Annotated in this window: 48 protein-coding genes (2 of these 48 cut by a window edge); 21 read left to right on the forward strand and 27 right to left on the reverse strand. The window is 71.6% G+C overall.

Going from position 1 to position 56,590, the window contains the following annotated elements; genetic code table 11:
• Positions 1-183, forward strand: partial view of a helix-turn-helix transcriptional regulator gene (locus ACTWPW_RS12145; protein ID WP_443168741.1) — the end only. Its footprint begins 669 nt before the window's first position; the window shows 183 of its 852 coding nt (coding positions 670-852); its start codon lies off the left edge, out of view; the stop codon is at positions 181-183.
• Positions 184-406: 223 nt separating this feature from the next.
• Positions 407-1,423: a hypothetical protein gene (locus tag ACTWPW_RS12150; protein WP_443168742.1), complete on the forward strand. Its 1,017-nt coding sequence runs from the start codon at positions 407-409 to the stop codon at positions 1,421-1,423.
• A 19-nt stretch (positions 1,424-1,442) separates the two neighbouring features.
• On the opposite strand, the gene ACTWPW_RS12155 is transcribed toward ACTWPW_RS12150, so the two are convergent.
• Positions 1,443-2,435: a S66 family peptidase gene (locus tag ACTWPW_RS12155; RefSeq protein ID WP_443168743.1), complete on the reverse strand. Its 993-nt coding sequence runs from the start codon at positions 2,433-2,435 to the stop codon at positions 1,443-1,445.
• 386 nt (positions 2,436-2,821) lie between these two features.
• On the opposite strand from ACTWPW_RS12155, the gene ACTWPW_RS12160 reads away from it, so the two are divergent.
• Genes ACTWPW_RS12160 through ACTWPW_RS12170 form a run of 3 tightly spaced genes read left to right on the forward strand, consistent with a single transcriptional unit; the run spans position 2,822 to position 6,328 of the window.
• On the forward strand, positions 2,822-3,931 hold the full coding sequence (locus ACTWPW_RS12160) for a HesA/MoeB/ThiF family protein (protein ID WP_443168744.1): 1,110 nt from the start codon (positions 2,822-2,824) through the stop codon (positions 3,929-3,931).
• Positions 3,928-5,148 carry a hypothetical protein gene (locus ACTWPW_RS12165; RefSeq protein WP_443168745.1) on the forward strand — a complete coding sequence of 407 codons (1,221 nt, stop codon included), beginning with the start codon at positions 3,928-3,930 and terminating at the stop codon, positions 5,146-5,148. The genes ACTWPW_RS12160 and ACTWPW_RS12165 overlap by 4 nt, the downstream gene beginning before the upstream one ends.
• Before the next feature lie 7 nt (positions 5,149-5,155).
• Positions 5,156-6,328: a ScyD/ScyE family protein gene (locus ACTWPW_RS12170; RefSeq protein ID WP_443168746.1), complete on the forward strand. Its 1,173-nt coding sequence runs from the start codon at positions 5,156-5,158 to the stop codon at positions 6,326-6,328.
• 12 nt (positions 6,329-6,340) lie between these two features.
• Here the strand turns inward: ACTWPW_RS12170 and ACTWPW_RS12175 are convergent, their stop codons facing one another.
• Together ACTWPW_RS12175 and ACTWPW_RS12180 are read right to left on the reverse strand one after the other, a co-directional pair.
• Positions 6,341-7,132 carry a maleylpyruvate isomerase family mycothiol-dependent enzyme gene (locus ACTWPW_RS12175; protein ID WP_443168747.1) on the reverse strand — a complete coding sequence of 264 codons (792 nt, stop codon included), beginning with the start codon at positions 7,130-7,132 and terminating at the stop codon, positions 6,341-6,343.
• 76 nt (positions 7,133-7,208) lie between these two features.
• Positions 7,209-9,698, reverse strand: a complete 2,490-nt coding sequence (locus ACTWPW_RS12180; RefSeq protein WP_443168748.1) for a hypothetical protein — start codon at positions 9,696-9,698, stop codon at positions 7,209-7,211.
• A gap of 175 nt (positions 9,699-9,873) precedes the next feature.
• Between ACTWPW_RS12180 and ACTWPW_RS12185 the strand changes: the two genes are divergently transcribed.
• Positions 9,874-11,100, forward strand: a complete 1,227-nt coding sequence (locus ACTWPW_RS12185; RefSeq protein ID WP_443168749.1) for a cytochrome P450 — start codon at positions 9,874-9,876, stop codon at positions 11,098-11,100.
• A 12-nt stretch (positions 11,101-11,112) separates the two neighbouring features.
• On the opposite strand, the gene ACTWPW_RS12190 is transcribed toward ACTWPW_RS12185, so the two are convergent.
• The 6 genes from ACTWPW_RS12190 to ACTWPW_RS12215 form a co-directional block, all read right to left on the reverse strand.
• Positions 11,113-12,033, reverse strand: a complete 921-nt coding sequence (locus tag ACTWPW_RS12190) for an RNA polymerase sigma-70 factor (RefSeq protein ID WP_375110923.1) — start codon at positions 12,031-12,033, stop codon at positions 11,113-11,115.
• 94 nt (positions 12,034-12,127) lie between these two features.
• Positions 12,128-13,297, reverse strand: a complete 1,170-nt coding sequence (locus ACTWPW_RS12195) for a serine hydrolase domain-containing protein (protein ID WP_443168750.1) — start codon at positions 13,295-13,297, stop codon at positions 12,128-12,130.
• A 44-nt stretch (positions 13,298-13,341) separates the two neighbouring features.
• Entirely contained in the window at positions 13,342-13,719 is a 378-nt protein-coding gene (locus tag ACTWPW_RS12200; RefSeq protein ID WP_364122915.1) for a hypothetical protein, read from the reverse strand.
• 154 nt (positions 13,720-13,873) lie between these two features.
• Complete coding sequence (locus ACTWPW_RS12205; protein WP_443168751.1) at positions 13,874-14,473, reverse strand: TetR/AcrR family transcriptional regulator; 600 nt, start codon at positions 14,471-14,473, stop codon at positions 13,874-13,876.
• A gap of 73 nt (positions 14,474-14,546) precedes the next feature.
• Positions 14,547-15,404: a helix-turn-helix transcriptional regulator gene (locus ACTWPW_RS12210; protein ID WP_443168752.1), complete on the reverse strand. Its 858-nt coding sequence runs from the start codon at positions 15,402-15,404 to the stop codon at positions 14,547-14,549.
• Between the two features lie 204 nt (positions 15,405-15,608).
• On the reverse strand, positions 15,609-17,954 hold the full coding sequence (locus ACTWPW_RS12215; RefSeq protein ID WP_443168753.1) for a DUF4132 domain-containing protein: 2,346 nt from the start codon (positions 17,952-17,954) through the stop codon (positions 15,609-15,611).
• 108 nt (positions 17,955-18,062) lie between these two features.
• Between ACTWPW_RS12215 and ACTWPW_RS12220 the strand changes: the two genes are divergently transcribed.
• From ACTWPW_RS12220 to ACTWPW_RS12245, 6 genes are all read left to right on the forward strand, one after another.
• Entirely contained in the window at positions 18,063-18,722 is a 660-nt protein-coding gene (locus tag ACTWPW_RS12220) for a TetR/AcrR family transcriptional regulator C-terminal domain-containing protein (protein WP_375110918.1), read from the forward strand.
• A gap of 62 nt (positions 18,723-18,784) precedes the next feature.
• Positions 18,785-21,289: an ABC transporter ATP-binding protein/permease gene (locus tag ACTWPW_RS12225; protein WP_443168754.1), complete on the forward strand. Its 2,505-nt coding sequence runs from the start codon at positions 18,785-18,787 to the stop codon at positions 21,287-21,289.
• Positions 21,286-22,995, forward strand: a complete 1,710-nt coding sequence (locus ACTWPW_RS12230; RefSeq protein WP_443168755.1) for an ABC transporter ATP-binding protein — start codon at positions 21,286-21,288, stop codon at positions 22,993-22,995. The genes ACTWPW_RS12225 and ACTWPW_RS12230 overlap by 4 nt, the downstream gene beginning before the upstream one ends.
• 81 nt (positions 22,996-23,076) lie before the next feature.
• Positions 23,077-23,913 (forward strand): ABC transporter ATP-binding protein, encoded by an 837-nt coding sequence (locus tag ACTWPW_RS12235; RefSeq protein ID WP_443168756.1) that lies wholly within the window; start codon positions 23,077-23,079, stop codon positions 23,911-23,913.
• An 11-nt stretch (positions 23,914-23,924) separates the two neighbouring features.
• Entirely contained in the window at positions 23,925-24,905 is a 981-nt protein-coding gene (locus tag ACTWPW_RS12240) for an ABC transporter substrate-binding protein (RefSeq protein WP_443168757.1), read from the forward strand.
• On the forward strand, positions 24,902-26,989 hold the full coding sequence (locus ACTWPW_RS12245) for an iron ABC transporter permease (RefSeq protein ID WP_443168758.1): 2,088 nt from the start codon (positions 24,902-24,904) through the stop codon (positions 26,987-26,989). Before ACTWPW_RS12240 ends, ACTWPW_RS12245 begins: the two co-directional genes overlap by 4 nt.
• Positions 26,990-27,022: 33 nt before the next feature.
• Here ACTWPW_RS12245 and ACTWPW_RS12250 read toward each other — a convergent pair whose 3' ends face one another.
• The 7 genes from ACTWPW_RS12250 to ACTWPW_RS12280 form a co-directional block, all read right to left on the reverse strand.
• Positions 27,023-27,817, reverse strand: coding sequence for a hypothetical protein (locus ACTWPW_RS12250; RefSeq protein ID WP_443168759.1), 795 nt, complete (start codon positions 27,815-27,817; stop codon positions 27,023-27,025).
• A complete protein-coding gene (locus ACTWPW_RS12255) occupies positions 27,814-28,638 on the reverse strand; it encodes an inositol monophosphatase family protein (protein WP_375110910.1) in 825 nt (274 codons plus the stop codon). Before ACTWPW_RS12255 ends, ACTWPW_RS12250 begins: the two co-directional genes overlap by 4 nt.
• Positions 28,639-28,645: 7 nt before the next feature.
• Positions 28,646-29,737 (reverse strand): NAD-dependent epimerase/dehydratase family protein, encoded by a 1,092-nt coding sequence (locus ACTWPW_RS12260; RefSeq protein ID WP_443168760.1) that lies wholly within the window; start codon positions 29,735-29,737, stop codon positions 28,646-28,648.
• A gap of 293 nt (positions 29,738-30,030) precedes the next feature.
• Positions 30,031-30,858: a glycerophosphodiester phosphodiesterase gene (locus ACTWPW_RS12265; RefSeq protein WP_375110909.1), complete on the reverse strand. Its 828-nt coding sequence runs from the start codon at positions 30,856-30,858 to the stop codon at positions 30,031-30,033.
• 158 nt (positions 30,859-31,016) lie between these two features.
• Positions 31,017-31,850 carry a discoidin domain-containing protein gene (locus ACTWPW_RS12270; protein WP_375110908.1) on the reverse strand — a complete coding sequence of 278 codons (834 nt, stop codon included), beginning with the start codon at positions 31,848-31,850 and terminating at the stop codon, positions 31,017-31,019.
• A 12-nt stretch (positions 31,851-31,862) separates the two neighbouring features.
• Positions 31,863-33,449: an alkaline phosphatase D family protein gene (locus ACTWPW_RS12275; RefSeq protein WP_375110907.1), complete on the reverse strand. Its 1,587-nt coding sequence runs from the start codon at positions 33,447-33,449 to the stop codon at positions 31,863-31,865.
• Between the two features lie 93 nt (positions 33,450-33,542).
• On the reverse strand, positions 33,543-34,280 hold the full coding sequence (locus tag ACTWPW_RS12280) for a DeoR/GlpR family DNA-binding transcription regulator (protein WP_443168761.1): 738 nt from the start codon (positions 34,278-34,280) through the stop codon (positions 33,543-33,545).
• A 259-nt stretch (positions 34,281-34,539) separates the two neighbouring features.
• Between ACTWPW_RS12280 and ACTWPW_RS12285 the strand changes: the two genes are divergently transcribed.
• From ACTWPW_RS12285 to ACTWPW_RS12300, 4 genes are read left to right on the forward strand one after another with little or no spacing between them, the layout of a single operon-like run.
• Positions 34,540-35,844 carry an extracellular solute-binding protein gene (locus ACTWPW_RS12285; RefSeq protein ID WP_375110903.1) on the forward strand — a complete coding sequence of 435 codons (1,305 nt, stop codon included), beginning with the start codon at positions 34,540-34,542 and terminating at the stop codon, positions 35,842-35,844.
• Complete coding sequence (locus tag ACTWPW_RS12290) at positions 35,841-36,752, forward strand: carbohydrate ABC transporter permease (RefSeq protein ID WP_443168762.1); 912 nt, start codon at positions 35,841-35,843, stop codon at positions 36,750-36,752. Before ACTWPW_RS12285 ends, ACTWPW_RS12290 begins: the two co-directional genes overlap by 4 nt.
• Positions 36,749-37,561 carry a carbohydrate ABC transporter permease gene (locus ACTWPW_RS12295; protein WP_443168763.1) on the forward strand — a complete coding sequence of 271 codons (813 nt, stop codon included), beginning with the start codon at positions 36,749-36,751 and terminating at the stop codon, positions 37,559-37,561. The genes ACTWPW_RS12290 and ACTWPW_RS12295 overlap by 4 nt, the downstream gene beginning before the upstream one ends.
• The gene (locus ACTWPW_RS12300) at positions 37,558-41,043 is read left to right on the forward strand and encodes a hypothetical protein (RefSeq protein WP_443168764.1); all 3,486 of its coding nucleotides are present in this window, start codon (positions 37,558-37,560) and stop codon (positions 41,041-41,043) included. The genes ACTWPW_RS12295 and ACTWPW_RS12300 overlap by 4 nt, the downstream gene beginning before the upstream one ends.
• On the opposite strand, the gene ACTWPW_RS12305 is transcribed toward ACTWPW_RS12300, so the two are convergent.
• The 7 genes from ACTWPW_RS12305 to ACTWPW_RS12335 form a co-directional block, all read right to left on the reverse strand.
• Positions 41,040-41,933 (reverse strand): sugar phosphate isomerase/epimerase family protein, encoded by an 894-nt coding sequence (locus ACTWPW_RS12305; protein WP_375110899.1) that lies wholly within the window; start codon positions 41,931-41,933, stop codon positions 41,040-41,042. The two genes, ACTWPW_RS12300 and ACTWPW_RS12305, sit on opposite strands and share 4 nt — an antisense overlap.
• A gap of 8 nt (positions 41,934-41,941) precedes the next feature.
• Positions 41,942-44,044, reverse strand: a complete 2,103-nt coding sequence (locus ACTWPW_RS12310) for a PQQ-dependent sugar dehydrogenase (protein WP_375110898.1) — start codon at positions 44,042-44,044, stop codon at positions 41,942-41,944.
• Positions 44,045-44,235: 191 nt separating this feature from the next.
• On the reverse strand, positions 44,236-45,456 hold the full coding sequence (locus tag ACTWPW_RS12315) for a S1C family serine protease (RefSeq protein WP_443168765.1): 1,221 nt from the start codon (positions 45,454-45,456) through the stop codon (positions 44,236-44,238).
• A 148-nt stretch (positions 45,457-45,604) separates the two neighbouring features.
• Positions 45,605-45,919 (reverse strand): hypothetical protein, encoded by a 315-nt coding sequence (locus tag ACTWPW_RS12320; RefSeq protein WP_443168766.1) that lies wholly within the window; start codon positions 45,917-45,919, stop codon positions 45,605-45,607.
• Between the two features lie 162 nt (positions 45,920-46,081).
• Complete coding sequence (locus tag ACTWPW_RS12325; RefSeq protein ID WP_375110895.1) at positions 46,082-46,750, reverse strand: response regulator; 669 nt, start codon at positions 46,748-46,750, stop codon at positions 46,082-46,084.
• The gene (locus ACTWPW_RS12330) at positions 46,747-47,955 is read right to left on the reverse strand and encodes a sensor histidine kinase (protein WP_375110894.1); all 1,209 of its coding nucleotides are present in this window, start codon (positions 47,953-47,955) and stop codon (positions 46,747-46,749) included. The genes ACTWPW_RS12325 and ACTWPW_RS12330 overlap by 4 nt, the downstream gene beginning before the upstream one ends.
• Before the next feature lie 23 nt (positions 47,956-47,978).
• Complete coding sequence (locus ACTWPW_RS12335; RefSeq protein ID WP_443168767.1) at positions 47,979-48,581, reverse strand: hypothetical protein; 603 nt, start codon at positions 48,579-48,581, stop codon at positions 47,979-47,981.
• 159 nt (positions 48,582-48,740) lie between these two features.
• Between ACTWPW_RS12335 and ACTWPW_RS12340 the strand changes: the two genes are divergently transcribed.
• Entirely contained in the window at positions 48,741-49,943 is a 1,203-nt protein-coding gene (locus ACTWPW_RS12340; protein ID WP_443168768.1) for a serine hydrolase domain-containing protein, read from the forward strand.
• 333 nt (positions 49,944-50,276) lie between these two features.
• Here ACTWPW_RS12340 and ACTWPW_RS12345 read toward each other — a convergent pair whose 3' ends face one another.
• On the reverse strand, positions 50,277-50,966 hold the full coding sequence (locus ACTWPW_RS12345) for a hypothetical protein (RefSeq protein ID WP_443168769.1): 690 nt from the start codon (positions 50,964-50,966) through the stop codon (positions 50,277-50,279).
• A gap of 306 nt (positions 50,967-51,272) precedes the next feature.
• Between ACTWPW_RS12345 and ACTWPW_RS12350 the strand changes: the two genes are divergently transcribed.
• Positions 51,273-52,331, forward strand: a complete 1,059-nt coding sequence (locus tag ACTWPW_RS12350; protein WP_375110890.1) for a trypsin-like serine peptidase — start codon at positions 51,273-51,275, stop codon at positions 52,329-52,331.
• Positions 52,332-52,338: 7 nt separating this feature from the next.
• Here ACTWPW_RS12350 and ACTWPW_RS12355 read toward each other — a convergent pair whose 3' ends face one another.
• On the reverse strand, positions 52,339-53,175 hold the full coding sequence (locus ACTWPW_RS12355) for an alpha/beta hydrolase family protein (protein ID WP_443168770.1): 837 nt from the start codon (positions 53,173-53,175) through the stop codon (positions 52,339-52,341).
• Between the two features lie 153 nt (positions 53,176-53,328).
• Between ACTWPW_RS12355 and ACTWPW_RS12360 the strand changes: the two genes are divergently transcribed.
• The 3 genes from ACTWPW_RS12360 to ACTWPW_RS12370 are packed head-to-tail and all read left to right on the forward strand — an operon-like array spanning position 53,329 to position 55,158.
• Positions 53,329-53,778 (forward strand): hypothetical protein, encoded by a 450-nt coding sequence (locus ACTWPW_RS12360; protein WP_364122973.1) that lies wholly within the window; start codon positions 53,329-53,331, stop codon positions 53,776-53,778.
• A 13-nt stretch (positions 53,779-53,791) separates the two neighbouring features.
• Positions 53,792-54,391, forward strand: coding sequence for a cell wall protein (locus ACTWPW_RS12365; protein WP_375110886.1), 600 nt, complete (start codon positions 53,792-53,794; stop codon positions 54,389-54,391).
• 11 nt (positions 54,392-54,402) lie between these two features.
• Positions 54,403-55,158 (forward strand): MauE/DoxX family redox-associated membrane protein, encoded by a 756-nt coding sequence (locus tag ACTWPW_RS12370; protein ID WP_443168771.1) that lies wholly within the window; start codon positions 54,403-54,405, stop codon positions 55,156-55,158.
• On the opposite strand, the gene ACTWPW_RS12375 is transcribed toward ACTWPW_RS12370, so the two are convergent.
• Positions 55,155-55,712, reverse strand: coding sequence for a sugar phosphate isomerase/epimerase family protein (locus tag ACTWPW_RS12375; RefSeq protein WP_443168772.1), 558 nt, complete (start codon positions 55,710-55,712; stop codon positions 55,155-55,157). The genes ACTWPW_RS12370 and ACTWPW_RS12375 overlap by 4 nt on opposite strands.
• Before the next feature lie 289 nt (positions 55,713-56,001).
• Positions 56,002-56,590, reverse strand: the 3' portion of a protein-coding gene (locus ACTWPW_RS12380) for a carbohydrate ABC transporter permease (protein ID WP_443168773.1). It continues 248 nt past the right edge of the window; 589 of the gene's 837 nt are visible here — the last part of the coding sequence; its start codon lies beyond the right edge, outside the window — the gene reads right to left on this strand; the stop codon is at positions 56,002-56,004.

The following is a 56,590-nucleotide window of genomic DNA, read 5'->3' on the forward strand; positions in this document are numbered from 1 at the left end:
ACCTTGCGCAAGACCTTCCAGCACCCGCTGGTCGGCCCGGTCACCGTCAACTGCGACGTCCTCGACATCGCCGACCGGGACCAGCGGGTCGTGATCTACACCGCCACGCCCGGCTCGCCGTCGGAGGAGGCGCTGCGGCTGCTGTCGGTCATCGGCACGCAGCGCATGGACGTGCCCCGGTGAGCTCCACCCTCAGGGCCGGCTCCGGCTGCCCCGGCCAGTCGAGCCGGACCGCCGCGGCCCGTGCCCGCTCCTCCAGCTCGTACGTACGCACCGAGGAGGAGGTGCGGCGCCGCGTGTTCGCCCGCCGGTCCCGGGGGAGGTCGCCGGAGCCCCAGCCCTCTGGACAACCTCCGCGACGCAGCCGATCCTCAATCCAGTGATTCGCCCTCTCGGAGGAGGAACGTTGGTCAGGATCGGTTTCCTGCTGCTGCTCGTCGGGTTCGGCTGGGTGACCGCAGACCTGACCGGCCTGTCCCGGCTGGAGCACTCCGGCGGCTACCTGCTGCTCAGCAGTCTGCTGCTCGCGGTGGGCCTGTACGGCAGCACGCACGGCATCGACCGGACCGAGGCGCGCCGGCACACCCGGCTGATCCTGCTCGCGGTGACCGTCGGGGTGCTGCTGAAGGCGGCCTTCATCGCCGGCGTGGTCTATCTGGTGTCCGGGGACCCGCGGGCGATGATCCTGGCGGTGACCGTCGCCCAGATCGACCCGCTGTCGGTGGCCTCGACCATGGGCGGCAACCGCCTGTCGGACCGGGCCCGGACCATCCTCGGCGCGTGGTCGTCCTTCGACGATCCGGTGACCGTGATCCTGGCGTTCTACGCCGTGTCGTTCACCAAGCCGGGCCGGGACGGCCTGTCCGCGGCGTACCTGGCGGATCTGGGGTTGAACGCGCTGTTCGTCGCGGTCGCGTACGGGGTGTGGCGGCTGATCAGGAACGCGCCGCCGGTGCTGAGCTACCTCGCGGCGATCAGCGCGGTCCTGTCCGCGGCGTGGAGCTCGCTCATGCTCGGCGTGGCGGCCGCCGGGCTCTACCTGCGGCTGCCGGACCCGCGATGGCTGGCGCGGGCGGTGAGCGTGGCGTTCGCCCTGTCGGCGTTCCTGATGGGGCTGTTGCTGGTCGGCGGGGCGAACCTGATGATGGGCGTCCTGCTGGGGCTGGCGGCGTTCGCCGCGCAGATGCTCGCGGCACTCGTCCTCACGCGTGGGCTGCCCGCCGCCGACCGGGTGCACCTCGGGCTGGCCCAGCAGAACGGCATCACCGCGGTGATCCTGGCCCTGGCCTTCGAGCGCGACTTCCCGGGCTTCGTGGCGGTGATCGCCCCCGCGATCCTGACCGTCAACCTGGTCTACGTCGCCGCCAACCGCATCGCCGACGCCTGCCGCGTCCGCCGCGACCTGTCCGCCCAGCAGGAGTAGCGGATGGATCAGCGCAGGGTCAGTGACGCAGCAGGGTCAGGTCCGCGTCCGTGCCGGTGACGGTGAGCCGGGCCTGGCCGCCGATCGGGAAGGTGGCCAGCGGATAGGTGTGGCCGACGTCGATGCTGGCCAGGACGGGGAGGCCCGCCAGCGCCGGCTGGGTGGCGACGATCTGCTCCAGCAGCGGGCGGGACATGCGGCTGGCCTGCTGGAACCGGCCGATCGCCAGCCCACGGACCCGCGCGCCGTCGGGAAGCTGCAGCAGGGAGGTCAGGTCGCGGGCGAAGGTCGCCGGGTGCGACTCCAGGTCGTCCTCGAGGATCAGGATCGCGCCGTCGAGTGAGGGCATGTACGGGGTGCCCTGCAGCAGGTTCAGCGTGGCCAGGTTGCCGCCGACGAGGTGCCCCTCCGCGGCGCCCGGCCGGATCCGCCACCACCCGTCGTTGGGGATGAGCTCGCGCTTGTCCTGGTCGAGGAACCAGAGGTCGTCGCTCCAGTGCGCCGCCGGGGACAGGGTGACCGGGGCGGTGCCGAACATGACCGAGGTGAACCAGCCGAGCGTCTGCTCGAAGTGATCCCGCATCCCGAACGTCGACCAGTGCGGCCCCGAGTAGGTGACCAGCCCGGCGCGGGCGAGGATGGCGTTCTGCAGGGCGGAGATGTCGGAGTAGCCGCACAGGATCTTCGGGTTGGCCCGGATCAGCTCCCAGTCCAGGAACGGCAGGAGCTCGTTGCAGTTGTAGCCGCCGATGACCGTCAGGATCGCCGCCACCGACGGGTCCGCGAAGGCTTCGTGCAGGTCGGCGACCCGTGAGGCGACGCCGGCGGAGTCGAACGCGTCCCGCTCGTCGACGTGGTCGCCGTACGAGAGCGTCAGGCCGAGCTCGGCGAACCGGGAGTCGATGAGGCCGGTGTGGTCGTGCTCCATCACCATCGCGCGGGACCTGGCCGGCGCCACCACGCGCACGCCGTCGCCTGCCTTCAGCTTGGGCGGGAACATCACATCCGTCACCCCGGAAGCCTATCGGCACCGCCGCCCTCCCTTAAGGGCGAAGGACATCCGCAGCTCAGCGAAGCGGGACCCGCGCGCCGGAATGGCGGTTGAAACGAAATCGCAACGGCTCCTGTGACCCTGGGCCAAGGGACGACGGATTCGCTCGTGAATTCGTGTCCCCGGGTGCATGAAAGGAGGTGGACAACGATGAAGGTTCAGATCCGGCGCCTCGAGAAGATCGAGACGACTGCTGCCTGTAACGCTTGCTGCTGCTGCGGCGACTGCTGATGCCCTATTACCCGGCCCCGGCATCGGCAGCGGTGCGGGGCCGGGCCCCGGGCCGCCTTGTCCGATGAGGAACACGCCGAGGAACACGGAGAAAAGAAGATATGCAACGCCCACGGATGAAATTAGTCTTCCCGCCGATTCCCATCGGTGCCGGACGCATCCGGATCGCCAGCATGGACCTGGGCATCGCCTCCGAACTGGAGGACGACGAGCAGGGCAACACCTGGCGGCTGATGGAGCTCATGGACGGCACGCGTACCGTACCGGAGCTGCTCGCCGGCATGCGGGGCGAGAACCGTGACGTCACCCTGACCGACGTCGAGGACGCGGTCGCCGCGCTCGGAGACGCCGGCTTCGCGGAGGACGCCGCGATCCCGCCGCCGGACAGCCTCTCCCCCGCCGAGCTGGAGCGTTACCGGCGCAACCTCGAGTTCTTCTCCTACTTCCACCGCCCGCCGGCCACGTCGTACGACTTCCAGCGCCGGCTACAGGGAGCGAGGGTCACCCTGCTCGGGCTCGGCGGGCTCGGCTCGTTCGTCGCGATGAGCCTGGCCGCGATCGGCGTGGGCGACATCCTGCTGGTGGACTACGACCGGGTCGAGCTGATGAATCTCAACCGCCAGATCCTCTACACCGACCGCGACATAGGCCGGTTGAAGACCGACGCCTCGGCCGACCGGCTGAGCCTGATCAACCCGCACGTCACCATCACCACCCTGAACACGATGGTGGACGGCGTGGACGCGGCGCGGGCCATCATGGCGGGCCGCGATCTCGTCATCTGCGCCGCGGATCGGCCGCGAATCCAGCTTTACCAGTGGCTCAACGAGGCGGCGCTGGCCGAGGGAATCGCGTGGGTGCGGGGCTCGCAAAGCGGGCTCACGGTGAATCTCATGATGCATATTCCGCAGGAAAGCGCCTGTTTCCAGTGCGCGGAGCAGGACGCGCTCGCCAAATTCCCCTGGTACGGCCCGTCACAACGTTATTTCATGGACGTCATCGGGGACCGCACGGTCAATCCCTGCATGGCCCCGCTCGCCGGGATGATCGGCAATCTGGCCGCTCTGGAGGCGGTGAAATATCTCACCGGAATGGCGGAGCCGGTCATTCGCGGCCGCATGCTCTTCATCGACCTGCTGCGCATGAACACCGAGTTCGCCGAGCCCGGCCGGCTCGCTGATTGCACGGCCTGTGGATCAGCGGTCGCCCCCGCGGTGAGCGCATGAACGACGACAGCGTCGTCACCCTGCACGAGCTGCACTTCGGCGTCGAGGAGGACGGCGAGTGGGAGGTCGGCAGGCCGGAGACCGGGCAGTTCGTGCGGTTGCCGGTCGAGGGAGTCGCGTTGCTGGAGTCGCTCGCGCTCGGGCTGCGGCTCGCGGAGGTGCGCGAGCGCTTCGCCGACCGGTTCGGCGCCGAGCCCGAGCTCGACGAGTTCCTCGAGGGAATCGGTGAGTGCGGCTTCGTCGCGTCCGTGGACGGCCAGGTGCTCGACGACCCGCTCGGCCCCGCCGCGCCGCGCAGGGGGCTGACCCTGCTGGCGAACGTCCGGCAGGAGCGGGTCGCCTGGCTGGTCACCCGGCCGATGCTCGCCCTCTACCTGGCCGTCTGGGTCGCCGTGCCGGTGCTGCTGCTGGCCTACCCGCGGCTGCTGCCCCGGCCGTCGGACGCGCTGCCGTTCGACGGGGCCCTCGTCAACGCCGTCACGCTGGGCTTCGTCGGCTGGGGACTCGTCCTGCTGCACGAGTGCGCGCACGCCATCATCGCGCGGGCCCTCGGCTGCACCGGATCGCTCTCGCTGAGCCGCCGGCTGTACTTCCTGGTCGCGCAGACCGACGTGAGCGGGGTGCGGTCCGCCCCCCGCCGCCGCCGGTACGCCGTCTTCCTCGCCGGGATGACCTGGGACCTGGCCGTCATGCTCGGTTGCCTCGCCGGTCAGCTCCTCGGCCTGAGCGGTCCCGCCGGGCAGCTGGCCCGCGCGGTCGCGTACGCGCTCGCCCTTTCGGTGATCTTCCAGTTCCAGGTGTTCATGCGTACGGACATGTACTACGTGCTCGTCAACTGGCTGCGGCTCGGCAACTTGATGGAGGACACCCGGCACTGGCTCGCCGATGCCGTGCGGTCGCTGGTCAACCGGCCGCCGCGGCACGACATGAGCCTGGTGCCCGCGCGCGAGCTGCGCATCGTCCGCTGGTACGCGCCCTTCTACCTGCTCGGCTCGGCCGCGACGTTCGCCGTGCTGGGCCTGCTGACGGTCCCCGCGCTGAGTCAGATGGTCGACCTCGCGCTGCGGGGTATCGGCGGCGGCCCGTCCTCCTCCCACTTCTGGGACGGCCTCGGCTTCCTGCTGCTGGTCGCGTTCCAGCTCGCCGCGCTCGCCTGGGTGTTCGTCGTCGAACGACGGGACCGCCGGGGCGGCGAGTTATCCGTCGGCTCTCCTTAGGTTGCAGATGAAGAAATCGACACGCGGCGCCCTGGCCCTGGCATTGACCGGCACGGCGCTGAGCACACTGATACTGCCCGCGGATCCCGCCGCGGCGCGGGCAGGCGGCACGATCGAGGTGGTGGCCGAAGGGCTGGACACCCCGCGCGGGCTCATCTATGACGCGGGCAACCGCCGGGTGCTGGTCGCCGAGGCCGGCGAGGGCGGGCCGTCGGGGCCCGACGGCGGCACCTGCGGGCAGACCGGTCTCGGCGCGGTCTGGTGCTACGGGCCGACCGGGGCGATCTTCCAGTACTCCGAGCGCCGCCGGTCCGGGCGCCGGATCGTCACCGGCCTGCCCTCCACCGGGATCTACGACGACAGCGGGGCCCAGCGGTTCAGCGTGCTCGGCGTGCACGACCTGAGCCTGAGCCCGGCCGGCCACCTGCGCGCCGTCTTCGGGCTCGCCGGCGAACGGCTGTTCCGCGACCAGCTCGGCCCGGGGGCGGTGCCGCTCGGGCAGCTCGCCCGGGTCACCGGTCACTCGGGCGGCCTCGTTCCCGAGGCCGACCTCGCCACGTACGAGCAGCGGCACGACCCGCATCCGGGCGACACCGAGTCCAACCTCTACGGCCTGGACTCCGGCCCGTACGGGACCGTCGTCGTGGACGCGTCCGGCAACGACGTGCTGCTGGTCCGGCCGGACGGCGGCATCAAGGTGCTCGCCGTGCTCCCGGCCAGGGCCCCGGCCGCCGATCCGGGCGGGCTCGTCGAATCCGTGCCGACGGCGGTGGTCCGGGGCCCCGGCGGCGCGTTCTACGTCGGCGAGCTCAGCGGTTTCCCGTACCACAAGGGCGAGGCCAAGGTCTGGCGGCTGGTCCCCGGCCGGGCCCCCACGGTGTACGCCGACGGCTTCACCAACATCGCCGACCTCACCTTCGACGAGCGCGGCCGGCTGATCGTGCTGGAGATGGCGAAGGACGGCCTCTTCGACGGCAATCCCGGGCACGGCGGGGACACCGTGACCGGCCGGCTGGTGCGGGTGAACGCCGACGGGTCACGGACCGACCTGGCCACCACCGGCCTGGAGAACCCGGGCGGGGTGGCGTACGCCGGGGACGGCGTGTTCTACGTGACCAACCGCAGCACGGGCGCCGGCGACACGGGGCAGCTCCTGCGCGTCAAGGTGCCCCGCGGCTGACGCCCCCGCGGCTCAGTAGCCGGGGAAGACCCGGCGCAGCAGGTCGAGCTCGGCGGCGCCGGTGGTGACGACGTCGCCGGGGGTGTGGCGCGGCGCCAGCCGGCCGGCCACCAGCCGCAACCAGGCTTCGGCGGGCAGTTCGAGCGTGCCGTCGGGCTTGTCGGGGAGGTCGAAGTCCACGCTGATCCGTTCGCCCAGGCGCAGGGCGAACTCCGACGCGGGCTCGGTCGTGGTGACCTGGACGACCGCCTGCCGGCCCTCGAGCTGCTCGGGCTTGCCGGTCCAGCCGATGAGGTCGGGCGAGCCGTGCAGGAGCTGGTGGGTGGCGGCCGGGGTGAGCACGGCGTGCTCGTCGAAGGCGACGCGTACGTCCCACGAGTGCAGGGCCAGCTCGCTGAGCCGCATCCGCGCCGCCGTGGCCAGGTCCACCGGGGCGGGCAGGAAGCCCAGATCGATGCGCAGGTCGGTCCGGGTGGGCGCGTCGAGGGATTCGTACAGCGCGGTCAGGCTCTCGTTCGCCTGGAGGAAGCCGTCGGCGCGCTGGCGGCGCGTCATGGCGTTCCACCGGTCCCAGACGCTGTGCATGAAGTCCTGGCCCGGAGCCGGCTCTCCGTCCAGAGCGGCCCGGAGGGTGGCCCGTGTGATCTCGGCGCCGCTGCCGAGATGGCTCAGCACCTCCGAGACATCCCATTCGGCCGCGCCCGAGGGCCCGGCCAGGTCGTCCTCGCCGAATGAGGACACTGCTTCGGTGAGCACGCCGTATTCGGTACGGAGTGCGGCGATCACCGCGTCGGAGCCTGTCATACGTTCTCCCGAGGTGTGTCGGCGGCTGCGAGGGCGGGCGTCGTCGCCCGCCCTCACAGCGAACGTATCGTGGCCGTCAGACACCGAAGGCGGGCAGGGCACCGGACGTCTGAGGCAGGCGGGCGGTGGCGGAGTTGTTCCGGATGAAGCCGATCCTGAGCCGCTGCCCCGGCGAGAGGCCGAGGCTGGTCAGGGGGACGGCCGCCTCGACGACACTGTCGTTGCGGGCGAAGGTGGCCTGGCCGCGCGGGGTCCACGACCAGCCGCCGCCGCCGTGGCGGTAGAGGTTCGCGTTCTCCAGCATGAACTCGGCGCCCGACGGGTTCGTCCAGCCGGCCGCCGCGTAACCGGTCGCGGGATTGTTGTCGGTGTCGAGGAAGAACTGCTCCAGCACGTTGAGGCCGGTGCCGCGGGCGAGCAGGTACAGGTGGACGCCGTCGCTGGCCGCCGAGACCGACTGCACGTCACCGGTGCCGGTCACCAGCGGCACCGTCCCGGCCCAGTCGGACGCCGACCCGTCGATGGTGAAGCCCTGCCCGGGGGTGGGAGTCGGCGTGGGGGTGGGCGTCGGGGTCGGGGTGGGAGTCGGGGTCGGGGTGGAGGTGCCCCCCGGTACGGTGAACGCGACCGAGGCCCCGCCGAAGTTGGCGCTCCTGAACCAGGTCCAGATCTCCCTGCCCGCCATGGACTCGGGGAAGACGTGCTCCCTGGCGAACTCCAGCTCCGCCCGGTTGCCCGACTGCACCACCCGTACGGGCCATCCCCGGTTCGCCGGCGAGCCCGTGCTGGAGAACCGGAAGACGTCGCCCTGACCGGCCCCCGCGTGCGGCAGCAGGTACGCCTGGTTCAGGGACTCCAGGTAGACCCGCGCGTCCGGCGAGGTCGGCCACCACGGCTGCCACCCGGACGGCCCGTCCCGGTCGTGGTCGAAGTAGATCATCTCCTGGGCCAGGTTGAGCGCCTGCCTGGCCTCGACCATCATGAAGAACCGGTCGCCGACGAACCTGGTGAAGACCTTGGTGATCCCCTTGCCGTTGGCGCCGGCCGGGTCGTTGAAGACCGGGGTCTGCGCGGACCACTCGCCGAACGAGCCGTCCGCCAGGAAGCCCCCGTACAGGTCGGTGGGGTGCGCCCCCGCCTGGCCCGGCGCGGCGAGCCCCTGGGCGTCCAGCCAGTTCCTGGCGTCGTCGTAGATCGCCGAGTTGAAGTGGTTGGCGCCGCTGACGTCGTAGCCGAGGTAGCCGCTGCGGGTGACCACCTCGTTCATCCACTTGTGGGTGCCGGACGCGGGCACCCGGAAGTCGATGATGACCACGTTGAAGCCGTCGGCGGCGCCGGCCTGGGCGTTGACGTAGTCCTTCCAGAAGCCGCCGAAGTTGTCGCGGCTCCGGTACGTCGGCGAGCCCGGGTCGGTGTTCCAGTTGTCGGCGTATCCGGGGCTGGTGTCGTAGAAGCCCGGTATGTAGGTGTTGTAGTACCAGGACTCGGTCACGAAGACGTTGATGGCGTGGCGGTAGCGGGCGGCGAACTGGGAGGTGCCCTCGTCGGGGTTGAAGTACCAGTAGCCGCGGTTGGCCGCCACCACCTTCGACGGGTCCACCGCCTTGATCTTCTCCACGAGCTCGACCATGCCCTTGGCGGTGAACCCGAAGTTGCCCCGCGGCCCCCAGGACACCGACGGCCCGGCCCCGCCGACCGGGTCGGGGGTGTCGACGGTGTCCAGGAACACGCCGTCGTACTCGCCGTCGTGCACGATCTTGTCCACCTGGTACGTGACGAACCGCTGCCACGCGGGATCGCCGCCGTTGATGTACCCGCCTCCGTACGTGCGGTTGACGTCCACGACGCCGTCGCCGTCCTTCCAGTAGCCGCCGTACGGGTAGCGCGCGTCGGCCACCCAGGTGCCCTGCTGGTCGAGGTACCAGGGCATGACTCCCTTGCCGGCCCAGCGCAGCCGGTTGCCCCAGGAGGAGTGGTCAGGGGCGATGGAGACGCCCTGGTAGCCGGCGTAGTCGTCGCCGTAGGTGCCGTCGGGCGTCGCGCCGTGCTCGACGTCCACGTACCCGCCGGAGGCGGTGTAGTTCCACGGGTTGGGGCCGTGCAGCGGCCCCGACGGGCCCTGGTAACCGGCGGGCAGCAGGCCCAGCTCGATGCCCTTGGCGACGGTCATGTGCCCGGACGACCCGGGGATGATCGTGGGGAGCATCTCGCCCACCGAGAGGTAGCCGAGCACGATCACGTCGTCCGCCGTGCCGAGCGCGCCGTCCAGGCCGCGCTTGATCTCCTGGACCTGGGCGCTGGTGACCGACTCGAAGTAGAAGTGGTCGGCGGTCACGTTGAGCACGCGGAGCGTGGGTTCGAGCACGACGAGGTCGTAGCCCTTGAGCTGGTTGGTCTTGGCCTGGTCGAGCTGGCCGTACCAGAAGGCGACGCGGCTGTTGCGGTCGAGCGTGGGGACCTTGCCGTGGAACGGCGTGCGGCCGAGCTCGAACTGCGCCGCCGAGGCGGTCTGCAGCGGGAACAGGATCGCGGCGACGAGGAGGAGTAACAGGGGCAGGAGTCTCATGGGGGCTCCTCAGGGGCTGGATCTTGAGCTTAATAATGGAGTCCATGGAAATTAAGTCAAGACCTCAGTGCGCCGATCAGGCTGATCGGTCCTGATATCAGGGAAACCTGGATAAATATCCATTACGGGTTATAGTCAGGGCAAAATTGCCAACCTCCGGGCAAAGGTGATGGGCATGTCCCTGGGCGATCTCTACGACCCGCTCCGTACGCACCTGAACGATCCCTATCCCTTCTACGAGCGGGCACGGCGCGAGGAGCCGATGTTCTTCTCCCCGGCGATCGGCGCCTGGGTCGTGACGAAGATGGCCGACGTGCGCAAAGTGCTGCGCGACGGGCAGACCTACTCCTCGGCCAACACCCTGCGGCCGTACGCGCCGTTCCCCCCGGCGGTCCTCCAGGAGCTGGCCAAGGGCATACCGCCGCGGGAGAACTTCATCACGATGGACGGCGAGCCGCACCGGCGGCTGCGGGCGCCCGGGGCGGCGGCCCTGTCCCCCGAACGCGTCACCGCGGCCGAGCCGTACATCACCGAACGCGCCGGGCAGCTCATCGACGGTTTCGCCAAGGACGGCCGCGTCGAGTTCATGGCCGGGTACGCCAACCGGCTCCCCGTCGACGTGATCGCCCGGCTGACCGGCTTCGCGGAGGAGGACAGCACCGCGTTCGGGGACGACAGCCGGGCCGGGGCGGCCATGAGCATGGGGCACCAGTTCAGGTCGGACGAGGAGCAGATCGAGTGCGCCCGGGCGTGGGTGCGCTTCCAGCGGCTCATCGAGCGGTACGTGACCGATCGCCGCGCGGCGCCCCGGGACGACCTGATCAGCGACTACATCGCCGCGTACGCCCCGGGCGACGAACCGCTCACCGACGAGCAGACGGCGGGACTCGTCGGCCTGGTCCTGGGCGTCGCCCTGCCGGGCCACATCACCACCTCGGCGCTGCTCGGCAACGGCCTGCTCCGGCTGCTGTCGCACCCCGAGCAGTGGCGGCTGCTCCGCGAACGGCCCGACCTCGTGCCGAACGCGGCCGAGGAGATCGCCCGCTACGACACCCCCACCCACATGTTCCTGCGGGTGGCGACCGCCGACACCAGCCTCGGCGGACGAGACCTCCCGGCCGGCACCGAGGTCGCCCTCTGCCTGGCCTCCGCCAACCGCGACGAGGAGGCCTTCGAGCGGGCCGAGGAGTTCGACATCACCCGGCCGCTGCGGGCCAACGTGGTCTTCGGCCAGGGCGCCCACTACTGCCCCGGTGCCGGGCTGGCCCGCCGCCAGGTCGAGATCTCGCTACGCCTGCTCACCGAACGCCTGCCCGATCTGCGCCTCGTACCGGACCAGCGCGTCGAGTACCGCGGCACGCTGGATCACCGTGGCCCCTTCGAGCTCCACCTCCAGTGGTGAGCCCGCACCCGGTCAGCCGGGCGCGGCGGCCGGACGCGGGCGTGACCGTTCGAAGGCGTCGAGCTTGACCGGGTTGACGATCCACATGACGTGGTGGATGCCCTGCGGCGAGGCCTCGACGGTGAGCATCGTGACCCCGCTGCGGCCGCGCGGGACGATCGCGGCGGTGAGCCCGTTCACCTCGACCCACTCCATCTCGGCGCCCGGCCAGAACCTCGGGGCGAACGCGGCCAGGAACCGCGCCACCCGGAGGCTGCCCAGCAGCGGGAAGCGGGCCGCCCCTCTGAGCCCGCCGCCGTCGGAGGAGCTGACGACGTCCGCGGCGAACAGGTCCTCCAGCGCGGCGATGTCCCCCGTCCGGGCGGCGTCGATGAAGGCCCGCAGGAGACGCCGGTGCTCGCTCTTGTCGATGGGCTCGCGCCGTGCGGCGGTCAGCCGCTTGCGGGCGCGGCTGACGAGCTGGCGGACGTTGACCGGGGTGAGCTGGAGGATCTCCGCGATCTGGTCGTAGGGGTAGACGAAGGCTTCGCGCAGGACGTACGCGGCCCGCTCGGTGGGGTTGAGCCTTTCCAGCAGGAGCAGGAAGGCGAGCTCGAGCGCCTCCCCGCGTTCGGCGCCGAGCGCGGGGTCGAGGCTGGTGTCGACCGGCTCGGGGAGCCAGGGCCCGATGTAGGTCTCGCGGCGCGCGCGGGCGGAGGTGGCGACGTTGATGGACAGGCGGGTGGTGATCAACGCCAGGTAGGCCGAGGGATTGTCGACGGCCGCCCGGTCGGTGCCCTGCCACCGCATCCAGACCTCCTGCAGGACGTCCTCGGCCTCCGACGCGCTCCCCAGCATCCGGTAGGCGATGCCGAACAACCGCGGGCGCAACTCGACGAAGGCGGACGCGGCCTCGTCGAGCGCGCTCGCATGGTCCAGGAATTCTGTCTGCATGTCCACCCGTACCTTCGCCGACCTCGTCGTCAGCTAAGACAAGGCAGCCTCCCCGCTTTGTGACGGTTTTGGGGAAATTTCTTCGCCGCCGATCTCAGAGGGCGCTCCGGACCGCGTCGAAGAGCCTGGCCACCCTCGGGTCCGGCACGCCTTCCTGGATGTGGTTCATGACATAGCCGAAGGCGAGGCCGGTGGCCGGGTCGGCGAAGCCGAGCGAGCCGCCGTAGCCGCCGAACCCGAAGGCGGTCGGGCTGTACCAGAACATCCCGGGTGTGGGCAGGCCGAAGCCCGTGCCGATCCGGACCGGCATGCGCAGGACCCGGTCGACGCCGCTGACCTGTTCGGCGGTCGCGGCCGCCAGCGTGCCGGGCGACAGGATGCGGTGCCCGTCGACCTCGCCGATGAGCGCGGCGTAGAAGCGGGCCAGGGCGCGGGCGGTGCAGATGCCGTTGGTCGACGGCAGCTCGGCGTACTGCTCGGCGGGGTCGTCGTGGTTCAGCGGCGGCGTGACGACGCTCATCGCGCGTACGGTCAGCGACGTCGGATCGGCGAAGGCGGCCATCACGTCGCGCGTGGCCTCGGGGAGGGTGTCCAGGTCGGTCCCGGTCAGCGCGTCCAGGTCGACCTTCGGGACGACGAGCCGGCTGACCCGGTGCTGCTCCGCTTCCGGCAACCCGATCCACAGGTCCAGGTCGAGCGGTGCGGCGATCTCCTCGGCGAGGAACGTGCCGATGCTGCGGCCGGTCACCCGGCGGACGACCTCGCCGACGAGCCAGCCGTACGTGAGCGCGTGGTAGCCGTGCTCGGTGCCCGGCTCCCAGCACGGCCGCTGGGCGGCCAGCGCGGTCACCATCGGCTCCCACGCCAGCGCCTCGGCCGGGGTGATCGGCCGGTCAAGCACCGGCAGCCCGGCCTGGTGGGTGAGCAGCCAGCGGACCGGGAGGCGCTCCTTCCCGTTCGCCGCGAACTCGGGCCAGTAGTCGGTGACGGGCGCGTCGAGGTCCAGCTCGCCCCGCTGGGCCAGCAGGTGCGCGCACGCGGCGGTGACGCCCTTGGTGGTGGAGAACACGACCTGGAGGGTGTCGCGCTCCCAGCGGCGGCCGGTGCCCGGGTCGGCGACGCCGCCCCACAGGTCGACGACCTTGCGGCCGTGCAGGTAGACGCCGACCGCGGCGCCCACCTCCTGGCCGCCGGCCAGATTGGCCGCGAACGCCTCCCGCACCCCTTCGAACCCCGGTGCGGTCTCCCCGCCGATTTCGAGCATGCGTCATCGCCTTCCGTTGCAGCTGTGGTGTGCCGCCGGAGGCGCTAGCCGCGCCAGTGCCCGATGAGCCAGGCGCAGACCTCCGGCTCGGTCATCTCGGGAAATTCCTCGGTGAACGTGGCGAGCGCGCGCAGGGCCTCGTCCCGGTCGAGGCCGCGGATGGCGGCCGCCTTGAGGTATTCCTGGCGCGCGGCGGTAGGACGGCCTCCACCGGCGCCGCGGCCCGGCAGGCTGTCGCGCCACCGGACGATTTCCGGCAGCCGCTCGGGCCGCCAGCCGGGAGCCCCGTCGATCTCGACGTCGGGCTCGGGAAACGGGTGAGTCGAATCACCCGGGTGGCGGGAGCGCCACTTGTGCACCGCGTGCCGGCTCACCCCCAGCGCTTCGGCAATGCCGAGCACGCCGAGGTAGGACACGGTCATGGCGCACCAACTTGTCTGTCTGGCCTCCTCAGGGATCTCATTACTACCACGCCGCCGGCAGACGATACGTGGCAACGTCGTCTCGACTAGAGACGACGTTAGTGGTCCCATCAAAGGTCGTCAACAACGTGGACAAAGATTCAGCGGGCACCCGTCAGAGCAGGCGCCGCTGCACGACGTCGGCCATGACCGTGGCGACGACCCGGTCGACGGCCCCGGTCTCCGGCGGGGCGCCCTCCCGACCGGCGAAGAGCAGGTGGGCGGCGCCGATCAGCGTGAGGGCGAGCGTATCGACGTCGGCGTCGGCGGCGATGCGGCCCATCGCACGCTCCTCGGTGAGATAGGAGGCGATCATGGCCGCCCCCTCCGTCAGGATGGGAATGCCGACCGGCGTGGTCTGGCGGAGCCGGGCGCGCAGCTCGTCCCGGAAGATCAGCAGGCCGACGATCGCCACGCCGACCGACTCGAACAGGTCGATCAGCGCGCCGGTGAGGTTGGCCGTGACGGTGCCGGTGCCGGCCGCCCCGCGCAGGGCGATCGTCCGGGCGTCGATCCGGCCGATGCGATCGCGTACGAGCTCGGCCAGGAAGGCGTCGAAGTCGGCGAAGTGCCGGTGCAGGACCCCCTTGGCGCAGCCCGCCTCCGTGGTGACGGCCCGGCTGGTCAAGGCGTTCGGCCCGTCGCGGAGCAGGACCCGCTCGGCGGCCTCGAACAGCTGCCGGCGCGCGTCGCGCATGGCCACCCCTGTCGGCATACCGCGCTCTCCTTCTCCTGCCGCGCCCGTTGACGAGTGGGCGCACGCCCACTAAGGTGGGCACACGCCCACCCTAACCGAGAACGGTCCTGGGTATGTCCGGCGTGCGCGCCCAGGTGGCCGGCAGCCGGACCGCGGCCTCGGTGGTGCCGCCCTCGACCGGCACGAGCACGGCCAGCCGCTGCCGGGAGTCGCCGGTCGGGATGAAGTGCTCATAGGCGAACGTCACGGTGCCCAGGGCAGGATGCCGGAAACTCTTCACCCCGTGCGTACGCACGCTGACGTCGCGGGCGCTCCACAAGCCGCGGAACGCCTCGCTGCCGTCGTGCAGCTCGCCGATCAGCTCGGCCAGCTCGGTGTCCCTCGGGTACAGCCCGCGCGTGACCCGCAGCTGCCCCGCGGTCAGGGCGGCCATCTCCTCCCACTCGACGTAGAAGTCCTGGCCGGCAGGATCGAGGAACAGCCGCCTGGCCAGGTTCGGCCGCTGCCGTGAGCCCTCCAGGGAGAACAGGCGGGCGGCCACGGCGTTGGCCGCGAGGACGCCGAACCGGTCGTCGATCACCATGGCGGGCGTGTGGATCAGGTGCAGCATCCGCACCAGGTCCGGCCGGACGTCCTCGGCCCGTGAGCCGGGCGCCGGGAGGGGGCGCTCCCGTACCGCGAGGGCCAGCGAGCGCAGGTGCTCGCGTTCCACGTCGTCGAGGCGGAGCGCGGCGGCGATGGCGTCGAGCACCTCGGGCGACGGATGCGCGGCCCGCCCCTGCTCCAGCCGCTGGTAGTACTCCACGCTGATCCCGGCGAGCTGGGCGACCTCCTCCCGGCGCAACCCCGCCACCTGGCGTCGCGCCCCGCCGCCGGGTCCGGCGTTCTCGGGGGCGACCCGCCCCCTACGGGAGCGGAGGAATCCGGCCAGCTCGTGTCGATCTGCCACGAGGCCCAGTATGTCGGGTTTCATCGACTATGGGCAGCGCTGACCACCACCTTCCACCGGGCCGGCAAGCCCTATGAGGCACACGTGTACGAGGGCACGCCGCACGCGTTCCTCGACGTCTGGCACCGCGTCCCCGCCTGCACCGGCAGCCGACGGCGTGAACGGAGAGGCGACGTCGGCGACCAGCCGCGTGCAGGGGGGTGGTCAGCCCTTGATCTGCCTGACGATGCTCTCGTCGGTGATCTCGGTGTCCCTGGCGAGGAGCAGGGCCTTGCTGAGGATGAGCGCCAGCCGGTCGTCCTCCTCGAAGGGCAGGAACAGCCGCTCGTCGCGGTCGCGTGCGGACACGATGCACAGGTAGACGTCGCCCGGCTCCATGAGGATGTTGCCGCTGCCCAGATGGATCTTGTAAGTGCGCAGGTCACCACGCACGACCAGGAACCGATCGCCCAGGACGCAGCGGTCGGCGACCGACGTGCGCGGCAGGATGCGGGCCAGCGCGTCGCGGCGCACCTCGCCCGAGGGCTGCAGCGGGCCGAAGGAGGTCTCGCGCCAATAGTCGAGATGGCGGTCGTGCCCGCGATCGGCCCACTCCGGATCGGCCGCGATCGAGGTCACCGCCACGAACAGGTCCACGTCGCGCATCGCCTCGCTGAACACCAGCGGGGGCACCTCCGCCAGCGGCGCCTCCTGCCAGCCCTCGGCGCCGCGCCGGTGGAAGCGCACCTGGTCGGTGGTGGCGTATTCGCCCGGTTCGTCGTACAGGTAGTCGTGGTAGAACGACACCCGCCACCGGCCCTCGGCCAGCACCCGCCTGGCCTCCCCCGCGTCGCCGCCGTCCCACGGGCCGAGCATCCGCGTCTCCCAGGCGCGTGCCTTGAACATCGCGTACAGGCGGCGGTAGTCGACGACGTGGGCGGCGAACCGGTTGGAATAGGCGGCCGTCTCCTCCTCCGCCGGGGTCAGCGGGTAGACCTCGCGGAACGCCTGCTTGAACGGCTGCCTGAGCCGCCTCTCGGTCACCGCCTCCCGCCAGCGGCCCGCCTCCGCCACCGTCGCGCGCGCCGGATGCCACAGCCGCACCCGGTCGCCGGTCACCTCCAGCGCTTCCGGGCCGCCCAGCACGGCCCGCCACTCGCCGGGCGCCACCTCGACCTCCCAGATCAGCCGCGCCGCCATCGAGCCGGCGATCGGATGCTCGGCCACCTGCCCCCGCCACATCGCGTACGGCAGCGCGCTCTCCCCCGCGAACCCCGCCTCCAACGCCCTGGCCAGCGTCGTCAGCTGCCGCCGCACCTGCTTGACCAGCTCGCGCAGCCGCTTGACCTCCTCGGGATGCTCCTTGCGCACCGCCGCGGGCACGCTCTTGAGCTGCCGGTCGCCCTGCCACCAGGTCAGCGCGAACTCGCCGCCCTCACCGGGCGCCACCACCGCCCGGTGCTCTCCCAGCGGCACCTCCAGCCGCCCGCCCGGCCCGAACCCCAGGTCCGGCATGCGGAAGGCCACCTCGACGCGGTCGGCCAGCCCCGGCTCGGCCCGCTTGATCATACGGTCGAGCTGCTTGACCACCCCGGCGTGCCGGGTGGCCGCGCGGGCCGCGCGCAGCGCCGTGAGCGCCTCCGGGGTCGGGAACCGCTCGACCGCGCGGCCGATCTCGAACAGCAGCGCCTGCGACGGCAGCGTCTTGGCCGCCGTCGGCGCGACCGCGACCCGGCTCAGCAGGCTGCCGATCAGCTCGGGCAACCATGGCTCGTCGCGGAACAGCGCCAGGCGTGCGGCGCGGCCGAGCGCCGGCACCTCCGCCGCGGTGAACGCCTTGTCGGCGCGGTAGGGCAGCTCGCCGGCGTGGATCGCGGCCAGCCTGGCCTCGGCGGCCTCCAGCGCGGCGCGGGCGAAGCTCACGTAGCCGGGCAACTCCGCCAGCCGCTCCCAGGCATCGGGGAGCTCGGGCGGCGACCCGTAGGAGCGGGGCCCGATCTCCGCGACCAGCGCCCGGCCGGCCGGATCGAGGCCCAGCACCAGGTCGCGCTCGGCCGCCGCCAGCGAGGCGGGCTGCTCGTCCGTCATCACCGTCACCTCTTCCATCCCGGCCACCCCGGCCACCCCGGCCACCCCGGCCACGGCCAGCAGCGCGTACGGCGTCTCGAGCCGCTCGTTCGCGACCATGAATTCGGTCAGGACGCGCGCGAGACCGGCCAGCTCTCCGGTCTCCTCCCCGCCCGGCGTCCGCAGCAGCGCCCCCGCCGCCAGGCACATGTCGGCCCACTTGCGTTTCTCCAGGCGGTCGACCAGGGCTTCGTAGAGCGCGCGGCGCGACTCCCGGGTGAACTCCGGCTGCCGCTGCCTGACCTCGTCCTCCACGGCGCACCGCATCGAGAAGGCCGGGCTCCCGGTGCCCGGTGTGCGGTAGGCGAGGGGCAGCAGGTGGCCCAGGTCGGTGGCGGTCAGCCGGGAGGGCTGCGGCCACGGGTCGGGATGGCCGAGATCGGGCTCCGTCAGATAGCGGTGCACCCGCCGGGCCTCGGGGGAAAGCGCGTGTGTCACGTCCACGGGTCAGCAGCCTGCCGCATGCCACCGACAAATCCCAGGGGCGCGCGACCCTTGCGCCCCCCGGATCGTTCTTCTAAGTTAGGGCCCGTAACTAAGGGAAGGTAACCAATGAAAACCGGCGGACGCACGGCCAGTTTCACGCTCCAGGACGTGATCGAGGCGGGCGTGCGGATCGGCCTGACCGACCTGTCCATGCAGGGCGTGGCCGACGCGCTCGGCGTCACGGCCGCCGCCGTCTACCGCCACGTACGGAGCCGCGCGGCGCTGGAGAGCCTGATCGGCGAGGCGATCCTCGAGGACCTGCACCTGGTCGACGACCCGGCGGAACCGGCCGCTCGCCACCTGGTCGGCTTCGCGGTGCAGCTGCGCGGCTTCACGCTCGCCCACCCGGGCACGGCCCGCTATCTCCAGCGGCTGTTCCCGCGCGGGCCGTCCGGCATCCGGCTCCTCGAGCACGAGATCACCGCCCTGGGCAGGCGCGGCTACGACCCGGCCGCGGCCACCGCGCTCACCTCCGCCGTCGCCACCCTCACGATCGGCGCCACCGTGGCCGAGCAGGAGCGCGCGGCGGCCCACCTCGAGACCGAGGCCACCGACGCGGCACTGGCCGCGATGGCGGGCTCGGCGCTCATCCGGCAGGCGCAGGCGGGCATCCCGGCACACACCCCGGAGGACTACTTCGTGTTCATGCTCACCGCGACCGCCGAGGGGCTGGTCGCCCAGCTGCCGCCCGGCAAGCCGATCACGATCCCGAGGATGTCGTCCTGAACGCCAGAGGGTACGGCGGCGCGATCGCCAAGGCGTTCGGGGCCCAGGATCACACGATCACCGTGGCGGCCGTCCGGGACGTCACCCCGCACTTCCGCCGCATCACGTTCGACGCGCCGACGTTGTTCGACGAGCATTCGATCGAGCCGGCCGCCTGGGTACGCCTCTGGGCGCCCGACCCGGACCGCCCGGGCCGCGAGCACCAGCGGGGCTACACGCTCGTCGACCCCGATCCGGACCTGCGGCAGGTCACCCTGGAGTTCCTGCTGCACGAACCGGCGGGCCCGGCCTCGGCGTGGGCGCGCGGGGCCGGCGTCGGTGACACCGTCTCCGTGACGAGATGGGCCTCCACCCACTTCGCCGCGCCCGACCCGGCCCCCGAGGGCTACCTGCTGATCGGCGACGCGGCCTCGCTGCCGGGGATCAACGCGATCCTCGCCGCCGTACCGGACGCGACACCGGTCGAGCTGCTGCTGGAGCAGTTCCACGAGGAGGACCGGGAGATCCCGATCACCCCGCACCCGGCGTGCGCCGTCACGTGGTTACCGTCCGGCGGCGACCCGGCCACGCTCGCCCGCGCGATCGGCGAGCGGGACTGGTCGAACTGGTACGCCTGGGTCACCGGCGAGACGGCGACCACCAAGCAGGTCCGGGCCCGGCTGAAGGAGCTCGGCTTCCCCAAGCCGGACGTGCACGGCCGGGCGTACTGGACCAGGGGCAAGGCCATGGGCGTCGACCGCGAGCGCCCCGCCGAACCGGAAAGCGCCGTAGACGGCGAGCGACCCGACGACCAGGTGCGGCCTGAGAAGCTGGAGCGGCCTGAGGAGCAGGGGCCCTCGCGGAAGCCGGGCTCGGGCCGGTGGCGGTCGCGGGCGGGGGCGCGGCTGCTGGCCCCGCTGCGGACCCGCCTCCTGGCGGCCGGCCTCCTCCAGGCCGTGATCTCCCTGCTCCAGCTCGCCCCCTACGTCCTGCTGGCCGAGCTGTGCCGCAGGCTGCCGGCCGGCGAGGGCGGCCTGTCGGAGCTGGGCGTCCTCGCCCTGATCCTGATGGGCGCGGGGACGACCCTGGCGGGCCTGCTGGTTGTGGCGATGCACGTGCTGGACGCCCGGTTCGGCCACCAGGTACGCACGCAGGTGGTGAACAAGCTGTCCCGCTTCCCCCTGGGCTGGTTCAGCGCCCGCAGCTCCGGCCGGATCAAACAGGCCGTCCAGGACGACGCGGCCGACCTGCACTACCTGGTGACCCACGCGGTGCTCGACGTCGTGGCGGCCCTGGTGACGCCGCTGGCCGTGCTGGCGTACCTGTTCTCCGTCTCGGGCTGGCTGGCGGCGACCCTGCTGGTCCCGCTGCTGGTCTTCTTCGTCCTGACCGCCCGCATGGTCCAGAGCTCGACCGCGCAGCTGGCCCGGTTCACGGAGTGGGAGGCGCGGGTCGGCTCGGAGGCCATCGCCTATCTCGACGGCCTGGCCGTGGTGCGGGCCTACGACTCCGGCCCGGCGGGCGGGTTCCGCGCCACCCTCGCCGAGCGGGCCCGCTTCCTGGACGCCTGGCAGCGACCGCTGTCGAGCCGCAAGACGCTGGTCGAGCTGGTGACCCGCCCACTCACCTCGCTGGTGCTGATCATCGTGGCGGGCGGGCTGATGCTGGCGGGCGGCCTGCTGACGGCGGTGGACCTGCTGCCGTTCCTGCTGCTCGGGGTGACCTTCGGCAGCCAGTTGCTGGCGGCGGCGTACGGGATGGGCTCGGTCCGGGAGGCGCAGGCGGCCGCCCAGCGGATCGGCCTGCTGCTGGACGAGCCCGAGCTGACCGAGCCGGACCGGCCCCGCTCCCTGGCGGGCGATCGCCACACGGTCCGGTTCGAGAACGTCGGGTTCGGTTACGACGGGCGGCCGTCCGTACTGGAGGGCATCGACCTGGAGCTGGCGCCCGGCACGGTGACGGCGCTGGTCGGCCCGAGCGGCGCGGGCAAGTCCACCCTCGCCGCGCTGCTGGCGCGCTTCCACGACCCGGCCGAGGGCCGGATCACGCTCGACGGCGTCGACCTCGCCGACCTTCCCCTGGCCGAGCTCTACCGCAAGGTCGGCTTCGTCTTCCAGGACGTCTCCCTGGTCCAGGGCAGCGTGTACGACAACATCGCGCTGGCCCGGCCCGGGGCGAGCCGCGAGGAGGTGGAGCGGGCGGCCAGGGCGGCCGGGATCCACGACCGGATCACGCGGCTGCCCGAGGGCTACGACACGCACGCCCGGCTGTCCGGCGGCGAGGCGCAGCGCGTCACCATCGCCCGGGCGCTGCTGGCCGACCCCAGCGTGCTAGTGCTGGACGAGGCGACCGCCTTCGCCGACCCGGAGTCGGAACACCAGGTGCAGCGGGCACTCAGCCACCTGGTGGCCGGCCGTACCGTCCTGGTCATCGCGCACCGCCTGCACACGATCGCCGGCGCCGACGCCATCGTGGTGCTCGACGGCGGGCGCGTGGTGCAGCGGGGCACGCATCCCGAGCTCCTCGCCGTGCCGGGGCTCTACCGCGAGCTGTGGCTGGCCGCCCAGCCGAGTGAGGTTTCCACGTGATCCTGGACCTGATCGACGACCGCCGTACGGTCACCCGCTACGCGGCCCTGCTCGCGGCGAGCGCCGTGATCCGGGCCGGGGCCATGCTGAGCCTGGTTCCGCTGCTGTCCGCGCTCTTCTCCGGCGGCGCCGCGCTGCCCTGGATCGCCACGCTGGCGGTGCTGGTGGCCGCGGGCTGGGTGCTGGACCACCGCGTGGCGGACGCCGGGTTCACCATCGGGTTCCAGCTGCTGGGCGGCCTGGAGCAACGGCTGGTCGACCGGCTGCGGCGGACGCCGCTGGGCTGGTTCACCGCCGAGCGGAAGGGGGAGGGCCGGCGGGCGCTGACGTCGTCCGGCCGCGAGCTGTGCCAGGCGATCGCCTGGCTGGTCACCCCGGCCGCCAACGCGCTGCTCACCCCGGCGCTGATCGGGCTCGGCCTGCTGCTGGTCGCCCCGGCCCTGGGGCTGGTCGCGCTGGCGGCGGTGCCGCTCCTGCTGGGCACGCTCTGGGCGAGCATGCGGCTGGTCCGGGCCGCGGACGACTCCTACGCCGCGGCCTCGGCGGAGGCGGGGCAGCGCATCGTCGAGCTGGCCCTGGCCCAGCGCGCGCTGCGGGCGGCCGGCCGGGCCGGCACGGAGGGGACGGCCATCGGCCGCGCCCTGGCCAGGCAGCGCACGGCGGCGCTGCGGCTCGTCGGGTACGGCGTGCCGGGGCAGCTCATGTTCGGCCTGGCCACGCAGGCGGTCCTGCTCGGCCTGGCCGCCACCGCCGTGCTGTCGGAGCTGACCGCGCCCGAGGTGGTCGGCCTGGTCATCGTCGCGGTCCGGTTCATCGAGCCGTTCACGACCCTGGCCGAGCTCTCCCCGGCGCTGCAGAACCTGCGCGGCACGCTCGCCCGGGTGCGGGCCCTGCTCGGCGCGCCCGTGCTCGACGGCTCGGTGCTCGCCCCCGATCCGGGCGCGCCCGCGCTGGAGCTGCGCGACGTACGGTTCGGCTACGAGCCGGGGCCCGCCACGATCGACGGCGTCTCCTTCACCGTGGAACGCGGGACCACCACGGCCGTCGTCGGCCCGTCCGGCGCGGGCAAGAGCACCCTGCTGGCGCTCATCGCCCGCTTCCACGAGGTGGATGCCGGCGCCATCCGGGTCGGCGGCCACGACGTGCGCGACTACGACCCGGCGGCGCTGATGGCCCAGCTCGGCATCGTCTTCCAGGACGTCTACCTGTTCGAGGCGAGCCTCCTGGACAACGTCCGGCTGGGGCACGCGCGAGCGAGCGACGAGCAGGTCCGGGCGGCGGCCTCGGCGGCCCGGCTCGACGAGCTGGTCGAGCGCCTGCCCGACGGCTGGGAGACCCGGGTCGGCGAGCGGGGCGCCACCTTGTCCGGCGGCGAGCGCCAGCGGGTCAGCATCGCCCGCGCCCTGCTCAAGGACGCGCCCGTCCTGCTGCTGGACGAGGCCACCGCCGCGCTGGACACGGGCAACGAGCGGGCCGTCGTGGGCGCTCTGGAGGCCGGCGGGAAGGAGCGGGCGACGCTGATCATCGCGCACCGGCTGAGCACCATCGCGCGCGCCGACCGGATCGTCTTCCTGGAGGGCGGGCGCGTGGTGGAGTCGGGGACGATGGCCGAGCTGCTGGCCCAGGAGGGCAGGTTCGCGGCCTATTGGCGGCAGCGCGAGCAGGCGGCTGGCTGGACGCTCACCGAGGTCCCCGTCGCCGAGTAGGAGGGCCCGCCGGACTCGATCCGGCCGATCGGGCATACCCCGCCATAGCGTCCGAAGCAAGGTTAGCCTAACCTAAGCTCCATGACCGAGGAGATCTCCCTCCGCGGCACGGAGCTCTGCCTCAGTTACCACGGCACCACCGTGGTCGAGGACGGCCGCATCGCCCTGCGGCCGGGCCACGTGACCGCCCTCGTGGGCCCGAACGGCAGCGGCAAGTCCACGCTGCTGCGCGCTCTGGCCAGGCTGCACCGCCCCGACAGCGGCGCCGTGACCCTGGGCGACGGCGCCGGCGCGCTGGACCTGTCGGCGCGCGACTTCGCCCGGCGGGTGACGCTGCTGGCGCAGAGCCGGCCCACGCCCGGCGGCGTGCAGGTGCGCGACGTCGTCGAGTACGGCCGCCACCCCTACAGGCGGCGGTGGAAGGCCGCGGACCCCGCGGGCGCCGCGGCCGTCGCCAGGGCGATGGAGCTCACCGGCGTGACCGCGATGGCCGACCGGCCCGTGGACGAGCTGTCCGGCGGCGAGCTGCAGCGCGTCTGGCTGGCCACCTGCCTGGCCCAGGACACCGGCGTCCTGCTGCTGGACGAGCCCACCACGTTCCTCGACCTGCGTTACCAGGTGGAGCTGCTGGAGCTCGTCCGCGACCTGGCCGACGACCACGGCGTCGCGATCGGCGTCGTCCTGCACGACCTCAACCAGGCCGCCGAGATCGCCGACCACGTCGTCCTGCTGCACCGGGGCCGGGTCCGCGCCGACGGCCCGCCCGCGCAGGTCCTCACCGAGAGCCTGCTCACCGAGACCTACGGCCTGCGGATCGAGGTCAGCCAGGACCCCCGGACGGGCACCGTCATCACCCGCCCCGTAGGCCGCCACACCAGAAGCATTTCCACCAATTCGACCGTCCCAGCAACAACATGACAGGAACCAGCATGCGCAGTGCCCTGACGGCCATCGCCGCAATCGTCGCCCTCGCCGCCTGCGGCACGACCGAGGCACCCGTACCCGAGCAGGCCCCGTCCAGCGGCACGGCGTCGGCCGCGCCCGCGGCGGTGACCGTGACCGACGGCCGCGGCAAGGAGATCAAACTCGACGCCCCGGCCACCCGGGTGGTCAGCCTGGAGTGGGGTGAGACCGAGATGCTGGTCAGCCTCGGCGTCATGCCCGTGGGCGCGGCCGACGTGAAGGGGTACGCCACCTGGGTCACCGCCGCCGGGCTCGACTCCTCGGTCAAGGACGTCGGCACCCGGCAGGAGCCGAGTGTCGACTCCATCAGCGCGCTCCAGCCCGACCTGGTCGTCATGGAGTCCGACGACGAGGAGCTGGCCGCCCAGCTCGAGAAGTTCGTGCCGGTGCTCGTGGCCAAGGGCAGCGACGCCACCGACAACCTCAAGCGCATGCGCGACGACCTCACCATGATCGCCACGGCGGTCGGCAAGACGGACGCCGCCGCCAAGCTGATGTCCGACTTCGACGCGGCGATGACCGCCGGCAAGGAGAAGATCGCCGCCGCGGGTGCCGCGGGCAAGCCGTTCGTCATGGCCGACGGGTGGAAGCAGGGCAGCACGATCTCCGTCCGCACGTTCGGCGAGGGCTCGCTGGTCTCCGAGGTCGCCACCCGGCTCGGCCTGAAGAACGCCTGGACGGGCAAGGTCGACGACCAGTGGGGCCTGGGCACCACCGACGTCGAGGGCCTGTCCGTGCTCAAGGACCCCGACATCCGCTTCTTCTACAACGCCTCGGACGGGGTCGACGTGTTCGCCGACGGGCTGGCGGGCAACGCGATCTGGAAGTCGCTGCCGTTCGTGAAGAACCAGCAGGTCACCAAGATTCCGAATGGAATCTGGACCTTCGGTGGCCCGCTGTCCTGCCGGCAGTTCGCCGACATGATGGTGAAGGCGTTCACGGGTTGAGCACGGACGTCCTGGCCCCGGCACCGCCCGGGACGCCGCTGCGGCGGCTGGGCACCGCCGGGGTCTTCCTTCTCGCGCTGGCCGCCACCCTCCTGGTGGCCGCCGTGCACGTGACGCAGGGGACGTCGTCGGTCGGCGCGCTGGACCTGCTGGCGCTGCCGTTCGGCGGCAGCGACGAGGCCGCCCGCGTGCTGCTGGCCTCCCGGCTGCCCCGCCTGCTGGCCGGCGTCTGCGTCGGCGTCGCGCTCGGCGTGGCGGGCGCGCTGCTGCAGGCCATCGCCCGCAACGCGATGGCCTCGCCGGACACGCTGGCCGTCAGCTCGGGCGCCTACCTGGCGGTCGCCGCCGCGGCCGCGTTCGGGCTGACGCTGCCGGTGCCGGTGTCGGGCGCGCTCGCCCTGGTGGGCGGGCTGGCCGCGGCCGCGCTGGTGATGGCGCTGTCGGCGGGCGGGCGTACCGGGACGACCCGGCTGATCCTGGCCGGCTCGGCCACCGCCCTGGCGCTCAGCTCCCTGACGAACCTGCTCATGATCCTCTTCGAGCAGGAGACCACCGGGCTGTTCGCCTGGGGCAGCGGCTCGCTCGTGCAGAGCGACCTGGACGCCGTCACCCAGCTCGGCCCGTTGATCGCGCTCGCGCTGGCCGCCGCGATGGCGGCCGGGCCCCGGCTGGACATCCTCGGCCTGGGCGACGACACCGCCACCGTGCTCGGGGTGAACGTGCGGCGGCTGCGCCTGTGGCTCACCCTGCTGGCCGTGCTGCTGGCCGCCGCCGCGGTGACGATCGCGGGGCCGATCGGGTTCGTCGGGCTGTGCGCGCCGGTGATCGTCCGGCTGCTGCCCAGGTCCATCCCCGGCCTGCACCGGAGCCGCACGATGGTGCCCCTGTCGGGCGTCGCGGGCGTGCTGGTCGTGCTGGGCTCCGACATCGCGCTGCGCGCCGCGCTCGGCGCGCAGGCGGGGGTGGAGGTGCCGCCCGGCGTGGTGACCACGGTGCTCGGCGCGGCGGTGATGATGTGGCTGGCCCGCCGCTATCGCGACGCCGGGCCGACGCGCCGGCCACCGGCCGTGCGTACGGGCGCGACCCGATCGCGTACGGCCTTCCTGTCCGTGGTCGCCGTCTGCGCCGCCCTGCTCGCCGGCGCGCTGCTCCTGGGCCTGCTCGGCGGGGACCGGTGGCTGCTGACCGGCGACGTGGTCAACTGGCTCCAGGGGCGCAGCGGGCGGGCCCTGACCTTCGTGCTCGACCAGCGCTGGCCGCGCGTGCTCGCCGCCGTACTGGCCGGGGCGGCGCTGGCGGTGGCCGGGTCGGCCGTGCAGGCCGTGTGCCGCAACCCGCTCGCCGAGCCGGGCGTGCTGGGCGTCACCGCCGGTGCGGGCGTGGGCGCGGTCCTGCTGCTCACGCTGGTGCCGCTGGCCGGCATCTGGCCGATGTCCGTGGCGGCCGGCCTGGGCGCGCTGATCGCGTTCGCCGTGGTGTACGGGCTGTCCTGGCGCGGCGGGCTGGACTCCGACCGCCTCGTCCTCATCGGGGTCGCGGTGCAGGCCGCCTGCACCGCCATCACCGTCCTGATCATCGTGCTGTCCGACCCCTGGAACACCGCCAAGGCCCTGACCTGGCTGTCCGGCTCCACGTACGGCCGCGTGCCGGCCCAGCTCGTCCCCGTCGCCCTGGCGCTCCTGCTCACCGTCCCGCTGCTGGCCTGGCTGCGCCGGGACCTCGACCTGCTGTCGCTGGACGAGGACACCCCGCGCATCCTGGGCGTCCCCCTGGAGCCGGTCCGGCTCGGCGCCCTCGCCTGCGCCGTGCTGCTCACCTCGACGGCGGTGTCGGCGGTCGGCGTGATCGGGTTCGTCGGCCTGGTGGCCCCGCACGTGGCCCGCGCGCTGGTCGGGACCCACCACGTCAGGGTCCTGCCGGTGGCCGCACTGCTCGGCGCGCTCCTGGTGAGCCTGGCCGACACCCTCGGGCGCACGGTGATCGCCCCCGCGCAGGTGCCGGCGGGGCTGGTGACGGCGCTGCTCGGCACGCCGTACTTCGTCTACCTGCTGTGGCGCGCCCGCGCCCGGAGCGAGGCGAGCTGAACCCGGCGACTGCCGGCCCGGCGAAAAGGGGAATCATCTCGCTTCTTCGCGCCTCCGCAACGCCTGACCGAAAACGAGACGCACTTCCGTGCACTCCCCTCGCGAGAACCTGGCCGAAACGATGACCACGAAGGCACGAGAGCGCCGCGCGCACCGGATCCCGGTGCGTTTGACGAACTTCCGCGTGGACAGCCGAACCAGGTCGCCGAACAGATAGTCCGCGGTCGCCGCTGTGCCATATGTGGTGAACCCTGCGCACAGGATGGACCGGTAACGCCGGCCACTCTGCCCATAGTGGTACGTGACGATGATCAAGCCGTGGTCGGTGGCCGGATATCCGTCGGCGATGTGCGGATCGAAGTCCTTGACCTCGAACCTTCTTCCGTCGTGGTCGGCGATCTCCAGGGTGTCGGCCACGTCGTCGAAGGAGAAGCGCTGTAGATCGTGCACCAGCAGGAAGTCGTCCAGCATGGCCACGGCCGCCTCGTTCTTGGCCGGTCCTCCGAGGATCACGAGGTCCCGGTCGAGCCGGTTACGGATGAACCCGCTGAGATGGATGTTCACGTTCTTGCGAGGGTAGAGCGAGGCCAGTGCACGTACGCAGCTCGCCACCGCACGCACCTGTCCATATCCCGTCAGCGGGCGACTGGCGGGCACCCCGTGTACGGCCTCGGTCACCGACGAGGTCGTCAGGACCAGATCGATGGGCGCGGTACGGGAGAACTGCAGGAGCCTGCGCCCCCGCTGGAAGCGCTCCAGCCAATACCAGACCGCCGCGGCGACAGGTAAGACGCCGACCACGGAAAGGATCAGGCTGGCAGTGGTCATCGCCCCTCACGCATGCCGTCCTGCGGCCGGAGGTTGACCGCGGTCATGACTTCCGCGAGCAGTTCCGGCGTCCGGGCCACCACGAGGTCGAACTCGATGGGGACGATGTCCGCCGGGCCGGTCTCGCACGGAACGGCGTACACCGAACAGCCGGCCTCCGATGCGACCAAGGCCGCGGCCGCGAAGTCCCAATACATCAACCCGTACTCGAAGAAGGCCGCCCAGGACCCTGTCGCCACCCGGCAGATGTCCACGGAGGCAGCGCCCTGCTGCCGAGTGACCCAGCCCGTGGCGAAGAGGTTGTGCAGGGCGTCGGACATGCGGCGGGCCACCGCCTGCCCGTCTTTGGGAACTCCGAATGCGGCAATCCGTTGAACGGCGGGCGGACTCTCGCCGACGATGGCGCGTTTGTCCAACAAATCGCCGTTCTGGTATGCCCCCTCACCGGCCACGGCCTTGAAAAGCTGCGTCAAACGAGGCAGGTAGACCATGCCGATCAACGACTGCAGGGTCGCCGCGTTCACCAACGACACGCAGATCGCGAAATCTCCGGCCCCGGCGATGACATTGATGGTCCCGTCGATCGGATCGACGATCCAGCACAGGCCCGAACGCCCCAGAACCCTGCCCGGATCCTCTTCGGACATTATCGGCACATCCAGGATCGCCGGCAGCGCTTCGGCCAGGTAGGCGTCTATGCTCTTGTCCATATTGGTCTGTGGATTGTCGGTCGCCCGCGTCACCCGCACATCGGCCACCCGGCCGGTGGGCGCCTCGGCCAGCACCTCTTCCAGTTCCTTCGCGATCCGCAGCAAGTTCATCGTTGCTCTATCTCCGTCGTTTCCCTGCAAGAACCTGTCGTGTATCCGCGGCACTCGATTGACCTACCTGATCGTGAATCCACCGGTACGTGAATCGAATGCCGTCCAGGAGAGAGACCGAAGGCTGCCAGCCCAGCCGCCGTGCTGCACGGGAGATGTCAGGGACTCGGGCGTGTACGCCAGTGGGTTGCGCTTCGTCGTACCGAAAGGGCGCCTCCAGGCCGGCCACTGCCGAGACGAGCTTCGCCAGCTCCGCCACGGTCACGAGTTCGCTGCTCGCCAAGTTCGTCGGTTCGGCATCGCCCGACTCGGCCGCCGCGGCCAGCCCACGTACACAGTCGTCGATATAGAGGAAGCTCCTGAGCTGCGCACCCGTGCCCCACACCACAACGTGGTCCGACCTTCCCAGGGCCACTTCGGCGACCTTACGGCAGATGGCGGCCGGAGCCTTCTCCCTGCCTCCGCGCCAGGAGCCGTGCGGTCCGTAGACGTTGAACAGCCGGACCATCCTGACTCCGAGATCGCTGGATCGGGCCGCATAGCGACATAATCGCTCGGAGAACAGCTTCTCCCAGCCATACCCTCCTTCCGGGTCAATCGGATGCGCCAGCTCCTCGCTCAGCGGCGACGGGGTGAGGCCCTGCAGTATCGCGGGATAGACGCAGGCGGAGGAGGCGTAGACGAAAGACCGCACCTCGCCTTCGATGGCAGCCCGCAACAAGTTGACCGTCATCACCACGGATGAGGCGCAATCCCAGTCGTTTCTGCTGATGTAGGCGATGCCACCCATGTCGGCAGCGAGATGATAAATCACATCGACGTCACGAGCGAGGTCCCTGCACACGGCCGGATCTCTGAGATCCGCCACGACATTGCGAATGTCGAACCGTTGCCACCAATTCGCCAGCGGCTTGATGTCGGCCCCTGTTACGGAGTAACTGGAATCCAGTAGCCTCCTGACCATATGTCCACCAATGAAGCCTCCAGCCCCTGTGACCAAGGCTTTTCCGCTCAAGGTGGGCCCCGTCCTCGTCGTCTGCCACGCGACCGTACCGCCAGCATACGCCGCACAGTGAAGCCGTCCAATTTTCGCGATCAAATGGACGGGATACCGCTTTTCGGAGGGTCCGCATAATCATCGGCAATCCGAATTAAAGGACCGACCGGGGCGGGCTTTGGGGTGGCGGATGGCATGGTCCAGCCGTCGGACGAGCGCGTCAGCTCCAGGGCTACCGCGCTCACCTCCGCGAAGAGCTCGTCGCTGTCTCACCGGCCGATCTACCTGTCCGGCCGACGAACACGGGCGAACTCCAGCGGGGCCGCGACGAGGATCTGCTCCTGCTTCTCTTCGCCGGGTGGCAGCCTGGCAATCGGCGCAAGATTGTCAGAGTGTCAAAGGGCGTACCGCTTGACGTCGGCCAGGCGGTCGGGCCGGTTGGTCATGATGCCGTCCACCCCGTACGAGATCAGGCGCCCCATGACGGCCGGGCGGTCCGCCGTCCAGGTGTAGACCCGCATGCCCCGGTCGTGCACCTTCTTGACGTATCGCGTGGTCAGGCCGTCGTGCGGGAGGGTGATCCCGTCGGCATAGCGGGCCAGCTCGGCCAGCCGGGCGGCGGGCGGCTTGCCGAGCAGCGCGATCGGGACGTCGGGCACCATGTCGTTCAGCACCCGCATCGACGGCCAGCCGAACGCCTGCACGGTCAGCCGGTCGGCGCTCCATGACTCGCGGTTCTCCTGCAGCTCGGCGGCCACCCGCCGGTCGATGTCCGGGCTGCGCGGGGCGTGCTTGATCTCCAGGAGCAGCCTGGCCCCGGTGCCGCGGACCTTCTGGAGGGCCTCCAGGAGGGTGGGCACCCGCTCGCCCCGGTAGCGCTGCGAGAACCACGAGCCGGCGTCCAGCCGCTGGATCTCCGCGAGCGTGAAGTCGGAGACCCGCCACGGCGACCGGCGGGGGAAGACCTTCTCGACGTCGGTCGTACGGGCCAGCGTCTCGTCGTGCATGAGCACGAGCCGGTGGTCCTTGGTCTGCTGGACGTCGAACTCGCACACATCGGCCCCCCGCTTCCGGGCCACTTCGCAGGCCGCGATAGTGTTCTCTGGCGCGAGCGCGGAGCCGCCCCGGTGTGCGATGTTGTCGACCTGCGGCGGCGCGGCCCAGGCGGGCCGCGCCATGACGGCCAGGGTCGCGATGACGGCGATGCCGAGCGAGCGGTACATGTTCCTCCTCAGGCGGGGCCCGACCCGACAAAGACCTCTTATGTCGGAGTTATGGAGAAAAGTGCCCACAAGGGATAGCAACGACCGTTATCGTCCGGCGTGTCGGTCCTTTTGCGACGAACATTTTGGCAGCCGGAAAGAGCCGTTTGGCGTAGCCGTCAGCGGACCTCCACCTCGATGATCCGGGTGTAGTCGTTGGCCCCGTTCGAGGCCAGGGCGACGATGCGGACCGCGTCGGCGCCGACGGGGGCGAAGTCGGAGCGCGCGTTGCCCGCGGTGTTGCCGCGTACCTGCGCGACCGTCTGCCACTGGCCGCCCACCTGCGCCTGCACGTCCCAGTCCCGCAGCCCGAAGGTCGCGGCCGGGTAGCGTTCGGTGTCCAGCGTGTACAGGTCCACCCGGGAGACCTGCCGGGTGCCGCCCAGCGCGATCGCCACGGTGTCCGGCCAGGCCCGGCCGGTGGCGTCGTTCCAGCCGTTGCCGCCGGCCCAGCCGTTGGACGAGCGGTCGCCGTCGGCGATGCTGCAGGGCGGGTAGTTGGCGTTGACGTGCTGGGAGGAGGCGGTGACCGGGCGGCGGAGCGCGAAGTTGCCGCCGTTGTCGAGCCGGTCCACGGGCACGACCTCGACCGGCACCGACAACGTCCGGGCCGGGGTGCGCAGGCGCAGGCCGTACTCGCCTTCCGTGGCCCCGGGCGGGACGGCGACCAGCAGCTTCGCGCCGAGCTCGTAGCCGGGCGGCAGGTAGCTGGTCAGCATGGAGCGGGAGGCGGTCAGCGGCGGGTCGATCTCCACGTTCATGGTGGCGTACTGGGGCTTCTTCGCGTCGCTGCGCATGCCGATCTCGATCTTGGCGGGGCAGGCGGGGTCCACGCCGAGCGGGGCGATCAAACGGTCGGCCCCGGCGATCGGGGTCACGTCCCCTGGCCTGGCGGCGCCGGTGGTGGCGATGACCAGGGCGGCCATGGCGAGCGCGGCGGTGAGGTGGCGCATGGTCGTTCCTTCCTAGAGCGCTTGCAGGCCGGGGACGCCGTCGAGGGTGACCAGGCTCGCCCTGGTGGAGACCGGGGCGCCGGGCCGGTCCACGTACGGGACGACCTTGAAGTCGGCCCGCCACTGACTCCTGGTGACCTCGCACGAGACGTAGCCGCGCTGGTAGCTGGAGAACCGGAGATGCGGGTTGACCGGGTCGCTGCCGCCCGGCGGCAGGCCCGTGTTCGCGTTGCCGTTGCCGCCGCTGCTGACGGACGTGCCGACGAACTCCACGCCGATCGCGGGCGAGGCCGGGTCGTCGAAGTTCGTCCGCAGCTCGCCGGCCAGGTTGTAGTGGAGGTCGCCGGTGAGCACCACGGGATTGCTCACCTGGCGCTCGACCATGCCGTTGAGCACGCGGTCCTTGGCCGCCTTGTAGCCGTCCCAGAGGTCCATGCTGAGCCGCTGCGCCGGGCCCGGGTCGTAGTCGAGCTGGATCATGGCGATCTGCTGGGCCAGGACGTTCCACCTGGCGCGGGAGGCGTCCAGGCCGTCGAGCAGCCACTTCTCCTGCTCGGCGCCGAGCATCTGCCTGGCCGGGTCGAGCCGCTCGGCGCAGTCCACCTGCTGGCCGTCGCCGCAGACCTGGTCGTCGCGGTACTGCCGGGTGTCGAGCACGTTGAACTCGGCGAGGTCGCCGAAGGCGAACCTGCGGTAGATCCGGGCGTCCGGCCCCTGCACCTCCGGCACCCGGACCGGCATGTTCTCCCAGAAGGCGCGGAAGGCGTTGGCCCGGATGACCAGGTAGTCCTGCTCGGTCACCTCGCCGCCGGGGCCGTTCGGGCCCGCCCAGTTGTCGAGCACCTCGTGGTCGTCCCAGGTGACGATCCACGGCGCGCGGTGGTGCGCGGCCTGGAGGTCGGGGTCGCTCTTGTAGAGGCCGTACTGGACGCGGAAGCGGTCGAGGGTGTCGCACTGCACCCGGAACTGCTCGGGCACCGGCGTGTTCCGCAGGCCGCCGGTGGGCACGATGCCGTACTCGTAGATGTAGTCCCCGAGGTGGAAGACCACGTCGGGCTCCTCCTCGGCGAGGTGGCGGTAGGCGCTGTAGTAGCCGTCCTGCCACAGCGCGCACGAGGCGAAGGCCAGGCGCAGCGCCTCGGGGCTGCTCCCGGGCGCGGGCGCCGTCTTGGTGCGGCCGACGGGGCTGGTCTCGCCGCCGGCGCGGAAGCGGTAGAAGTATTCGCGGCCCGGCCGCAGGCCCTTGGCGTCCACGTGGACGGAGTGGCCGTACTCGGGGGTGGCCCAGGTGGAGCCGTGGCGGGCGCGCCGGGTGAACGCCTCGTCCTCCGCGATCTCCCAGTCGACCCTGATCCTCGCGTACGGCAGCCCGCCGAGCGGCTCCAACGGGTCGGCCGCCAGCCGCGTCCAGAGGATCACCCGGTCGGGCAGCGGATCACCGGAGGCGACGCCCAACCGGAAGGGATAGCCGGCCCGGAAGGGGTCGTCGCCCTTCACGCCGGCCCGTGCCGTCCACGGGTCGGCCAGGTCGGTGGTGAAGGCCAGGGCGAGCGCGGCGCTGCCGAGGCCGAGGAACGATCGGCGCGAGGGAGGGCGCATGTTGCTTCCTAAGCTGGGGGGCGAAAGCCCTCACTTTGTAGCAAGCAGGCAACCTCTTAACAAGATGCAAGTTACAAATCACGCCGATTAGCGTTACAACTGGGCGACCCGAACGTCCGCGTGGTGGTCGCGCAGCCGCTGGAGGAGATCGCCCGGAGCGTTGGCGTCGACCACGACGACGTCGAAGTCGTCGAGCGGCGCGACCCGGTGCAGCGCCACCCGGGCCAGCTTGGAGCCGTCCACGGCCAGGATGCGCCGGGCGCCGGCGCGCAGCATCGCCCGCTTCACCAGCACGATCTCCTGCTCCTGGTGGAAGGCGTACTTCTCGGAGATGGCCGAGGTGGAGACCACGACCACGTCCGTGCTGACCGCCTCGACCGCGTCCACGCAGCCGAGCCCGAGGAAGGAGTCGTGGCTGGCGTGATATTCGCCGCCCAGCGCGATGAGCCGGACGTCGGGGCTGCCGGCCAGCAGCCTGATCGCCTCCAGGAAGTTCGTCACCACCGTCAGCGGGCCCACCTCGGCCAGGTGGCGGGCCACGGCCAGCGCGGTCGTGGAGTCGTCGAGCATGACCGAGCTGCCCGGCTCGATCAGCTCCGTGACCAGGCGCGCGATGGCGTCCTTCTCGGCCGTGTGCGCCTTGAGCCGGTAGGCGATGTTGCTCTCCCACACGTTGCTGGCCTGGGCGGTGGCGCCGCCGCGGACCTTGCGCACCATGCCCTGGCGCTCCAGCTCGTCGAGATCACGGTGGACGGTCATCACGCTGACCCCGAAGCTCTCGGCGAGCTCCGTGACGGAGGCGGAGCCCTGCCGCACGATGTGCTCGGCCATGCCATGCCAGCGCGCTGACCTGCTGGAGGTTTGCTGCCGGGAATTCACTCTGGGTCTCCACCCTCTCGGACGGCTGCGCATCCTACCCTTGACACCCGTCTCGGGCGACTCATACCCTCCCCACATCTACCACTTTTAACAAGATTGATTGTTAACTTAACAATCCAGTCACGGGGAGCGCGCCGAGCGCTTCCGGCCGGCCTTCATTAAAACGTTCGCATTGCTGTTCCTCGGGGGATCGGATCTTAGGAGACGTAGCATGACCGACCTGCTGCACGACGCCCGGGTGAGTCGCGGCCAGTTCCTTCGCATGATGGGCGGTTTGGCCGTGGCCGCGGCCGCCACCGCGTGTTCGACCCGCCCCGAGACCACGGCCACGACCGGTGGCGGGCAGGCCACGACCGAGCTGAAGTTCATCGGCGTGGCCGACCAGAAGACGCCGATGGACGAGCTGGTGACCGCCTACCAGAAGGTCAAGCCCACGGTGCGGCTCACCGCGTCCTACGCCCCCACCGACCAGGTGCAGACCTCCGTACGCACCCAGCTCGGCGCCGGCAACGCCCCCGACCTGCACGTCGTGTACCCGGGCAACGGCAGCGCCATGTCCATGAGCCAGATCGCCAAGGCCGGGCTGCTGGCCGACCTGTCGGCCCAGGCGTGGACCCAGACGATCCCCGCGGGGTTCAAGCCCGCCTTCCAGCTCGACGGCAAGACCTACATCTACTCGGCGGGCTCGTCGGTCATCGGGGCGGTCTACAACAAGAAGGCGTTCGAGCAGGCGGGCATCGACGCGCCGCCGACGACGTGGACCGAGTTCCTCGCGGTCTGCGACAAGCTGAAGAAGGCCGGGATCGTGCCGATCGCGCTGGGCGCGCAGACGCCGTGGGTCACCCAGCTCATCACGTACGCGCTGGTGCCCTCCACCGTCTACGCCAAGGACCCCACGTTCGACGACAAGCAGCTCGCCGGGCAGACCACGTTCGCGCAGTCCGGCTGGCGCCAGGCCATGGAGATGTACCTGGAGCTGCAGAAGCGCGGCTTCTTCAACGACAAGCCCAACGGCACCACGTTCGAGCAGCAGACCTCCATGGTGGCCACCGGCAAGGCCGCCATGGCCGTGCAGGTGTCGGCCGTGCTGCCGGACTTCCGCAAGGCCGCCTCCTCCCCCGACGACCTGTCGATGTTCCCCCTGCCGGGCGCCGACGACGCGGCCTCGGTGTGGATCCCCGCCGGCGTCGTCGTCGGGCTCGGGGCCAGCGCCAAGGGCAAGAACGTGGAGGAGGCCAAGGCGTTCCTCGACTTCCTAGGCAAGCAGGAGAACATCAACGCCTGGGCCAAGGCGATCGCCGCCATCCCGCTCACCCAGGACGCCTCCTCGACCATCGACCCGGCCGTGCAGTCGTTCCTGCCGTTCACCAAGGACCGGGCCGTGCCCTTCATGGACCAGCGCTGGCCCAACGCCGAGGTGCAGCCCGTGCACTTCGCGGTGATCCAGGAGCTGCTGGCCGGCCGGTCCACGATCGACGAGGCCCTGAAGAAGATGGACGAGGCGTACCAGAAGTGACCCCGCTGACCGCCTCCCGTGCCCGGCCCGCACGTGCGGCGCGGCGGCGCTTCAGCGCCGCGGCCCCGCCCTGGCTGTTCGCCGCGCCCGCCCTCGTGGTGTACGCGCTGGTGGTGCTCTATCCCGCGGTCAGCGGCGTGGTCTACGCGTTCACGGACTGGAGCGGGATCGGCCAGGACATGTCGTTCGTCGGCCTGGCCAACTTCCGCACGCTGCTGGGCGACGAGCAGGCCATGGGCTCCATCGGCAACACGCTGCTGCTCACCGTGGCGATCGTGGCCGTGCAGAACGGCGTCGGCCTGCTGCTGGCCCTCGGCGTGCACGCGAAGCTGAAGAGCCGGGCGCTGCTGCGGGTGATCTTCTTCGCGCCGGTCGTGGTCAGCCCGGTCATGGTGGCGTTCCTGTGGAAGTACATCTACAACCCCGACCCGGCCGCCGGGCTCAACGGCCTGCTCGGCCTGGAGGTGGACTGGCTCGGCGACCCGTCGATGGCGCTGTGGTCGATCGCCGGCATGGTGGTCTGGCAGTACGCCGGATACTCCATGGTCATCTTCCTGGCCGGGCTGGAGGGGGTGCCCAAGGAGCTGCACGAGGCGGCCATGATCGACGGCGCGGGCACCTGGCAGCGCTTCCGCTACGTCACCTGGCCGCTGCTCGCCCCCGCCGTGACGATCAACCTGATGTTGTCCACGATCGGCGGGCTCAAGCTCTTCGACCAGATCTTCGCCGCCACGAACGGCGGCCCCGGCTACGCCACGGAGACGCTGTCCACCGTGCTCTACAAGCAGGCGTTCGTGTTCGGCAAGTTCGGCTACAGCACGGCGATCGCGCTGGTGCTGGCCCTGTTCGTGGCCGCGGTGTCCCTCGTACAGGTCTATTACCTGCGCGGCCGGGAGGTGACGGCGTGAGAAGGACCTTCCTGCTGGAGATCGTGATGATCGCGGTGGCGGTGGCGTTCCTGTTCCCCGTCTACACGCTGGTCTCCCTGTCGATGAAGGATCCGGCGCAGATCTCCCAGTCGCCGCTGGCGCTGCCGAACCCGCCCACGTTCGGCAACTTCGCCGACGCGTGGTCGCTGGCCGCGCTCGGCCCGTCCCTGATGAACAGCACGGTGATCACGGTGGTCAGCCTGGTCGCCCTGATCGCGCTCGGCTCGTTCGCCGCCTACTTCCTGGCCCGGGTGCAGACCCGCCTCGGGTACGGCCTGTACGTGCTGTTCCTGCTGGGCATCGTGCTGCCGTTCCAGCTCGGCATGATCCCGCTCTACGAGCTGGTGACCGACCTGGGGCTGATCGGCACGCACGCCGGGATGATCCTCTTCTACACCGGCATCCAGCTCCCGTTCACGGTGTTCCTCTACACCGGGTTCATCAGGGCGCTGCCCCGCGACTACGCCAGCGCCGCCCAGATCGACGGCGCCACCCACTTCGTGGCCTTCACCCGCGTCGTCTTCCCGCTGCTGCGCCCCATCACCGGCACGGTGCTGATCCTGAACGCCGTCTTCATCTGGAACGACTTCTTCACCCCGCTGGTCTACCTCGGCGGCTCCGGCTTCGAGACGGTCCCGGTCAGCGTCTTCGCCTACGTCGGCCAGTACGTCTCCCAGCACGGCCTGGTCTTCGCCGGCCTCGTGCTCGGCGCGCTGCCGATCGTGCTGGTCTTCCTGGCCCTGCAGCGCTACGTCATCAAGGGCTTCTCCACCGGACTCAAGGGATGAACGTGCTCGACCTGCTCAGGGAGCCGCCCCGTCAGTACTCCCCGGCGGCCATCTGGTGGTGGAGCGGCGAGCCGCTGCGCCGGGACCGGCTGCGCTGGCAGATGGAGCGCCTGGTCGCCGGGGGCGTGCACAACCTGGTCATCCTGAACCTCGCGCCCTCGGGGCCGACGTTCGGGGCGGACGCCGACGACCCGCCGTTCCTGTCGGAGGCGTGGTGGGAGTTGCTCGACGGGGTGTGCGCCGACGCGTACGAGCTGGGCGCGTACCTGTGGTTCTACGACCAGCTCGGCTTCTCCGGCGCGGACCTGCAGGCCCGGCTGGTGGTCGAACGCCCGGAGTTCGCCGGGCAGTGGCTGGCCCCGGACGGGTCCGTGTCGCTGCGCGGGTTCGACTACCTCTCGCCCGAGGCGTGCGCGGTGCTGCTGGACCGGGTGCACGGCGAGTTCGAGCGGCGGGTCGGGAAGTGGTTCGGGCGGGTGATCGCCGGGTCGTTCCAGGACGAGCTGCCCACCCTGCCCACCTGGTCCGCCCGCTTCGCCGAGGAGTACCGGGCCCGCCGGGGCGCGGAGTTCTCGCTCGGCGACCCGGACTGGCGGGCGTACCAGCGGACCCGCGCCGAGCTGGCCGAGGAGGCGTTCTTCCGGCCGCTGGCCGAGTGGCACGAGCGGCACGGCCTGCTGAACGGCTGCGACCAGCAGGACCCGGCCCGCGCCGGGCACCCGGTGGAGGGCGTGCAGCTCTACGCCGACTACGCGCGCACCCACCGCTGGTTCGGCGCGCCCGGCTCCGACCACCACGGCGACGCCCGCCTGCACGCCTCCCTCGCCCACCTGTACGGGCGGCCGCGCACCTGGATCGAGGCGTTCCACTCCAGCGGCTGGGGCGGCACCCTGGAGGAGACCCTCGACTGGCTGCTGCCCTGGTTGCGGGCCGGGGCGACGCTGTACAACCCGCACGCGGTCTACTACACGACCCGGCGCGGCTGGTGGGAATGGGCGCCGCCGTCCACCGACTGGCGGCAGCCGTACTGGCAGCACCACCGGGTCTTCGCCGACGCCGTCACCCGGCTGTGCGCCGCGCTGTCCCAGGGGCGGCACGCCTGCGACGTCGCGGTCCTGCTGCCCACGGCCACCGCCCAATCCGGCACCGGCCTCGACCGGGTGGACCCGGCCGCCGCGCGGGCGCAGGAGGTCTACCGGGAGATCGTGGGCGACATGGCCTGGTTCGCCACCGTGCCCGGCGTGCTCGACCGGCTGTGCCTGGACGCCGACGTGATCGACGACGACTCGGTGCGCCGGGCGGCGGTCGCGGACGGGCGGCTGGCCGTGTCCACCGAGGCGTACCGCGCGATCGTCCTGCCCGCCGTCACGACCCTCGACGAGGACGTCGCCGCCCGGCTGGCCGAGTTCGCCGCGCACGGCGGGCTGCTCGTCGCCGTCGGCACGCTGCCCGACTCCCTGCGCGGCCTGGCCTCCTACGTGGCCGCCCCGGACCGGCTCGGCGAGGCGCTGGCCGGGCTGCCCCGCCGGGTCGAGGCGCCGGTGCCCGCGCTGGTGCGCGAGGTGGGCGACACCACGCTGGTGTTCCTCACGGCGGCGCACCCCATGGCCAGCAGGATCGGCGTGGGACGGCCCGAGGAGCGCGGCGTCGAGCTCGGCTGGCTGGACGCCGTCATCGACTTCGACCCCGCCCGGTACGCCCGCGACATGCGGATCACCGTCAGGGGCGTATCGGGCACCCCGCTGCTGGCCCGCCTCTTCGGCGGGGGCGAGCCCCGGCCGCTGCCGCACACGCGTGACGGGGACGACGTGGAGGTCGTCGTGCCGTTCGACGACGGGCCGGCCGCGCTGCTGGTGTTCGACGGCACGACCGCCGAGCCCGCCCCGCCGCCCGAGCCGCTCCCGGTGGAGGTCGATCTCGGGGACGAGTGGGACGTCGAGCTGGTGCCCACCCTGGACGACACGTGGTCCGATTTCGGCGGGTCCGATTTCGGCGGGTCCGGCGTCGGCGGGTCCGGCGTCGGCGGGTCCGGCGTCGAGTGCTGGACGCTGCGGACGCCCGGCGGGGAACGGGTGGACGTGACGTTCGGGCCCAGGGGCGAGCAGCGGACGGGCGACGGCCCGTGGACGCCCTCGGTGTGGTCGGCCTCCCGGGGGCTGCGCAAGGACCCCGTCCATCGGGAGACGCTCGGGCCGAAGGGGCACGTGCCCATGGAGTTCCTGGCGTTCGGCCGCGTCGGGGCGGGCGTCGAGGCCCGCTTCCGCACCGTGCTCACCGTGCCGCCCGGCCCGCCCGCCTGGCCGGCCATCGGGGCGGGAGCGGCGAAGACCCTCTGGCTCGACGGTGAGCGGCAGCCGCTCGCCGACCGCGGTTACGCCGCCGTCGCGCTCTCGCCCCTCGCGCCCGGCGAGCATCTGGTCGAGCTGCTGCTCGTGCCGGACGAGGAGCTCGACCTGCGGGCCTACGTGTGCCTGGTGGCCGACCCCGACGACGCCGTCCGCCCCGAGTGGATCGCCGGCACGCCGCTGGAGACCGTCGTGCGCGCCGGAGCGGAGCCGCCGGAGCTGTTGCAGGTGGCCTCCACCGCGGCCTGCCGGGTGCTGGTCAACGGCACGGAAGTGGGCCGGCAGGGCGGTTTCGACCCCTACGCCGAGGCGGACATCCCCCGGGTGCGCAGGTATGACGTGTCCCACGTGCTGCGCCCGGGCGACAACATGATCAGGATCGAGTCGGACGGCTGGGTGCTGGTCGACGGTCTCGCGGTCTCCGGTCCTGGCTGGTCGCCCGGTCCCCGGGTGCGCCGCCGCCAGCACGGCGACCCCGCCGCCCTCTACCTGCGCCCCCGCCCGCACCCGCTGCCGGAGGCGGGCTGGCTCGACGGCCGCCCGGCCGCCCTGCCCGCCGTCTTCGCCGTCCCCGGCGCCCGCCCGCGGACCGAGACGTTCCTCCTGGACCCGCCGCCGGGGGCGACCGGCATCGAGGTGGGCGGCGACGTGGAGGTGCGCGGGAAGTTGCCGGGGACGATCGAGCTGCGTGTCGCCACGGTGCCGGGAGCGCAGGCGGGGGCGGCGTTCGCCGGGCCCGTCCGGTTCACCTGCGGGCCCGGGCGGATGCGGCTCGGGAACTGGGAGGAGCGCGGCCTGGCCGGGTACAGCGGCGGCGTCCGGTACCGCACCACCGTTTCCGCCGACGCAGCCGGGCCGGGCGTGCTGGACCTGGGGCGGGTCCGGGGCACGGCCGAGGTGACGGTGAACGGGCGGGCGTGCGGGGTGCGGGTGTGCTCGCCGTACACGTTCGAGGTGGAGCTGGCGGAGGGGGTCAACACGGTCGAGATCCTGGTGCTCGGCACGCTGGCGCCGTACTTCGACGAGGTCAGCCCGACCCACTTCGTCTTCCCCGGACAGCGCACCACCGGCCTGTTCGGCCCCGTACGGCTGCGCACCCGCCGGGCCCGGACCGGGCCCGGCGGGGCACCGCGCTAGAACCGCAGCTTGCGCAGGTAGCGGTAGCCGACCTCCGAGGTCTGCCGGGGCGTCACGTCAGGGGTGTCGTTCTCCACGATGTACTCCCGCACGCGGTGCGCGTCGAAGACGCGGCGGAAGTCGATCGTCCCGGTGCCGAGGTCGGCCATGTCGCCGTCCAGGTGCCGGTCCTTGACGTGGTACTGCAGCACGCGCTGCGGCGCCCTGCGGATGACGTCGATCGCGAACTTCACCGGGTCGCGGGCGCCGCGCCCGACGCCGCCGGTGACCGCCCAGTAGATGTCGATCTCCAGGTGGACCAGGCGCGGGTCGAGCTCGGCGGTGAGCACGTCCCACGGCGTCTTCCCGCCGCCGAGGTCGGTCGTGAACTCGTGGGCGTGGTTGTGGTAGCCGTAGCGCAGGCCGGCCGACCGGGCGGCCCGCGCCTCGACGTTCATCCGCTCGGCCCAGCCCTTCCACTCGTCCAGGCTGGTGGAGTTCAGATAGGGCACGACCATGTACGTCTGGCCGAGGGTCAGCGCGTTCTCGATCTTCGTCTCCAGCGCGGCGTCATCGGGGCTGATGCCGTCGTGGCTGGAGCTGGCCTCGAGGCCGAGCCCGTCGAGGAACTCGCGCAGCTGACTCGCCGTGCGGCCGAAGTAGCCGAGCGCGAGCTCGACCTTCGGGTATCCGATCTCGGCCAGGTAGGCGAGCGTGGTGTCGTAGTTCTGGGCGAGGTCGTCACGTACGGTCCAGAGCTGGATGCTGATCTGGCCCGGCGGGACGCGCTCCCCGCGCGGGTGGCCCGTCGACGCCGCGGCGGCCGGGGAGGCGGCGGCCAGGGCGGCCGCGCCTAACCCGAGGCCCGCGGCCAGCAGGGAGCGCCTGCTGGGGCCGTAGCCGTAACACATGGGATCTCCTAACTCGTGGGCTGGAGCACCACCTGGGTGCTGCCGGTCAGCGGCGGCAGGCCGCCGGTGCCGGGGTCGGTGTAGCTGGCGACGAAGACGCCGGTGAGGTCGTCCGTCTCCGGGTCGTGCCCGCTGGGGACGGTGGTCTGGATGGAGCCCGTGCAGCCGCGGGCCGTGGTCTGCGGATGGCCGTGGTCGGCGTGGCCGAGGATGTAGTCCACGGTCACGTTGGCGCAGTTCACCGGCTGGTCGTCGGTGACGCGCACCTCGAACTCGACGACGTCGCCGAACGTGAACTGCTGCCCGTTGACCGGCCGGACCAGCTCCACGACCGGCGCGGCGTTGCCGACCACGATCCGCACGGACGTGGCCGCCGACATGCCGTCGGGGTCGGTGACCCGCAGCGTGGCGTTGTAGAGGCCGTTCTCCCGGTAGGTGTACGACCCCGAGGGGCTGCGCGAGTCGACCCTGCCGTCGGCGTTGAAGTCCCACGCGTAGCGGAGCCGGTCGCCGTCGGGGTCGCTCGTGCCGGTGCTGGTGAAGTTGACGGTGAGCGGCGCGTGGCCGGCCGTCACCGACGCCTGGGCCGCCGGGATCGGCGAGTGGTTGCCGGTGTATCCGATGTAGTCGATCCGGGAGAGCTGGGCGTCCGGGTTCTCGCTGAAGAAGCCGTCGCCGTACTCCAGCACGTAGAGCGCGCCGTCGGGGCCGAACTCCAGGTCCATCGGGTTGTCGAAGACGAACGAGGACAGCACGTCCTCGATCCGCCCGTCCCGGTGGAACGCCTTGACGTAGTCGCGGGTCCACTCGTAGAAGAGCGGCACGCCGTCGTAGTACCTCGGCCAGGCCACGGGGGCGCGGCCGCGCGTGTCAGCCGGGTCGAACTCGTACGCGGGCCCGGCCATCGGCCCGATCCCGCCGGTGCCCAGCGCGGGGAACTCGGGTGACGGCCCGTACGAGTACCACACGTCCGGCTGCGTGACCGGAGGCAGCTCGCGCAGGCCCGTGTTGCGCGGCGACTCGTTGACCGGGGCCGCGCAGTTGAACGCCGCACCCGACGCGCCGGTCGCGAAGTCGTAGTCCACGTACGGCAGCCGCGCCGTCGCGCAGTACGGCCAGCCGTAGTTCCCGGCCTTGCGGATGACCGTCCACTTGCCGGTGCCCGACGGGCCGCGCTGGGGATCGGCCTCCCGCTGGTCGGGCGAGTAGTCGCCGACGTACAACTCGCCGGTGGAGCGGTTCAGCTCGATCCGGAACGGGTTGCGCAGGCCCATCGCGTAGATCTCCGGCCGCGTACGCGCCGTGCCGGGCCGGAAGAGGTTGCCGCGGGGGATCGTGTAGGAGCCGTCGGCCCGCACGCTGATGCGCAGGATCTTGCCCCGCAGGTCGTTGGTGTTGCCGGAGCTGCGCTGGGCGTCGAAGGCGGGGTTCCGGTCGGGCCGCTCGTCGATCGGGGTGAAGCCGTCGGAGAAGAACGGGTTCGTGTCGTCGCCGGTGGACAGGTAGAGGTTGCCCGCGGCGTCGAAGACGATGTCCCCGCCGACGTGGCAGCAGATGCCGCGGTCCACCGGCACGTCGAGGATGCGCTGCTCGGTGCGCAGGTCGATGGTGGCGCCGGTGAAGCGGAAGCGGGACAGCCGGATCAGGCCCTTGAAGGGCGCGAAGTCCTGCGGCGTGCCGGTGAACGGGGCGTCGCCCTCGTTCACGTCCGGCGTGGCCGGGTCGTCGACGGGGGTGTCGAGCGGGGGCGAGTAGTAGAGGTAGACCCAGTCGTCCTTCTTGGAGCCCTTGCCGAAGCCGGGGCTGAGGGCGATGCTCTGGAGGCCCTCCTCGTCGTGCTGGTAGACGTCGAGGCGGGCGGCCAACGTGTTGAGGCCGGTCTTGGGATCGTGTAACCAGACCTCGCCGGGCCTGGTGGTGTGCAGGACCCTCGAATCCGGTAACACCGCCAGGTCCATCGGCTCGCCCGGGTTGTCGTTGAGCGTCACCTTCTGGAACTGGTCGTCCGGCGGCGGGGCCGCGGCGCCCGCGGTCCCGGAGGCTTGCGCGGCGGCCGCCGGCATGAGGATCGCCGCAGCTGTAAGGGCCGCGATCGCGGTTCTCGCTCTCATGCCTCTCTCCTTCGGTCTACTCGGGGAATAAGAGAGGGCAAATTAACGTGAATGTATCCCGGCTTACGCCGATCGACGAGGGCCTAATCACGCATGATCGGGCACCTTTCGCCTCTAATCGGACTAAGTACTCCGGACAGCAAAGCGCCTCCCACCCGCGGGGAGCGGGCAGGAGGCGCTTTGACGTGGGCTTACTTCTTCTCCTCCATGGTGAGGGTCACGGTGCCCGGCTTGCCGTCACGCTGGTAGGCGATCTCGACCTGCTGGCCGACCTTGTACCCCCGCACCTGGCCGACGACGGTGTCCCCGCCCTGCACCGGCGTGCCGCCGATCTTCGTGATCAGGTCCCCCTGCTTCAGGCCGGCCTTCTCGGCCGGGCCGCCCGCGCTCACCTGGCGGACCAGCGCGCCGGGCACGTCGCCGGTGGCGTCGGCGAGGCTCACGCCCAGGTACACGTGGCTCACCGTCCCCTTGCTGATGAGCTGCTCGGAGACGTGCTTGGCGGTGTTCACCGGGATCGCGAAGCCGAGGTTGACGCCGTCGGCGGCGACCGCGCTGTTGATGCCGACCAGCTCGCCGGCGGCGTTCACCAGGGCGCCGCCCGAGTTGCCGGGGTTGATCGCCGCGTCGGTCTGGATCATGCCGCCCAGCGTGGTCGTCTCCGCCGCCTGCTCCTGCCCGCCGAAGCCGGGCGGGAGCTGCCGCTCGTCCGGCCCGCTCCCGGAGGTCACGGTACGGTCCAGCGCGCTGACGATGCCCGAGGTCACCGTCCCGTCCAGGCCCAGCGGGCTGCCGATGGCCAGCACGTCGTCGCCCACCTTGAGCTGGTCGCTGTCGCCCAGCGCCACCTTGGCCAGCCCCGACACGCCCTGGGCCCGGATGACGGCCAGGTCCGTCGCCGGGTCGGTGCCGACCACGCTCGCCTTGGCCGTCCTCCCGTCGTTGAACTTGACCGTGAGCGGGCTCTTCTGCCCGGACACCACGTGGTTGTTGGTGAGGATCAGCCCGTCCTCCGACAGCACCACGCCGGAGCCCTCACTGGTCTGCCCCTGGATCATCACCACGGACGGCTGCACCTTCTCCGCCACCTGCGCGACCGTGTACCGGTCCGCGGCGGTACGGAACACGGGGCTGGCACCGGCGGGCGTGGCGGTCGCCGCCGGCCGGCTCCCCTCGGCCAGGTACGCGCCCATCGCGCCGCCACCCAGCGCCGCCGCCGACAGGGCGGCCACGGCCGCCAGCGCGAGCCCGGCGATCGCCTTGCGGGTCAGCACGAACCCGGCCCGCCGCGGCGCGGGGGGCGGGGGCGGAGGCGGCGTGACCGTCGGGCCCGGCCGGGTGAACCCGCCAGCGGCGGGCGGCGTCTCGCCGAACTGGCTCCAACCACCGGTGCGAGGTTCGTTCGCGTCCATGTCATCTCCTAGTGTCCCGATGACACAAGAGTGACCAATGGTGGGTAAATGCCAGCTAAGCCGTTGATCGCCGCCCTCCGCAGCCCCTCATTTCGGCCTTATCCCCCCAGGCTGGGCATGCCGCCCAAACCAGGAAATTTCTCGAAATTCACGGCGCAGTGTCGCAGTACGGCCCCGGCGGCACGCCCATGCCGTAGAACGACATGCACATCACGTCCCCCGAGACCAGCGGCGGGAACGGCTGGTACCAGCCCCGCAGGTAGCCGGGCCCGGTGACGTAGGACATGCTCCCGGTGGCGGGCGCCCCGTTGACCGTGGCGCTCACCGACAGCGTGGCGGGCGCCGGCTGGATCGTGAAGACGAAGCGCCCGTTGTCGAGGCCCGCGCACACGGGCGCCTCGGGAATGCAGAACGGCGCGGCCTGCGCCGGCTGAGCCGCCACGAGCAGGGCGAGGGGCGTCAAGAGCCCCAGGACGATGCGGGTGACCAGTTTGGCGTTGATGACGCACCCCCGTCGGGTTGGTGGGTACTCGCGAAACGACCTGACAGTAACCCGATCACCCGGTCAGGTCCATGGGTGATCCGCGGGCTCCCGGGACCCGTCGGCGGGCGCCGGCCGGGCGGATCAGCGGGTGTCGCCCGGGACGGTCAGGCCGGTCTCGTACGCGACGATCACCGCCTGCACCCGGTCGCGCAGCCCCAGCTTGGTCAGCACGTTGCTGACGTGCGTCTTCACCGTGTGCTCGCTCACCACCAGCTCCCGCGCGATCTCCGCGTTGGACAGCCCTCTGGCGATCAGCCGCAGCGTCTCCTGCTCGCGCCCGGTCAGCACCGACAGCCGCTCCGCGGGCGGCGCGGCGGGCCGGGGGGCCGCCCTGGAGGTGAAGTCGGCGATCAGCTTCGTGGTGACCGAGGGGGCGAGCAGGGACTCGCCGGCCGCGACCACCCGTACGGCGTGCACGAGGTCGTCGCGCCGGACGTCCTTGAGCAGGAACCCGCTGGCCCCCGCCCGCAGCGCGTCGTAGACGTAGTCGTCCAGGTCGAACGTGGTCAGCATGAGGACCCGGCAGTCCCCGTCCGCGCACACGATCCGGGCGGCCTCGATGCCGTCCATGACGGGCATCCGGATGTCGAGCAGGAGCAGGTCGGGGCGGTGTTCGCGGACGGCGGCGACCGCCTGCTCGCCGTCGCCGGCCTCGGCGACGACCTCGATGTCCGGCTGGGCGTCGAGGATCATGCTGAACCCGGCGCGTACCAGCTCCTGGTCGTCGGCCACCACGACGCGGATGGTCATGACGCCGCCAGCGGGAGCCGCACGAGGACCCGGAAGCCGGGGCCGTCCGGGCGCGGCCCGGTGACGGCGGTGCCGCCGCAGGCGGCGGCGCGCTCGCGGATGCCGATGAGGCCGTTCCCGCCCGAGGGGAGGCCCGACGGGAGGCCCGCGGGGGTGCCTGTGGGGATGCCCGCGGGAAGGCCCGGGTCGCGGCCCCGGCCGTCGTCGGTGATCTCGATCATGAGTGCGTGGTCCTGCCAGGCGAGGGCGATGCCGGCGCGCGTGGCGCCCGCGTGCTTGACGATGTTGGTGAGGGCTTCCTGGGTGATCCGGTACGCGGCCACCTCCGCGTCGGGAGACAGCGGCCTCGGCTCGCCCGAGGTGGAGTATGTCACGTGGAGTCCGGTTGCCCGGACCTGGTCGGCCAGGGTGGGCAGCGTGGCGATGGTCGGCTGGGGCCCGCGTGGGCCCTGCTCCTCCTTCAGGACGTTCAGCATCCGGCGGAGCTGGTCCATGGCGTCGCGACCGGCGGCGGCGATCGCGTCGAAGGCGGCCACGGCCCTGGCCGGGTCGCTCCCGACCGCCACGGGCCCGGCCTCGGCCTGGACCACCATGACGCTGACCGCGTGGGCGAGGATGTCGTGCATGTCGCGGGCGATCCTGGCCCGCTCGCGCTCGGCGGCCCGCTCGGCCTCGGCCTCGCGCTCGCGGGCGAGCTGGGCTGCGCGCTCCTCCAGCGCGGCGGCGTGGGCGCGGGAGGCGGCGGCCGCCCGGCCGATGGCGTACGCGGCGACGAACAGCACGACCCCGCGCAGCGCGGTCTCGGCCGAGCCGACGATGAGCAGGCCGCCGGCGAGCGTGATGGCGAACATGACCCAGCGGATCCACCTGGTGCAGTAGACGGCCACGGTGTAGAAGGCCACCAGTCCCCCGTACCAGATCGGCTGGGCGGGCACCTGGTCCACGATGTCGTAGAGGGTGGTCGGGAGGAGCGTGCCGAGCAGGACGGCCACCGGCGCGCGGCGCCGCCAGACCAGCGGCACGCACGCGGCGACCACGACGACGTAGCCGAGCCAGTGCCAGGGCCCGCCCCACGGGTTGTCCCGCGAGACGAACGGCCACAGCTGCACGACCAGCACCAGCGCCGCGAGCGCGGCGTCCACCAGGATCGTGGGCAGCGAGGCCCACCAGCGGCGGAACCGCGTGACATACCGTGGCTCGGACATGGGACCCCATCTTGCCCTGCGCGTCATGACACGGTCGCGGCGGGCCGCACGGTCGCGGCAGCGGGGACCTCGCGGCGCGCGAGCGGGGCGAACGAGACGAGCAGGAAGAGCGCGCCGAGCGGGATGAGGTCCTTGTCGGCGAACGGCAGGGCGAGGTCGATCAGCACCAGGACCGGCGTCCACGGCCGGACCCGGCGCATGACCGCGAGCTGGATCACCAGGGCGAGCTGGGCCAGGTAGAACAGGAACGGTCCCCCGTCGTAGACGGCGATGGCCACGCCCGGGACGCTCTGCACCCGGTCGAACAGCACGCTCATGCCGGCGTGGTCGGCGGCCAGGAACCCGACCACGACGTCGATGCCGAACTGCGCGAGCAGCGCGGCGATCCCGGCGGTGCCGGCCACGGCGCTCACGGTGGACAGGGTGTCCCGGCCGGCCATGGCGCGCAGTTGCCAGAAGATCCCGGCGAACAGCACGAGGGCCGCCATGAAGGCGAGGTGGCCCGTGGTCCAGGCGAGGCCGGGCCCGCGGCTGCCGTCGAGACCGTCGAGGATGCGGATCACGCCGTAGGCGAGGACGAGCAGGGGCGCGGCGATGAAGGCGAGGCGAGCGTTCATGGGGTTCATGGAGAGAATCCTCGGCCCGGGGAGGGAGGCCGGGCATCGCCGGTGCGAGGGATTCGGGGGCTCCCTCTCGGGAGCGAGGAGAGATCGGTCGTACCGGCGATCCGCTGAGGGGGCTGTCCGCAGCAGGATTGCCGCATTCCCGAAACCTGGAGAAACACCATGATGAAGACCGCCGTCGCCTGCCTCGCCCTCGCCACCCTGCTCGTGGGGGCGCCCGCGCAGGCGGCCACGCCGACGCCGAGCCCCTGCCCGACGCCGCCGGCCGTCCAGGCTCCGCAGGACGGCCGGCAGATCCCGCCGATCAACGAGGCGGCGCTGCGCAAGTCCATCGCGGGCCTGCCGGCGGCCGACGCCACCGCGGCGGTCGTGCGCGTGGGCGGCACGAAGGGCTCGTGGCGAGGGGTGACCGGGGTGGCCGACCTGCGCACGGGGCGCAAGGCGTCCGAGCACGTACGCTTCCGCGCGGGCAGCGTGACGAAGATGTTCACCACCGCGGTCGTGCTGCAGCTCGTGGCCGAGGGGAAGGTCTCGCTCGACGGCACCGTGCAGGACCACCTGCCCGGCCTGCTGCCTGATTCCTACCCCGACGTAAGCATCGGCCAGCTGCTGAACCACACCAGCGGCCTGCCCGCCCCCGACCTGCCCGACTCGTTCGAGTGGGTCTACGAGACCCGGTTCGAGAAGTGGACGCCCCGCGAGTACGTCGCCCTGGCCGTGCGCAACCCCATCGAGTTCGCCCCCGGAACCAGGCAGCACTACCTCAACATCAACACGCTCGTGGCGGGGATGCTGATCGAGAAGGTCACGGGCAGATCGTACGAGCACGAGGTCGCCAGCCGGATCCTGCGCCCCGTCGGCATGCGGGACAGCTACCTGCCCGGCACGTCGGTGCGCATCAAGGGCCCGCACCACCAGGGTTACCAGTCCGTGTCCGCCGGCTTCCCGAACGCCGTCCCCTACGAGGGCGGGCACGTGGTGGACATCACGAACACGAGCGTCACCTCGACCTGGGCCTCCGGCGACCTCGTCTCGACCGCCGCCGACCTGGAGAAGTTCGTCGAGGCGCTGTTCTCCGGCAAGGTGGTGCCGCCGGCGCAGCTGGAGCCCATGTTCACCGTCCCGGACGTGATGACGTACGGCAAGTGCGAGCCCGCGAGCTACACCTCGGGGATGTCCAGGCTGGTGCTGCCCGGCGGGATCGTCGCGTACGGCAAGACCGGTGCCCGCTGGGGCTACGCCGCCGGCGTCGGTGCCACCCGGGACCTGTCCCGCACGGTGGTCTACTCGGTCAACTCCACCGACGCCAAGGCCTCCGGCCAGAACCAGCGGACGCTGGGCATCGCGCTGGCGTCCTTCTCCTGACCGTCACGTACTCGTGGACGCCACGCGAGATGTGAGGGTGGACGCCCTCACATCCCGGGGACGATCGCTCATCGGCGGTGGCGCCGCCTGCGGCGGCGTGCGCGGCTGCTGGTGTCGCCGTTGCCGTGCGGAGGCTTGGGCTCTGGGCCGGGAATGCGGAGGAATGGCATGCGGAACGATGTCATTCCCAGATATCGCAGGATGCTCATGGTGTCCCCCTCGTCGAAGCCTAGGAGGCCCCGCGCACCGGACGGCTGCGCGTCCGGGCACAGCCGGACTGGACCCATCCCATACCCGGCGAATCAGTCCGGAACCCATCTGACCTGGGATTCTCTACTTCACCGACAGAAGGCGGCGCTTGAACATCGGGTGCTTGGTCTCCCAGTAGCGCCAGCCCTCGACCCGGGAGGGCACGTTGGCGATGCCGGAGTCGACCGGGTGGCGGTCGCAGGTGCCGAGCACCGACCAGGCGGACCAGCCGACGCGGTAACCGAAGACCCGGTACCACATGTTGCCGTATTTCCCGTCGCTGATCTCCCGGGTGTATTCGTGCCCGGTGAAGACCATGTGCCGCTCTTCGAGGTGCGGCAGACCGAGCCGGCGCAATTGTTCGAGCACCGTCTTGGTGTCGAGATTCGTCTCCTCGTCCTCCTTGGTGAATGTCTTCGCCAGTTCCTTGGTCTTCTCGTTCTCCGACTCGAGGAAGGCGAGGACCTCGTGCTCGCGCGTGACCGACACCGTCATCGAGCCGCCGGGGCCGTCGGTGTAGCGGGTGCGGGGCACGAAGAAGTTCCGCGGCGAGAGCTTGTGGATCCGGAAGAACGTGTGTGGCCTGCAGTTCCTGCCACCGTCGTCGCCGTGGTGGTCGGTGCGGAAGCCACGGTCGCTGTGGATGCCCTTGAAGTGCCGGTCCTTGTCGGGGTCCGAGGCCGCGCTAGCCGCCGGCGCCATGGTGACCGCCAGCGTCACCGCGAGAAGGCCATGCGTGGCGGGCCTCGCTATTTTCCTGATTGGGGTGAGCATTTTACCGTTCCTTTCGGAATGCGACCCATAGTCGCCAGACCGGTACGATGCTTACAGTTGCCGCGAGCGAGATGACAACGCCACGCCGAAGTCGAATTTCCCTTAACGGGAAAGAACCGGTGAAAGAGCGTCAATATCCGGTGCCTATTCCACAAAGGGCCCGCCAAAACCATCCCCCTGTGACACTCCGTGGCCTGTCGCGTTCATCCCGTAATAGCGCCATATCCAAATGCACAGGCATTGAGGAAGACGGACCGCTCCGCGCGTACCTCCCTACGGCAGATTCCGGGTTTCGGGAGGTACGCAATGCACCGCAGAGTCGCCCTGCTCTCCACCGTCGCGCTCGCCCTCGCGGGCGCCCTGGTCCCCGCGGGCGCCGCGCAGGCCGGCACCGCGAACGAGCTCGACCCCAGGCGGCCCGCCGGGTGGACGGCCACGGACTCCTGGTCGGAGCGCAGGACCGTCTCGCAGTACTGGACCACGCGGCGCATGCTCGCCGCCGAACCACTGCAGGCGCCCGCGCCCCGCCGCGGCACCCAGTCGCGCGGGCCGTCCCAGGGCACCCCGTGGGCCACCCGCGGCGCCTCGGCCACCACCACCCAGCGCTCCCCGTGGAGCACCCGCGGCGCGTCCTGGGCGAGTTTCACCACCGCTCGGACGCGGGCCCTGGTGCCCAACAGCCCCGGCCTGCAGTGGACGGACGGCGGCGCGGTGGTGCGCACCGTCGGCCGGGTCTTCTTCACCACCGCGGACGGCCGCAACTCCTCCTGCTCCGGCACGGCCGTGACCAGCGCCAACGAGAGCGTCGTGATGACCGCCGGGCACTGCGTGAAGCTGAACGGCGCCGCCCACCGCAACTGGATGTTCGTCCCGGCGTTCGACGACGGGCGCGCTCCGTTCGGGGCCTGGGTGGCCACGAGAATGCTGACGACGCAGCAGTGGAACGCCAGGGAGGACATCAACTTCGACGTGGCCGCCGTCGTGGTGGCGCCGCTGAACGGCCGCACGCTGACCGACGTGGTGGGCGGGCAGGGGGTGGCGTTCAACCAGCCAAGGCAGCGGCAGAACTTCGCCTTCGGGTACCCGGCGGCGGAGCCGTTCGACGGGTCGGAGCTGATCTACTGCAGCGGGCGCGCGTTCAACGACACCGTCATGACGAGGGACCAGGGGCTGCGCTGCAACATGACCGGCGGGTCCAGCGGCGGGCCGTGGTTCCAGGGGTTCGACGAGTCGACGGGGCTCGGCTGGCTGAACTCGGTCAACAGCTTCACCTACAACTTCGCCCCGAACTTCATGTTCGGCCCCTTCTTCGGGAACGAGGCCATGGCCGTCTACCAGGCGGCACAGAACGCCGACGCCGCCTGATCCGCGCTCAACCCACGGGGACGTGCCGGCCGAGGAAGGCCAGCACCGCGCGGGTGAGGGCGACGCGGTGGTCGGACAGGGCGTGGTCGGTCGGGAAGAGGTGGTGTTCGAGGCGCTCGACCGGCTGCGCCCGGTAGGCGGCCAGCACGGGCTCGTAGTGCGCCGGCGCCGGGGTGACGTCGTCGCGTCCGGTGCCGATCAGCAGGACGGGCCGATCGGCCAGATGCCGGGCCAGCCCCGCCAGGCTCCAGCGCTCCCCCGCCGCCTCCATCTCGGCGACCAGCGCCTCGCCGCTGGTCCCGCGCAGGGGCAGCAACTCGCCGTCGAACGCCTCGACGTACGCGGCCCGCGCACCGGCACTCGTGCGGCAGGCCGCGGCGGCGACCCCGAAGTCGAAGGCCGCGATCGAGGCCACGGCGGCGATCGACGGGTCCGCCGCCGCGGTCATCAGCGCCGCGAACCCGCCGAGGCTGTGCCCGGCCAGCGCCATCCGCCCCGGGTCCAGCCGGTGCGCCGCCGCCGTCCCGGGCTCGCGCACGGCGGCGACCGCGGCGGCGGTGTCCTCCAGGACGTTCGCCCACGAGTACGAGCCCCCGACCCCCCACGAGCCCCGGTAGTGGAAGACCAGCGCCGCGTACCCGGCCCGCCGCAGCGCCTGCGCCAGGTCGAAGTTGCGCTCGTTGCCCGGGAAGCCGTGCGCCAGCACGACGACGGGATGCGGCCCCGGCCCTGCCGGGACGTGCAGCACGCCGAGCAACGGCACACCCCCGATGGCCAGGGAAGGAGTGCTGGCCGGGGGCACGAGGCCGCCCGGCGGGTCGGTGACGAGAGGGTCCACGCTCACGACTGCTCCAGCTGAGATCGAACCGATCGGTACGACCTCACCATCCCACAAATCGGCCATTGACGAAAAATCCTTACATGGTACTCATAGATCGAGTCGGAAAGCTTCAACCCCTCGCTGAGATCGTCCAGAGCTCACCCAAGGAGGACGCGCATGGCGCGTAGCAAGTCCACCGACCCGCCCGCCGACTTACTCGGCCCCGTCCAAGGAGAGGTCTCCTGGTTCTGCTGCGGCACCGCCTGGGGACCGTGCAGCAGCACCGGCAAGGGAGCCTGCGGCACCTGCAACTCCGGGAACCTCCAGCACGCCTGGCCCAACACCTCGGACGCCTGCTGGGCGATCACCCGCCCCGACAGCTGCGGCGTCGGCCTGTCGCGCCGGACCTGCGGTTTCCGCCACCGCGTCACGGCACTGTGCAGCGGCACCAGCGTCGTCACCGCCATCGCCGACTGCGGCCCGCAGACCGACCTGTTCTGCGGCGAGCGCAGCTGCTGCGGCGCGACCTGCGCGAGCAACCGGCTGATCGACCTCACCCCGGCCGCCTACAGCCAGATCGCCAGCCTCTCGTCCGGCCTGCGGCCGGTGGAGATCTCGACGGCCTAGAAGGGGGCGAACGATGCGCAGCAGAAGGGACATGCTCAGGTCCGCCGTGCTCGGCGGGGGCGCCGGCGTCGTCGCCGCGACCGCGCTGGGCTCGCTCGGCCCCGAGGCGGCCTTCGCCACCACGACCGCCCAGAAGGTCGAGCCGGGCGCGCCCGACCCGGACTTCGCCGAGGGCCGGATCCGCTCGATCAAGGACAACACGCTGCTCGTCCTGGGCTCGAACATGGTCTTCCACACCATCAGGGTCGTGGACGGCACGAGCCTGTGGAAGCTCGGCCCGGTGCCGTTCGACCAGGCCAGACCCGGTGACGGCCTGTACGCCAGGGGCGTGCGCATGCCGGACGGGATGCTGGCCGCCGAGTCGGTGTGGCTCAACATCGTCAACATCAAGGGCCACATCAAGAACATCACCACCCAGACCATCCACCTCGACCACAACGGTCACGAGGTGCTGTGCCACGTCGTGGCCGGCAGGTCGGTCGCCATCCACTCCGAGTCGCCGCCCACCGCGGACCTGTCGATGCTGAAAGTGAGCCAGCACGTGCAGATCCTCGGTGCCTGGCGCCCGGACACCAACGAAGTGGACATCGCCACCGTCTTCTCCCCTCACTAGGAAGGAAGCAGATGCACGGGATCGCCGCGTCGCAGCCGTACGTGATCGCCCTCTTCCTCCTCTGGGCCGGCCTGACGAAGCTGCTCAACCGCCGGATGCGGGCGCAGGCCGGGCAGACCGCCCTGGCCCGGCTGACCGGCCCGGCGCGCGCGGTCCCCGCATTGCGGCTCGTCGGTCTGGCGGAGCTGGCTGTGGCGGCCGCGCTGCCGCTGCCCTCGCTCCACCCCCTGAACGCGACGGCCGCCGCGGCGCTGTCGGCCGGGTTCCTCGTCTACCTCACCTACGCGCACGTCGCCGCGCCCACCTCGTCGTGCGGCTGCCTGGGCGCCCACTCCCGGCCCGTGGACGCGCGCGCCTTCGCCCGCGCCGGGCTGCTGCTGGCCGCCGCCCTGATCGCCATGACCGGATCGGGGCAACCGCCGCTCCCCGCCGTCGTGCTGGTGGAGGTCCTGGTCCTGCTGGCCCTCTCGGCCGAGCTGGACCGCCACTGGCTCACCCCGCTGCGGCGCCTCCTGGTCCGCCTGCGCCGCCCCCTCGCCGGCCCGGCTCCCGCGGCCGTCCCGCTGGAGTCCTCCCTGCACCTGCTGCGCCGCAGCCCCACGTACTGCTCGGCGTCCGCCCAGCTCACCTCGGACGTGCGCGAGACGTGGGACGAGGACGGCGTGCGGTTCGTGGTGTACGGGGCCCGCGAGCGCACCGCGGTCTTCGCCGTCCCCCTGTCCGGCGACGACCCGGGAGCCGTACGGGTCGCCCTGGTGGACGCCTAACCGGGCAGCGCGGCCCGCACGGCGGCTAGACAGCGCTCGACGGCCGCCCGGGGGCCGAAGGCGTACGTGCCGTCGCCGAACAGCTCGAACGTCAGCTGCGCCCGATACCCCCGGCGGTCCAGGGCCGCCAGGTAGCCGGCCAGCGGCAGCTCCCCGTCGCCCCAGGCCAGATGGCCGGCCGGGCGCCCGTCGATCAGGTGGACGTGCCGGACGCGGTCACCGAGGGCGTCGAAGTAGTCGTCCACCGACTCCCCCGCGACGGCCATGGCCACGGTGTCGAGAACGGCGCCCAGGTTCGGCGCCCCGATCTCGCCGATCATCCTGGCCAGCGCCCGCGAGTCGTTGACCAGGTTCGACTCCACCCGCTGGAGCGCCTCCAGCACGCACGTCACGCCGAGCGTCCGCGCGTACTCGGCGATCTCGCCGATCGCGTCGGCCGAGCGCCGCCACCCGGCCTCGACCGGCTCGTCCTCGAAGCCGCGTCCCGGCGTGAGCAGCAGCAGCTCCGCCCCGAGTTCGGCGCTCAGCTCCGCGGCCCGGCGGAACACGGCCACGCTCCGCGCGCAGCCAGGTGACCGGGGAGGCCAGGTTGACCGGGTACATCACCTGCTCGGGGGTGAGGCAGTGGACGGCGAGCCCGCGCGACTCGACGCGGCGCCGGATCGCGCGCGCCTCGGCGTCGCTGAGCCGCGGGACGTGCAGCTGGGGCGCGATGCCCCACAGCTCGACCCGCTCGCGGCCGAGCTCGGCCGCGTCGTCCAGGAAGCGGTCGAACGGCAGGTGCTGGTAGGCGAAGTTCGAGCCGGTGACCTGCCGGAGGGAGAGTGCCATCTTCGGAGCTCCTTACTTGCCCATGCCGTCGGCCAGGCCCTTGACGATGTAGCGCTGGCCGAGGAAGAACAGCAGCACCACCGGGAGCGCCGCGATCACCATCCCGGCGAAGACGACGGGATATTCGGTGCCGTGCTTGCTCATCAGGCTCGTCAGGCCCACCGGGAGGGTCTGCACGCCGGTGCCGCTGGTGAAGACCATCGCGAAGAGGTACTCGTTCCAGGTGAAGAGGATCTGCAGCAGCACCGTCGAGGTGAGGATCGGCTTGCACATCGGCAGGATGATCCGCCAGAACGCCGTCCACCTGCCCGCGCCGTCCATCTCCGCGGCCTCGTCCACCTCACGCGGCAGATCGATCATGTACGCGCGGATGAGGAAGGTCGTGAACGGGATGCGGAAGGCGGTGTACAGGATGAGCAGCGCCCAGAACGTGTTGTACAGCCCCATGGCCTGGAACATCTTCACCAACGGCACGAGCGCCACGGTCGGGGCCAGCATGAGCCCGCCGAGGATCGCCGCCGTGAGGGTCCTGTTGAGCGGGATGTTCACCCGGGTCAGGCCGTAGGCGGCCCACGCGCTGACGAACACGGTGGCGACCGTC

The organism is Nonomuraea sp. KM90, from assembly GCF_052246675.1.
In the GTDB taxonomy this organism is placed as follows: Bacteria; Actinomycetota; Actinomycetes; order Streptosporangiales; family Streptosporangiaceae; genus Nonomuraea.

Excerpts from the sequence above, each read along its gene's own strand:
- ACTWPW_RS12240 (WP_443168757.1), top strand. The coding sequence starts at position 23,925 with ATGCGCAGTGCCCTGACGGCCATCGCCGCAATCGTCGCCCTCGCCGCC.
- ACTWPW_RS12250 (WP_443168759.1), bottom strand. The coding sequence starts at position 27,817 with ATGACCACTGCCAGCCTGATCCTTTCCGTGGTCGGCGTCTTACCTGTC.
- ACTWPW_RS12190 (WP_375110923.1), bottom strand. The coding sequence starts at position 12,033 with ATGCAGACAGAATTCCTGGACCATGCGAGCGCGCTCGACGAGGCCGCG.
- ACTWPW_RS12305 (WP_375110899.1), bottom strand. The coding sequence starts at position 41,933 with ATGTGTTACGGCTACGGCCCCAGCAGGCGCTCCCTGCTGGCCGCGGGC.
- ACTWPW_RS12300 (WP_443168764.1), top strand. The coding sequence starts at position 37,558 with ATGAACGTGCTCGACCTGCTCAGGGAGCCGCCCCGTCAGTACTCCCCG.
- ACTWPW_RS12160 (WP_443168744.1), top strand. The coding sequence starts at position 2,822 with ATGAAATTAGTCTTCCCGCCGATTCCCATCGGTGCCGGACGCATCCGG.
- ACTWPW_RS12180 (WP_443168748.1), bottom strand. The coding sequence starts at position 9,698 with ATGAGACTCCTGCCCCTGTTACTCCTCCTCGTCGCCGCGATCCTGTTC.
- ACTWPW_RS12340 (WP_443168768.1), top strand. The coding sequence starts at position 48,741 with ATGATGAAGACCGCCGTCGCCTGCCTCGCCCTCGCCACCCTGCTCGTG.
- ACTWPW_RS12205 (WP_443168751.1), bottom strand. The coding sequence starts at position 14,473 with ATGCCGACAGGGGTGGCCATGCGCGACGCGCGCCGGCAGCTGTTCGAG.
- ACTWPW_RS12280 (WP_443168761.1), bottom strand. The coding sequence starts at position 34,280 with ATGGCCGAGCACATCGTGCGGCAGGGCTCCGCCTCCGTCACGGAGCTC.
- ACTWPW_RS12275 (WP_375110907.1), bottom strand. The coding sequence starts at position 33,449 with ATGCGCCCTCCCTCGCGCCGATCGTTCCTCGGCCTCGGCAGCGCCGCG.
- ACTWPW_RS12350 (WP_375110890.1), top strand. The coding sequence starts at position 51,273 with ATGCACCGCAGAGTCGCCCTGCTCTCCACCGTCGCGCTCGCCCTCGCG.
- ACTWPW_RS12360 (WP_364122973.1), top strand. The coding sequence starts at position 53,329 with ATGGCGCGTAGCAAGTCCACCGACCCGCCCGCCGACTTACTCGGCCCC.
- ACTWPW_RS12285 (WP_375110903.1), top strand. The coding sequence starts at position 34,540 with ATGACCGACCTGCTGCACGACGCCCGGGTGAGTCGCGGCCAGTTCCTT.
- ACTWPW_RS12195 (WP_443168750.1), bottom strand. The coding sequence starts at position 13,297 with ATGCTCGAAATCGGCGGGGAGACCGCACCGGGGTTCGAAGGGGTGCGG.
- ACTWPW_RS12235 (WP_443168756.1), top strand. The coding sequence starts at position 23,077 with ATGACCGAGGAGATCTCCCTCCGCGGCACGGAGCTCTGCCTCAGTTAC.
- ACTWPW_RS12310 (WP_375110898.1), bottom strand. The coding sequence starts at position 44,044 with ATGAGAGCGAGAACCGCGATCGCGGCCCTTACAGCTGCGGCGATCCTC.
- ACTWPW_RS12220 (WP_375110918.1), top strand. The coding sequence starts at position 18,063 with ATGAAAACCGGCGGACGCACGGCCAGTTTCACGCTCCAGGACGTGATC.
- ACTWPW_RS12255 (WP_375110910.1), bottom strand. The coding sequence starts at position 28,638 with ATGAACTTGCTGCGGATCGCGAAGGAACTGGAAGAGGTGCTGGCCGAG.
- ACTWPW_RS12185 (WP_443168749.1), top strand. The coding sequence starts at position 9,874 with ATGTCCCTGGGCGATCTCTACGACCCGCTCCGTACGCACCTGAACGAT.
- ACTWPW_RS12175 (WP_443168747.1), bottom strand. The coding sequence starts at position 7,132 with ATGACAGGCTCCGACGCGGTGATCGCCGCACTCCGTACCGAATACGGC.
- ACTWPW_RS12335 (WP_443168767.1), bottom strand. The coding sequence starts at position 48,581 with ATGAACCCCATGAACGCTCGCCTCGCCTTCATCGCCGCGCCCCTGCTC.
- ACTWPW_RS12200 (WP_364122915.1), bottom strand. The coding sequence starts at position 13,719 with ATGACCGTGTCCTACCTCGGCGTGCTCGGCATTGCCGAAGCGCTGGGG.
- ACTWPW_RS12345 (WP_443168769.1), bottom strand. The coding sequence starts at position 50,966 with ATGCTCACCCCAATCAGGAAAATAGCGAGGCCCGCCACGCATGGCCTT.
- ACTWPW_RS12365 (WP_375110886.1), top strand. The coding sequence starts at position 53,792 with ATGCGCAGCAGAAGGGACATGCTCAGGTCCGCCGTGCTCGGCGGGGGC.
- ACTWPW_RS12165 (WP_443168745.1), top strand. The coding sequence starts at position 3,928 with ATGAACGACGACAGCGTCGTCACCCTGCACGAGCTGCACTTCGGCGTC.
- ACTWPW_RS12265 (WP_375110909.1), bottom strand. The coding sequence starts at position 30,858 with ATGTACCGCTCGCTCGGCATCGCCGTCATCGCGACCCTGGCCGTCATG.
- ACTWPW_RS12315 (WP_443168765.1), bottom strand. The coding sequence starts at position 45,456 with ATGGACGCGAACGAACCTCGCACCGGTGGTTGGAGCCAGTTCGGCGAG.
- ACTWPW_RS12370 (WP_443168771.1), top strand. The coding sequence starts at position 54,403 with ATGCACGGGATCGCCGCGTCGCAGCCGTACGTGATCGCCCTCTTCCTC.
- ACTWPW_RS12170 (WP_443168746.1), top strand. The coding sequence starts at position 5,156 with ATGAAGAAATCGACACGCGGCGCCCTGGCCCTGGCATTGACCGGCACG.
- ACTWPW_RS12325 (WP_375110895.1), bottom strand. The coding sequence starts at position 46,750 with ATGACCATCCGCGTCGTGGTGGCCGACGACCAGGAGCTGGTACGCGCC.
- ACTWPW_RS12270 (WP_375110908.1), bottom strand. The coding sequence starts at position 31,850 with ATGCGCCACCTCACCGCCGCGCTCGCCATGGCCGCCCTGGTCATCGCC.
- ACTWPW_RS12330 (WP_375110894.1), bottom strand. The coding sequence starts at position 47,955 with ATGTCCGAGCCACGGTATGTCACGCGGTTCCGCCGCTGGTGGGCCTCG.